The organism is Pseudomonas sp. 18173 (assembly GCF_050432945.1).
Lineage (GTDB): Bacteria > Pseudomonadota > Gammaproteobacteria > Pseudomonadales > Pseudomonadaceae > Aquipseudomonas.
In genome coordinates, this window is sequence record NZ_JBKFTN010000032.1 from 1 (window position 1) to 52,385 (window position 52,385).

General features: G+C 58.7%; 48 protein-coding genes and 3 pseudogenes. 28 read left to right on the top strand and 23 right to left on the bottom strand.

From position 1 onward, the window contains the following. The 6 genes from ACLD1X_RS26225 to ACLD1X_RS26250 form a co-directional block, all read right to left on the bottom strand. Positions 1–93 (bottom strand): hypothetical protein (locus ACLD1X_RS26225; protein WP_429372823.1); only part of this gene is annotated, 93 nt, incomplete at its 3' end. 74 nt (positions 94–167) lie between these two features. Next, positions 168–995 (bottom strand): phosphonoacetaldehyde hydrolase, encoded by an 828-nt coding sequence (gene phnX, locus ACLD1X_RS26230; RefSeq protein ID WP_429372735.1) that lies wholly within the window; start codon positions 993–995, stop codon positions 168–170. A 38-nt stretch (positions 996–1,033) separates the two neighbouring features. Beyond that, on the bottom strand, positions 1,034–2,377 hold the full coding sequence (locus tag ACLD1X_RS26235) for an MFS transporter (protein ID WP_429372737.1): 1,344 nt from the start codon (positions 2,375–2,377) through the stop codon (positions 1,034–1,036). A 274-nt stretch (positions 2,378–2,651) separates the two neighbouring features. Continuing rightward, complete coding sequence (locus ACLD1X_RS26240; protein ID WP_429372739.1) at positions 2,652–3,818, bottom strand: 2-aminoethylphosphonate--pyruvate transaminase; 1,167 nt, start codon at positions 3,816–3,818, stop codon at positions 2,652–2,654. Between the two features lie 500 nt (positions 3,819–4,318). Beyond that, positions 4,319–5,710 carry an FAD-dependent oxidoreductase gene (locus ACLD1X_RS26245; protein WP_429372741.1) on the bottom strand — a complete coding sequence of 464 codons (1,392 nt, stop codon included), beginning with the start codon at positions 5,708–5,710 and terminating at the stop codon, positions 4,319–4,321. 46 nt (positions 5,711–5,756) lie between these two features. Next, the gene (locus tag ACLD1X_RS26250; protein WP_096512148.1) at positions 5,757–6,107 is read right to left on the bottom strand and encodes a RidA family protein; all 351 of its coding nucleotides are present in this window, start codon (positions 6,105–6,107) and stop codon (positions 5,757–5,759) included. A gap of 145 nt (positions 6,108–6,252) precedes the next feature. Between ACLD1X_RS26250 and ACLD1X_RS26255 the strand changes: the two genes are divergently transcribed. Continuing rightward, the gene (locus ACLD1X_RS26255; RefSeq protein ID WP_429372743.1) at positions 6,253–7,128 is read left to right on the top strand and encodes a LysR substrate-binding domain-containing protein; all 876 of its coding nucleotides are present in this window, start codon (positions 6,253–6,255) and stop codon (positions 7,126–7,128) included. A 112-nt stretch (positions 7,129–7,240) separates the two neighbouring features. Here ACLD1X_RS26255 and ACLD1X_RS26260 read toward each other — a convergent pair whose 3' ends face one another. The 3 genes and pseudogenes from ACLD1X_RS26260 to ACLD1X_RS26270 all read right to left on the bottom strand — a co-directional run bounded on the left by ACLD1X_RS26260 (position 7,241) and on the right by ACLD1X_RS26270 (position 11,955). Continuing rightward, positions 7,241–9,736: a putative bifunctional diguanylate cyclase/phosphodiesterase gene (locus tag ACLD1X_RS26260; RefSeq protein ID WP_429372825.1), complete on the bottom strand. Its 2,496-nt coding sequence runs from the start codon at positions 9,734–9,736 to the stop codon at positions 7,241–7,243. A gap of 808 nt (positions 9,737–10,544) precedes the next feature. Next, positions 10,545–10,667: pseudogene (locus tag ACLD1X_RS26265) on the bottom strand (EamA family transporter); the annotation flags it as partial. A gap of 4 nt (positions 10,668–10,671) precedes the next feature. Beyond that, positions 10,672–11,955: an MFS transporter gene (locus ACLD1X_RS26270; protein WP_429372745.1), complete on the bottom strand. Its 1,284-nt coding sequence runs from the start codon at positions 11,953–11,955 to the stop codon at positions 10,672–10,674. Positions 11,956–12,092: 137 nt separating this feature from the next. Between ACLD1X_RS26270 and ACLD1X_RS26275 the strand changes: the two genes are divergently transcribed. Then, positions 12,093–12,551 (top strand): winged helix-turn-helix transcriptional regulator, encoded by a 459-nt coding sequence (locus ACLD1X_RS26275; protein ID WP_429372747.1) that lies wholly within the window; start codon positions 12,093–12,095, stop codon positions 12,549–12,551. A 797-nt stretch (positions 12,552–13,348) separates the two neighbouring features. Further along, the gene (locus ACLD1X_RS26280) at positions 13,349–14,908 is read left to right on the top strand and encodes a sensor domain-containing diguanylate cyclase (RefSeq protein ID WP_429372749.1); all 1,560 of its coding nucleotides are present in this window, start codon (positions 13,349–13,351) and stop codon (positions 14,906–14,908) included. A gap of 282 nt (positions 14,909–15,190) precedes the next feature. Here ACLD1X_RS26280 and ACLD1X_RS26285 read toward each other — a convergent pair whose 3' ends face one another. Both ACLD1X_RS26285 and ACLD1X_RS26290 read right to left on the bottom strand, forming a co-directional pair. After that, positions 15,191–16,096, bottom strand: a complete 906-nt coding sequence (locus ACLD1X_RS26285) for an amino acid ABC transporter substrate-binding protein (protein WP_429372751.1) — start codon at positions 16,094–16,096, stop codon at positions 15,191–15,193. 49 nt (positions 16,097–16,145) lie between these two features. After that, on the bottom strand, positions 16,146–17,066 hold the full coding sequence (locus tag ACLD1X_RS26290; protein WP_429372827.1) for a universal stress protein: 921 nt from the start codon (positions 17,064–17,066) through the stop codon (positions 16,146–16,148). Positions 17,067–17,338: 272 nt separating this feature from the next. Here ACLD1X_RS26290 and ACLD1X_RS26295 point away from each other — a divergent pair, with 272 nt between their 5' ends. The 4 genes from ACLD1X_RS26295 (at position 17,339) to ACLD1X_RS26310 (ending at position 21,007) form a co-directional block, all read left to right on the top strand. Then, positions 17,339–18,412: an NAD(P)-dependent alcohol dehydrogenase gene (locus ACLD1X_RS26295; protein WP_429372753.1), complete on the top strand. Its 1,074-nt coding sequence runs from the start codon at positions 17,339–17,341 to the stop codon at positions 18,410–18,412. A gap of 40 nt (positions 18,413–18,452) precedes the next feature. Further along, the gene (locus ACLD1X_RS26300) at positions 18,453–18,695 is read left to right on the top strand and encodes a hypothetical protein (protein WP_429372755.1); all 243 of its coding nucleotides are present in this window, start codon (positions 18,453–18,455) and stop codon (positions 18,693–18,695) included. A gap of 45 nt (positions 18,696–18,740) precedes the next feature. After that, the gene (locus ACLD1X_RS26305) at positions 18,741–19,979 is read left to right on the top strand and encodes an MgtC/SapB family protein (protein WP_429372757.1); all 1,239 of its coding nucleotides are present in this window, start codon (positions 18,741–18,743) and stop codon (positions 19,977–19,979) included. 104 nt (positions 19,980–20,083) lie between these two features. Next, positions 20,084–21,007 carry a universal stress protein gene (locus ACLD1X_RS26310; RefSeq protein WP_429372759.1) on the top strand — a complete coding sequence of 308 codons (924 nt, stop codon included), beginning with the start codon at positions 20,084–20,086 and terminating at the stop codon, positions 21,005–21,007. 53 nt (positions 21,008–21,060) lie between these two features. Here the strand turns inward: ACLD1X_RS26310 and ACLD1X_RS26315 are convergent, their stop codons facing one another. Next, positions 21,061–21,624 carry an N-acetyltransferase family protein gene (locus tag ACLD1X_RS26315; protein ID WP_429372761.1) on the bottom strand — a complete coding sequence of 188 codons (564 nt, stop codon included), beginning with the start codon at positions 21,622–21,624 and terminating at the stop codon, positions 21,061–21,063. 224 nt (positions 21,625–21,848) lie between these two features. On the opposite strand from ACLD1X_RS26315, the gene ACLD1X_RS26320 reads away from it, so the two are divergent. Continuing rightward, entirely contained in the window at positions 21,849–22,745 is an 897-nt protein-coding gene (locus ACLD1X_RS26320) for a universal stress protein (protein ID WP_429372763.1), read from the top strand. Here the strand turns inward: ACLD1X_RS26320 and ACLD1X_RS26325 are convergent. Then, positions 22,738–23,412 (bottom strand): annotated as a pseudogene (locus ACLD1X_RS26325) (alcohol dehydrogenase); the annotation flags it as partial. The gene ACLD1X_RS26320 and the pseudogene ACLD1X_RS26325 sit on opposite strands and share 8 nt — an antisense overlap. Before the next feature lie 72 nt (positions 23,413–23,484). Beyond that, positions 23,485–24,228, bottom strand: coding sequence for a helix-turn-helix domain-containing protein (locus ACLD1X_RS26330; RefSeq protein WP_429372765.1), 744 nt, complete (start codon positions 24,226–24,228; stop codon positions 23,485–23,487). Between the two features lie 354 nt (positions 24,229–24,582). On the opposite strand from ACLD1X_RS26330, the gene ACLD1X_RS26335 reads away from it, so the two are divergent. After that, complete coding sequence (locus ACLD1X_RS26335; protein ID WP_429372767.1) at positions 24,583–25,467, top strand: universal stress protein; 885 nt, start codon at positions 24,583–24,585, stop codon at positions 25,465–25,467. Positions 25,468–25,539: 72 nt separating this feature from the next. Here the strand turns inward: ACLD1X_RS26335 and ACLD1X_RS26340 are convergent, their stop codons facing one another. Continuing rightward, on the bottom strand, positions 25,540–25,965 hold the full coding sequence (locus tag ACLD1X_RS26340) for a potassium channel family protein (protein ID WP_429372769.1): 426 nt from the start codon (positions 25,963–25,965) through the stop codon (positions 25,540–25,542). A 313-nt stretch (positions 25,966–26,278) separates the two neighbouring features. Here ACLD1X_RS26340 and ACLD1X_RS26345 point away from each other — a divergent pair, with 313 nt between their 5' ends. The 3 genes from ACLD1X_RS26345 (at position 26,279) to ACLD1X_RS26355 (ending at position 29,019) form a co-directional block, all read left to right on the top strand. Continuing rightward, positions 26,279–26,515, top strand: coding sequence for an Lpp/OprI family alanine-zipper lipoprotein (locus tag ACLD1X_RS26345; protein WP_429372771.1), 237 nt, complete (start codon positions 26,279–26,281; stop codon positions 26,513–26,515). A 97-nt stretch (positions 26,516–26,612) separates the two neighbouring features. Beyond that, positions 26,613–27,533 (top strand): universal stress protein, encoded by a 921-nt coding sequence (locus tag ACLD1X_RS26350; protein ID WP_429372773.1) that lies wholly within the window; start codon positions 26,613–26,615, stop codon positions 27,531–27,533. Positions 27,534–27,630: 97 nt separating this feature from the next. Next, positions 27,631–29,019: an MBL fold metallo-hydrolase RNA specificity domain-containing protein gene (locus ACLD1X_RS26355; RefSeq protein ID WP_429372775.1), complete on the top strand. Its 1,389-nt coding sequence runs from the start codon at positions 27,631–27,633 to the stop codon at positions 29,017–29,019. A gap of 46 nt (positions 29,020–29,065) precedes the next feature. Here the strand turns inward: ACLD1X_RS26355 and ACLD1X_RS26360 are convergent, their stop codons facing one another. Continuing rightward, positions 29,066–29,608, bottom strand: a complete 543-nt coding sequence (locus ACLD1X_RS26360) for an Hsp20/alpha crystallin family protein (RefSeq protein WP_429372777.1) — start codon at positions 29,606–29,608, stop codon at positions 29,066–29,068. A gap of 366 nt (positions 29,609–29,974) precedes the next feature. Here ACLD1X_RS26360 and ACLD1X_RS26365 point away from each other — a divergent pair, with 366 nt between their 5' ends. Beyond that, positions 29,975–30,133: a hypothetical protein gene (locus ACLD1X_RS26365; protein ID WP_429372779.1), complete on the top strand. Its 159-nt coding sequence runs from the start codon at positions 29,975–29,977 to the stop codon at positions 30,131–30,133. A 293-nt stretch (positions 30,134–30,426) separates the two neighbouring features. Beyond that, entirely contained in the window at positions 30,427–30,795 is a 369-nt protein-coding gene (locus ACLD1X_RS26370) for a hypothetical protein (protein ID WP_429372781.1), read from the top strand. Between the two features lie 236 nt (positions 30,796–31,031). On the opposite strand, the gene ACLD1X_RS26375 is transcribed toward ACLD1X_RS26370, so the two are convergent. Together ACLD1X_RS26375 and ACLD1X_RS26380 are read right to left on the bottom strand one after the other, a co-directional pair. Further along, entirely contained in the window at positions 31,032–31,472 is a 441-nt protein-coding gene (locus ACLD1X_RS26375; protein WP_429372783.1) for a DUF2628 domain-containing protein, read from the bottom strand. A 337-nt stretch (positions 31,473–31,809) separates the two neighbouring features. Further along, positions 31,810–32,763 (bottom strand): LysR substrate-binding domain-containing protein, encoded by a 954-nt coding sequence (locus ACLD1X_RS26380; protein ID WP_429372785.1) that lies wholly within the window; start codon positions 32,761–32,763, stop codon positions 31,810–31,812. A gap of 132 nt (positions 32,764–32,895) precedes the next feature. Here ACLD1X_RS26380 and ACLD1X_RS26385 point away from each other — a divergent pair, with 132 nt between their 5' ends. From ACLD1X_RS26385 to ACLD1X_RS26405, 5 genes are all read left to right on the top strand, one after another. Next, positions 32,896–34,065, top strand: a complete 1,170-nt coding sequence (locus ACLD1X_RS26385) for a M20 aminoacylase family protein (protein WP_429372787.1) — start codon at positions 32,896–32,898, stop codon at positions 34,063–34,065. 59 nt (positions 34,066–34,124) lie between these two features. Continuing rightward, positions 34,125–34,913, top strand: a complete 789-nt coding sequence (locus tag ACLD1X_RS26390) for an ABC transporter substrate-binding protein (RefSeq protein WP_429372789.1) — start codon at positions 34,125–34,127, stop codon at positions 34,911–34,913. A gap of 85 nt (positions 34,914–34,998) precedes the next feature. Then, entirely contained in the window at positions 34,999–35,688 is a 690-nt protein-coding gene (locus tag ACLD1X_RS26395) for an ABC transporter permease (RefSeq protein WP_429372791.1), read from the top strand. Beyond that, positions 35,685–36,398, top strand: coding sequence for an ABC transporter permease (locus ACLD1X_RS26400; RefSeq protein WP_429372793.1), 714 nt, complete (start codon positions 35,685–35,687; stop codon positions 36,396–36,398). The genes ACLD1X_RS26395 and ACLD1X_RS26400 overlap by 4 nt, the downstream gene beginning before the upstream one ends. Positions 36,399–36,418: 20 nt before the next feature. Continuing rightward, positions 36,419–37,186, top strand: coding sequence for an ABC transporter ATP-binding protein (locus ACLD1X_RS26405; protein ID WP_429372795.1), 768 nt, complete (start codon positions 36,419–36,421; stop codon positions 37,184–37,186). A 144-nt stretch (positions 37,187–37,330) separates the two neighbouring features. Here the strand turns inward: ACLD1X_RS26405 and ACLD1X_RS26410 are convergent, their stop codons facing one another. Beyond that, entirely contained in the window at positions 37,331–38,275 is a 945-nt protein-coding gene (locus tag ACLD1X_RS26410) for a DMT family transporter (protein WP_429372797.1), read from the bottom strand. A gap of 90 nt (positions 38,276–38,365) precedes the next feature. Here ACLD1X_RS26410 and ACLD1X_RS26415 point away from each other — a divergent pair, with 90 nt between their 5' ends. Together ACLD1X_RS26415 and ACLD1X_RS26420 are read left to right on the top strand one after the other, a co-directional pair. Continuing rightward, positions 38,366–39,301, top strand: a complete 936-nt coding sequence (locus tag ACLD1X_RS26415; RefSeq protein WP_429372799.1) for a LysR substrate-binding domain-containing protein — start codon at positions 38,366–38,368, stop codon at positions 39,299–39,301. A 257-nt stretch (positions 39,302–39,558) separates the two neighbouring features. Then, positions 39,559–40,128: a YSC84-related protein gene (locus tag ACLD1X_RS26420; RefSeq protein ID WP_429372801.1), complete on the top strand. Its 570-nt coding sequence runs from the start codon at positions 39,559–39,561 to the stop codon at positions 40,126–40,128. A gap of 127 nt (positions 40,129–40,255) precedes the next feature. On the opposite strand, the gene msrA is transcribed toward ACLD1X_RS26420, so the two are convergent. Continuing rightward, complete coding sequence (gene msrA / locus ACLD1X_RS26425; RefSeq protein WP_429372803.1) at positions 40,256–40,762, bottom strand: peptide-methionine (S)-S-oxide reductase MsrA; 507 nt, start codon at positions 40,760–40,762, stop codon at positions 40,256–40,258. Between the two features lie 241 nt (positions 40,763–41,003). Between msrA and ACLD1X_RS26430 the strand changes: the two genes are divergently transcribed. Next, positions 41,004–41,354 carry a BON domain-containing protein gene (locus tag ACLD1X_RS26430; RefSeq protein WP_429372805.1) on the top strand — a complete coding sequence of 117 codons (351 nt, stop codon included), beginning with the start codon at positions 41,004–41,006 and terminating at the stop codon, positions 41,352–41,354. A gap of 84 nt (positions 41,355–41,438) precedes the next feature. On the opposite strand, the gene ACLD1X_RS26435 is transcribed toward ACLD1X_RS26430, so the two are convergent. Both ACLD1X_RS26435 and ACLD1X_RS26440 read right to left on the bottom strand, forming a co-directional pair. Then, positions 41,439–42,332: a polysaccharide deacetylase family protein gene (locus tag ACLD1X_RS26435; RefSeq protein WP_429372807.1), complete on the bottom strand. Its 894-nt coding sequence runs from the start codon at positions 42,330–42,332 to the stop codon at positions 41,439–41,441. Next, complete coding sequence (locus tag ACLD1X_RS26440) at positions 42,332–43,204, bottom strand: GNAT family N-acetyltransferase (RefSeq protein ID WP_429372809.1); 873 nt, start codon at positions 43,202–43,204, stop codon at positions 42,332–42,334. The genes ACLD1X_RS26435 and ACLD1X_RS26440 overlap by 1 nt, the downstream gene beginning before the upstream one ends. Positions 43,205–43,546: 342 nt before the next feature. Here ACLD1X_RS26440 and ACLD1X_RS26445 point away from each other — a divergent pair, with 342 nt between their 5' ends. The 3 genes from ACLD1X_RS26445 to ACLD1X_RS26455 all read left to right on the top strand — a co-directional run bounded on the left by ACLD1X_RS26445 (position 43,547) and on the right by ACLD1X_RS26455 (position 45,864). Then, a complete protein-coding gene (locus ACLD1X_RS26445; protein WP_429372811.1) occupies positions 43,547–44,911 on the top strand; it encodes an OprD family porin in 1,365 nt (454 codons plus the stop codon). Positions 44,912–44,991: 80 nt separating this feature from the next. After that, positions 44,992–45,534 (top strand): molybdopterin-dependent oxidoreductase, encoded by a 543-nt coding sequence (locus tag ACLD1X_RS26450; RefSeq protein WP_429372813.1) that lies wholly within the window; start codon positions 44,992–44,994, stop codon positions 45,532–45,534. Positions 45,535–45,567: 33 nt separating this feature from the next. After that, positions 45,568–45,864 (top strand): hypothetical protein, encoded by a 297-nt coding sequence (locus ACLD1X_RS26455; protein WP_429372815.1) that lies wholly within the window; start codon positions 45,568–45,570, stop codon positions 45,862–45,864. A gap of 12 nt (positions 45,865–45,876) precedes the next feature. On the opposite strand, the gene ACLD1X_RS26460 is transcribed toward ACLD1X_RS26455, so the two are convergent. Then, positions 45,877–46,635, bottom strand: coding sequence for a DUF899 domain-containing protein (locus ACLD1X_RS26460; protein ID WP_429372817.1), 759 nt, complete (start codon positions 46,633–46,635; stop codon positions 45,877–45,879). Positions 46,636–46,719: 84 nt separating this feature from the next. Here ACLD1X_RS26460 and ACLD1X_RS26465 point away from each other — a divergent pair, with 84 nt between their 5' ends. The 3 genes and pseudogenes from ACLD1X_RS26465 to ACLD1X_RS26475 form a co-directional block, all read left to right on the top strand. Then, positions 46,720–47,940, top strand: coding sequence for a helix-turn-helix domain-containing protein (locus ACLD1X_RS26465; protein ID WP_429372819.1), 1,221 nt, complete (start codon positions 46,720–46,722; stop codon positions 47,938–47,940). 35 nt (positions 47,941–47,975) lie between these two features. Further along, complete coding sequence (locus tag ACLD1X_RS26470; protein ID WP_429372821.1) at positions 47,976–48,608, top strand: glutaminyl-peptide cyclotransferase; 633 nt, start codon at positions 47,976–47,978, stop codon at positions 48,606–48,608. A 656-nt stretch (positions 48,609–49,264) separates the two neighbouring features. Further along, positions 49,265–52,385, top strand: a pseudogene (locus ACLD1X_RS26475) (hypothetical protein); the annotation flags it as partial.

Sequence of the window (52,385 nt, forward strand, 5' to 3'; positions counted from 1 at the left end):
GACAGGCGCGACGAACTCGCCGCCGATGTAGTTGCCGTAACGGGACTTGAAGGAAACGATGGCACCGGGAGTGCCTGGGTGGGCGTAGTTCATGATCGGGTTCTCTTGTCGGTTTTGGTTGTGACCGCCCGCAGGGCGGCCACTGTCAATGGCATAAGCCCTGCAGGTCAGGAGCCCTGAGGTGTTTCGCCACGTGCCAGACGAGCGTTGATGTCTTCGATGACAGCGGGCAAATCCACGATGGTGTCGATCAGGTAGTGCGGGCGAGAGGCTTCGAACATCTTGATGATGCGTGTGCGCTCCTGGGCCAGCTCTTCCAGGGACAAGTCCTTGAATTCCTCATAGGTCAGGCCCAGTGCGTTGCCGGAGCAGGTCAGTGCGACCGTCCACATGCCCGCGCTGCGGCCTTCGAGGATGCCCGGCCAGGTGTCGTCGACCTTGACGCAAGCCGCGACATCGTCGATCCCCAGCGCGATGACATTGGCCAACGCCTGTGCGGGATGTGGACGACCGTTAGGCACTTCGTCGGTGGCAACCACATGGTCGGTGACGTAGCCGTTCTTGCGCGCCAGCTCTACGACCTTTTCCATGACCACTGCCGGATAACCCGAGCAGGAGCCGATTTTCAGGCCCTTGTCGCGCAAGCCGTCGATCGTATCGAGCGCGCCGGGAATCAATGCCGAGTGCAGGGCGATCTTCTCGATCTGCAACGGCATGAAGCGCTCGTAGAGGGCGGTGACGTCGTCGTCCGTTGGCAGGCGGCCGAAGACGGCATGGTAGCGATCGGCGATTTGTGGCTCGTTGCACAGCGTGCGGATGTGATCCCACTTGCCCATGCCCATCGGCCCGCGGGCTTCCGCCAGGGAGACGGCAACGCCGAACTCGGCAAAGGCTTCGACGAAGATTTGCGTCGGTGCGAAAGAACCGAAGTCGACGACGGTGCCCGCCCAGTCCAGGACCACGGCTTGCAGTTGAGTCGGTTGTTGGTAGTGCATGGTGATTGCTCCAGTGAGGGGTAGTTGGACGTTCGGGTTCAGGAAGCGGTGCCGGCAATGGCCGGTTGCACCGCGGTCGACTCAAGCGAAATGGCTTCCACTGTTTTCGGACGGCTGTTCCAGAATGGCACCAGCATCAGGCTGGCCAGCAGCGCCGTGCCGGTGAACACCAGGAACACGGTGATGGTGTCGAAGTAGCCCGGCAGCAGGCCGCCGAGGACCGCCCCCACCGAACCACAGCCGTTGACGAAGCCTGCGGCAGAGGCCGCGCCGTCCTTGCTGCCGAAGTCAATGGCCGCCGAACCGCTGATCATCGAGTCCGGCCCGTAGAGCGTCAGGCCCATCATGAACAGCAAGCCGACCACCATATAAAGGCTGCCGCTCTGCATGGCCGGCACGAACAAGCCCAGGCAAATGGTGAGCACTACCAGGCTCAGGACGCAGACCGGTATGCGACGCGCTCCGAAGTACTTGTCCGATGCAATACCGATGAGGATCGGGCCGATCAGGCCTGCCAGTTCAAACGAGGTGGGAACGATGGAGGAGGCAACCTTGCCGATCTCGGGCATCCGGTCGTAGATGATCACCGGCCCCCACAGGAGGATGGCGTAGCGCGCAGGCTTGAGCATGAAATAGGCCAGGCCGAGCACCAGCACGGTTCGATTCTTGATCACGGTGCGCAAGCCGGCCCACATGCTTTCACGTGGCACGACGACGTTGCCGACCGGTTCGAGTTCGATCTCGACCGCTGGCAGGCCCACGTCTTCCGGCCGGTTTCGTTGCAGCACGAAGAACAACGCCGCCACCACCAGGACCACGACAGCGCTGCTGATGAACGCGATGCGCCAGTCATGGAACGAGTTGTAGGCCCACCAGCCGGCAAAGGGCGTTGCCACCAGGCCGCCAAAGGCATAGCTGGTGCTCCAGTAACCCAGTACGCGGCCACGCTCTCCGGTACTGAAGAAACTGCCGACGTTCTTGCACAGGCCTGACCAGCCGGTGGACTGGGCAAGCCCCTGAATCAGCATGCAGGAGACGAAAATCGGCAAGGTGGCGTAGGTTCCCATGGCCAGCGCGGCCACGGCCGAGATGACAAGGCCGCTGAGCACCACGACCCTCGGGCCGAAGCGGTCGGAAAAGTTGCCCCACAGAAACTGGCCCACGGCATAAGCGGTCAGGTAGAGCGCATCGAGGTTGGCCATCATGGACTTTTCGAGCATGAAGCTCGGGTCTTCGCCAATACCCAGCTTGGCCACCGAAAACGCTTTTCGGGTGAAGTAGAAGGCGGCATAGGCCACCCAGGTGATCAGGAAGATCTGCACGCGCCAACGCTGGAGGGATTTCCAGCCGGTTGCGAGTGGGTTTGCGGTGTGTTTGTTCATGGTGTTCTGATCCCGTGTGAGGTGCCAGACAGCGCAAATTTGGTTGGTTTTTGTTTTTGTTTTCGGTGCACAAGCCCGTCCAGACCCACGACATCGATCAGATGGCAGTGAGAACGGCTTCAGGCTTGAAATATCAACGTGTCGCGATCACTGACGGGTGTCCGGCGCAGCCGGGCGATGTGTCAGCGAGTCCATGATTAAAAAAAGATCCCTGTCCAGAGGTGCTACCCATTGCACCTGTGCTCGAATTGACGGGGACCTTGAAAGGGGGCGATCAGGTCGGCGTTTTGCGCATGTCCACACCCATGGCAACGAGGCTGTCGGCGATGGCGCGCAGCAGTTGATGGACGACGTATTCGTCGATCTGTCCGATGCAGCCGATGCGGAAGCTTTCGGCCTGGGTCAACTTGCCCGGGTAGATGATGAATTGACGGGTCTTGAGCTCATCGTAGAAACGCATGAACTGGAAATCCGGATGCTCGGGGCAAAAGAACGTGGTGATGATCGGCGACAGCCAGCAGTCTTCCAGCAAGGTGCGGAATCCCAGCTCGCGCATGCCGCTGACCAAAACGTCGCGGTTGCGCGTATAGCGCGCCAGCCGGCCCTGCACGCCGCCTTCGTTCGCGTGCTGTTCGAGGGCTTTGTGAAAGGCCACCACGCTGTGAGTCGGCGGAGTGAAACGCCATTGGCCGGTGCGTTCCATGTAGACCCACTGCTCGTAGAGGTCGAGGGACAACGAATTGGCGCGCCCCTTGGCCGCTTCCAGGACCGAGCGGCGGATGATCACGAAGCCAAAGCCGGGGATGCCTTCGATGCACTTGTTGGCCGAGGACACCAGCACGTCGAAGGCGATGTCATCGATGGTCACCGGCACGGCGCCGAAGGTGCTCATGGCGTCGATGATCAGGGACTTGCCGTGGGCCTTGACCACATCGGCGATCGCGCGCAGCGGGTTGAGGATGCCGGAGCTGGTTTCGCAATGGACCAGGAAGACGTGGGTCACATCCGGATTGGCCTTGAGCAGTGCGTCCACCTCATCCGGCTGCGGCGGCAGGTAGTCACCTTTGTCCAGCGTGATGTAGGCGCGATCGAGGTATTCCAGGGTCTTGGTGGCTCGCTGGCCGTAGGCGCCGTTCATCAGCACCAGGGCTTTGCCGTCACGGGGGATGGCAGTGGCCAGCGCTGCCTCCACTGAGTAGCTGCCGCTGCCTTGCAACGGTACACAGGCAAAACTGTCGTCCTGCACACCAGCCATGTGCAACAGGTGCTGGCGAACCTCGGCGGTGACGCGGTTGAAGGCTGCGTCCCATGAACCCCAGTCGCGGAGCATGGCTTCCTTGGTGGCTTTCGAGGTGGTCAACGGCCCCGGGGTCAGCAGGTAGGGTTCGCCCAGGGCTGGTGTGGCCAGCGGCAGGGGAGTCGGAAACTCGGCTTTGGTCATGATCTTCTCCGGCGGTTTTGTTTTTGTGGGGAGTGATGCACGGAGCGATAAAAACATTCGCTGAAAAATAAATGAAATCGATTTATCACATGTCATAAACAAGCTGAGCTTATATGTGTCCAGGCGATGACCCTCCCGGTTTCTTTTGAAATGACAGGTCCTGCATTGCATACCGGCCAGCATGAACCGGCAGATTTTTCCGTGGGCGAGTGAGTACGCACCCCTCGCGCCGATGTCATCGCACAGCGCCAGGTGTTGAGGTTAAGTATTTGAAGTTGAAGGTTAATTTTTTGGCTGAATGACGTTCCGCGCCTCTTCCGTCACGAGAGGGTTTGCAGATTGGACCGGAGGGGGCGGGGTGGCTGAAATGACACGTGGCAGCCGATTACGAACGATCTGGTTCGTGCGTAAATCATGGGCTTTTAAAAAAACCTGCCCGGTCGGCGCCGGGCAGGTTTTCTGTCGGCCAGCGAAAAAAATTCGCCGGCAAGACGAAGCGGTTAGCCCTTGTCCGCCTTGCCGGCTGCCGCGGCGAATTTTGCCAGGCGCACGTCGAGTCGACTCGGGCGTCGATTGTGATCTTCGGCTCGTTCCTTGCGGCGAACGGCGTTGCGCACCATCAGTGAACCCAGGTAGCGAATCGGCTCTGGAGGAAAGTGGCCGAGCGGGCCTTGCAGCAGCGGTGAGCGCGTCCAGGGATTGTCCAGTCCCAGCACCAGCGACGAGAGGATTTGCCCGCCCATATGACAAGGACCGACGCCGCTGCCGGAATAGCCGAAGCCATAGTAGATATTGCCCCTCGCGCCCATACGACCGAAGAACGGCAACCCGGTGACCGAGCGATCGGACGGGCCATTCCAGGTGGCGGCGATGCCGACATCGGCAAACTCCGGGAAGAACTCCCCCAGGGTGTTACGCAACAAGCCTTCATAGGGGGAGGGCTGGTCGAACACCGGCAGGATGCGCCCGCCGTAGGCGAAGGTATTGCCTCCTTTGCCGAGCATGATCCGGCCGTCCGGGGTGTTGTGGTAGTAGTGCACGAAGATTCGCGAGTCGAGTACGGTGACCCCGCTGGTCAGGCCGATGCGCTTGAGCAGATCAGGTCGCGGTTCGGTGATGATCATGTCGCTGGAGACAATGGCCACTGTACGCTCGAACTCTGGAAAGGCCCGCGCCATCCAGGCGTTCATCGCGAGCACCACGCGCTCGGCGACGACTTGCCCGCCCGGCGTGGCGACGGTGGCCGGCAGCCCTTGTTCCAGGCCGGTCATCGGTGAACCTTCGTAGATTCGCACGCCCAGTTCCAGCGCGACCCGGCGCAGGCCGCGGACCAGCTTGCCCGGTTGCACACTGGCGGCCGCCGGCGAAAACCAGCCTTCGATGTGCCGGGTTGAACCCGCCATACGCTGCACGTCCTCCTGCGCGTATCTGGAAAACGAGTTGATGCCATTGCGCTCCAGCGCCGCGATCACCCCGTCGGTCGAACCCACCTGGGCGCGGTTGGTCGCGGTGTAGAGCGTGCCATCGAGACGGTAATCGGCATCCACCGCGTACTTTTCGCAAAAGTGGCCGATGGCGTAAATGCTCTGCTCCGATTCCTTGACCAGGCGTACCGCCTCTTCGACGCCGAACAAGCGCTCCAGGGTGAAGTACTTGGCCGACCAGGACAGCGCGCAACCGCCGTTGCGTCCGCTGGCACCGGCACCGCAGATGTCGGCTTCGACGATGACCACGTCCAGTTCGGGGTTCTGTTCCTTGATCATGATCGCGGTCCACAAGCCGGTGTAACCGCCACCGACAATGCAGACGTCGGCGCGGGTGTCCTGCTGCAGCCGAGGGCAGGGTGTGTCGGGTTGGTCTTTCAGGGCCTGATCGAGCCAGTAGGGTCGCATGGGGGGCATTTCCATTGATGGGTTCGAGGTAAAGGACTGGACATCATCAAGCGCACGCGGCGACCACGATCATTTCCACGCGCCAGGCGGGGTCGATCAATTGCGCCAGCGTGCAGGCACGGGTGGGGGCATGGCCTGCAGGAAAAAATTCATCCCAGACCCTGTTCAGCCCTTCGTAGTCCTCACGGTCGGCGAGCAGGATGCGCACCGACAGCACCCGCGTGCGGTCGCTGCCGGCACTGAGCAACAACTGCTCGATACCCGCGAGCACCTCACGGGTCTGCGCCTCGATATCGCCACTGAGGTCCGTGGCTACCTGGCCCCCGATGTAGAGGTGGTTGTCGTACCGGACCATGTCCGAACGGCGTTTAATCGCGGCGAAACGTTCAATTTCCATAGCGCACTCCAAGGTCAATGCCAGCGGTGCCGCTGCTCAGGCAGCGGTCAGACGACTTGCGAAAACCATGCTTGCAGTTCATCTTTCATAAATAAAATCGATTTAACGAATGCATGAATAAGCTGAAACTATAGGAAGGTCTCCAATGGCGATTTCCCATACGCAACTCAAGGCGTTCCACGCCGTGGCCATGAATGGCAGCTTCACCCGGGCGGCCGAGCAGCTCTGCCTGTCCCAGCCAGCGGTGTCCGACCAGGTGCGCAAGCTCGAGGATTACTACGGCGTGATGGTGTTCTATCGCGACAAGCGGCTGGTGCGCCTGACTGAGGTGGGCGAGCAATTGTTCGGCTTGACCCAGCGGCTGTTCGATATCAGCGTCGATGCCCATGACATGCTCATGGACTACCGCACCCTGTCGACCGGGACCCTGAACCTCGCCGTGGATGCGCCGGTGCATGTATTGCCCTATGTCGCCCGTTTCTGCAGCCGTTACCCCGGCGTCGACGTGAAGATTGAAACGGCCAACACCGATGAGGTCCTGCAGCGGTTGTTCGGACACCAGGCAGACATTGCCCTGTTGGGACGGCACATCGAGGACGAGCGCTTGCTGACGCTGCGCCTGCGCAGTGATCCGATGCTCGCCTTCGTCGCCCATGACCATCCATGGGCGCAACGCACCTCCATTTCCCTCGCTGACCTGGACAATACGCCGCTGGTCTTGCGTGAACAAGGTTCTGTCACACGGCTGTCCCTGGAAGAGGAGATGGCGGCGGCAGGTTTGCGCATCCGCAAGGCGATCGTGGTGGAGGGGCGTGAGGCCGCGCGCGAAGCCGTGGCGATCGGCATGGGCGTCGGTGTGGTCTCGGCAGCCGAGCTGGGCTCTGATTCCCGGCTTCGAGGATTGCCGATCAGCGACTGCCAGCGCTGCTTCACCGAGACCCTGGTGTGCCTGCGGGCACAGAGCTCGCGGCGAATCCTGACGACCTTTTTCGACATCGTTGGGGAAGGGTTGGGAGAGTGAAGTTCATCGCTCAGGAGCAGGGGTTCTTCGCGGGTGCGGCAGGTTGCCAGGGCTGTGAATCCACAGCCGAAAGCGGACGTTCCCAGGCGCCTCGAAGTGATGGCGATCCAGTCTAGGTCCGTGGGAAATCAGTGCTCGCCATTAATCTTTCGTGAACATACTCCTCAAATTGTTCGGCTGGCAGTGGTGGGGAAAACAGGAAGCCCTGGTAGGTCTGGCAGCCATGCTTGACCAGAAAAGTGCGCTGAGCTTCTGTCTCCACACCTTCTGCGATCACCGAAAGCCCCAATATCTTGCTCAGGCTCACAATCGCGCAGGCGATGGCGGCGTCGTTGGGATCAACCAGCACGTCTCTGATGAAGGACTGGTCGATCTTGAGTTGATCCAGCGGAAGGCTTTTGAGGTATGACAGTGACGAGTAGCCGGTTCCGAAATCATCCAGCGAAAGGCCTATGCCGATCTGTTTCAACTCGATCATTTTGGCGACAGTACTTTCCACATCCTCTATCAACAGGCCTTCGGTCAGTTCCAGTTTCAATTTCTTCGGATCGGCCCCCGTGTATCTCAGTACTTGCAGTACCTCCTCGACGAAGTCCGGATGGTGAAACTGGCGGGCGCTGACATTCACAGCCATACCCAGTCGGGCGGTTTCCGAGTGCTTTGCCCAGGCAACCAGCTGAGTGCAGGCTGCCTCCAGCGCCCAACGACCTAACGGCAGAATCAACCCGGTGTCCTCTGCCAATGGAATGAACTCGCTTGGAAACACGACTCCGCGCTCAGGATTCTGCCATCTCATCAGTGCCTCTGCGCCAATGATACGGCCCTCACTATCTACCTGCGGCTGGTAATGAAGAAGGAATTCGTGGTCGTGCAAGCCTTGGCGCAAGTCAACTTCCAGCCTGGCGCGTGCCGTGGCAACCGCCTGCATTTGCGGATCGAAGAAGCGCATGGTATTGCGGCCCGCCGCCTTGGCGCGATACATCGCCAGGTCGGCACGCTTCATAATATCGTCCACTGTGTTCAGCTGACCCTGGAACAGCGCAATGCCGAGGCTGGGGGTGCTGTGGTGCTCATATCCATCCAGCTGGTAGGAAATGTTCAGCGAGTCGAGAATCTTTTCGCCAATAGCCTTGGCCTGGATAGCTGCTTCTGGAGGATTCTCGTTAAGGCCATCCAGCAGGACGACGAATTCGTCTCCACCCAGGCGAGCCACGGTGTCGCTTTCGCGTATGCAGCCGCAAAGGCGCAGAGCAACTTGCTGCAGCAACATGTCGCCCCTGTCATGCCCCAGCGTGTCGTTCAGTGCCTTGAAGTTATCCAGGTCAATGAGAATTATCGCGCTCGTATTCAGGCTACGGGAGCTGCCCGCCAGCAGATGCTGCAACCGGTCCAGCATGAGCCGCCTGTTGGCCAGCCCGGTCAGCTGATCGTAGAAGGCCAAACGCTGGACCTCTTGCTCAGCGGTCTTGCGGTGGGTGATGTCCGTATTGATCGACAGAACGGATTGCGGCTGGCCATCATCGTCTCGCACCAGGGTTCGATGACTTTCGAGCGTGATGGTGCGGCCATCCCGGCGTCGAAGTGTAACTTCGTCCGCCCAGTCACCCGTTTCTATCAGGCTGTTGGTGGCCGCATTGAAAGCGGCGCTACCCTGGTAGATCAACTCCTGTGCCGATTTGCCGAGTGCCTCTTCCTTTGTCAGGCCGTAGAGACGCTCGGCACTTTTGTTCCAGTACAGGATGCGGTTATCCATCCCGTGAACGACAATGGCGTCCTGGGCCTTGTCCAGCAGCGATGCCTGCTGGCGGGCCTGCTTCTCGCTTTCGCGCAGCACTGCCAGATAACCTTCCTTTTCGGCTGCTTGCGACTCCATTTCGCGCCTGATCTTGCCCCCGTAGATCATGGCCGCACTGACCATCAGTAGCACGAACAGCATGATCGCGTATTCGACCCGGCGCAGTTCTTCGACCGACTCAAGCTCCTCCTCCAGGAGCCTGCTTTGAATCAGGCCCACGCGATCGCGCACGGTACTGAGTGAGGCGAGCACCAGGGCAAACTTCCTGTCCATCGTTGCCATGCGCTTGCCAGCACTATCCGACTGCCCCTCCCTGAAGTAGGAAAAGATCAGCAAGGCCTCGTTCACCATTTCGACCATCGCGGCATCAACTGCACCCACCTCATCCTTCAATGCAAGGGTAAAGGCTTGTATATCTGCACTGTGTTCAGCCTCATGGGCGATCCGTACTTCCAACTGTTTTTTGGCCATTGCCAAATGCTCGTTGAAGACGCGCAAGGCTTCATACATATTCCGCGATTCGGCTTCAACATTGTGTGTATCGAACACATTATTGCCCGGCGCATTGACTGTGGAAGCCAGGCTGCCCAGCGTTGAATAGCTCGACAGCTGTCGGACCCACGACTGGTTGGCCTTGATGGAGCGGTGATAGGTATCGACGATCAGGTGATTCAATAGCACGCTCAGCACAACAACCAGCACGTCGAATCCCGCAAGAAAAAAGTACATGCGGTGCCATTTGGTCGAGCGCGGTTTGTTTGAACGGGTGGGAATGGCTTGCTTTTCGGCGCTTTTATTCCTGAAAAAATCCATTTCACAATCTCCAAACATAATCCTTCTAAATTGACCAATAGAAGCGGTATTCGGAAACCCGTTAACCTTTTGCGCCGACACCTGAACCTGAGAACACACCGCACGTAGCATCAGCCAGATTTTTTCCATGTTCCGGATTCACGCCGGTTTTCGTGAGCGAAGCTCCCGAGACCAGCAATAGCTACCTTTGTTGTGTTTGACATCATCGTTTCAGGTAACGATTCTCCTCGCTCTCCATTGTAGAACTGAACGTCGGCAATCACTTTTGCCAGATGTCCTGTTCCTTTCAATTTCCTCAGCCTCGTCTTCCCGAGTGTCGTTGCGGATTTGCGCCCCTGAACCGGATGCTTCACGCACAATGGTCGGGTGACATAGGGCCGGTTGCGGGTCATTTCCGCGCAGCCTGCCGGGCTGCCTGATCAGTTTCGATAGCAGATCAAGCATAGCCACTAATTTGCCTTTATTCCGGTCGCCGACTGCTCCAGGTCGGTAGCGGCCCGTCCGGCAAGCCTCGACAGTGACGTACCTGCCACCGGTGGTGGCGCTGCTGATCGGCATACTTGTCGGGGAGGGGCTGCGAGCCATGGATCTGATGGCGATGAGCGCAATTCTTGTTGGCGTGTATGTGATCCGGACGCCCGTTCGGCAGCGCTAGCAATGTCCGCTGCCGAATTCAAATGGTCAAAAAGGGAGCGGATTTATTTTCCAATAGGTGGTGTCTCGTCCTGAACAAGGTTTACACCTCTGATCTATTTTCAGAAGGTCTGCAGCTCGTGCTGTTTCATCACGATGGGTATCGGTCAGATCGCTAGAGCAACGCACTGAGGACGCGCTGTCCATATAACCCGACGCCAAGGCCCGACACGATGAGAACGACTGCAAGGATTTTGTTCAGTGACAGGGTCTCATTGAAAATCATGACTGAACCGAGGCTTTCATGCTGATCTTCCTTGATTGATCGTTGAAAAATGAAACGTGAGAAACCACAGAACCAAGGCGGTAGCGCTGATCAAGGCGCCCAGCAGGCTTACTGCAATCCAGCCCCATAGTGCATAAACCTGGGTCGCGGCTGCGGCTCCCAGCGCGCTACCGACCGAGTAGAAGCACATGTATGCGCCGACCATGCGACTTTGGGCGTCGGGTCGTGCAGCAAAAATGAGGCTCTGGTTGGTGACATGTACTGCTTGCACCGCGAAGTCGAGCAGGACTACGCCACAGACCAGCGCGATCAGGGACGTCTCGGCAAACGTGATGGGCAACCAGGACAGCGTCAGGAGCCCCAGCGAAATGCCGGTAACACGTTGCCCCAGGCCTTGATCGGCCCAGCGACCGGCTCTACTGGCAGCGAGGGCACCGGCGACGCCGGCCAATCCAAACATGCCGATGGCAGTGTGTGAAAGCGACAGCGGCGGGGCGCTCAACGGCAGCACCATGGATGTCCACAGCACGGAAAAAGCGGCAAAGATCAGTAAGGCCAGAAGGCCCCTGGCGCGTAAAGTGCGTTCGGTGATGAACAGTTTGAAGACCGAACTCATGAGCGCCAGGTAGGCGTCCTGGTGCCTTGGCGGCGCCGTGACAGGAACCACTTTCCACAGCACCGCCGCGATGGTCAACATCAATCCTGAGGATACGAAATAAACGGCGCGCCAGCCCGCGATGTCCGCAATCAGGCCAGAGGTAAACCGCGCCAGAAGAATGCCCAGGACAATGCCACTTGTTACCGTCCCCACTGCTTGCCCGCGTTGTGATGGCGTTGCCAACACGGCGGCGTATGCCACAAGTACTTGAACGACCACTGCCAGTAAGCCCATCACAATCATGGCGCCCAACAGGGCCAGCCATTGCTGGGCTGCGCCGACCGCCGCGAGTGCAACCGCAGACAGCAGTACCTGAGTCAGAATCAGCCGCTTACGGTTTACCAAATCGCCCAGTGGGACGATGAACAGCAATCCCAACGCGTAACCAACCTGAGTAGCAGTCACGACAACGCCTATCATTGATGCGGCCACACCCAGGCTCTGAGCCATTGAATCGAGTAACGGTTGTGCGAAGTAAACGTTGGCTACTGCCAGCGCGCAGGCGACAGAAAACAATAACGTGAGCGACGGGGAAAGCCCTGGAGAACGGTCATTCCTGCTGCTTTCTCCGGTATCCGAAAGCAGCAATCGCGAAGGTTGTCTGGAGAACCGTTTGGTGGCTGAGTCGGCATCTGCTGTCATGTACAGCTCCATGGCGTTAAACTGGTTTCAATTAAAAACTAGATTCAATTGTTGCTGCATCAGGTTTTAAATTGCAACCACATTGCGCCGGGCTGGTGGACAGACTTGGCAACTCCACATTCCGCAAGGTCAAAAAGATGGTCGAAGACACCTCACCACACAGCAGCGAATGCCCGGTAGCAAGAGCACTGGAGGCCATCGGGGATCGTTGGTCGCTCATGATCATCCGCGACGCTTTTGACGACATTCGCCGGTTCAGCGATTTTCAAAAGAGCTTGGGCGTGGCCAAAAATATTCTGGCATCGCGACTGAAGACGCTGGTTGAGGTCGGGGTTTTCGACCTTCGACCGGCGTCAGATGGCAGTGCCTACAAGGAGTACGTCCTTACGGAAAAAGGACGGGAGATCTTTCCGGTGGTGGTCAGCATGCGGCAGTGGGGCGAACGTTTCCTGTTCAAGCCGCAGGAGACGCGTTCTGTGCTGATGGACAACGAGTCCGGCCAGCCTCTGATGCCGATTGATGTTCGCTCATCAAGTGGTCAGAAACTTGGACCGTCTGACTGCCACAGAGTGAGGCTTGTTGACGGCGAGTCGTGAATCGACAGCAGCTTTGCTTCACACCAGAACGATGCAGAGTAAATTAGAGCCAGTGTGCAGGGCGTAGTTGACAAGAACATGTCCGCCTCTGGCCGATTGTTGCCTGTCGCGAAGGGCAGCAAATGCGGACCGACCGTCACCAATCGGATCAAAGAAAATCCAGGATAGCAACGGTAAAGAACCAACCAATGCTGAGGGTGATAGTCAGGTAGATAATCGAGAGCATCAGAGGGTGATTCCACATGACACTAACCTCCCATAACCGTTGTTTTTATACTGGTGCCTGGTAAATTGGGAGCTGTGAAAGTCATGAGCTCGTATGAGCTGTAAGGCAATAATCAAGCCATTTGAGTGAAGGGCATTTGGATGCGCCTTTGGCCTGCAATGCTGCGTTATAGGCTATGTCTTTCAGACGGAAACTGTCCCTGAATCTACCCCCAAAAAAGATGAAACTCCCCCCACACGCCCACTTGTGGGGGGGGACATTCGTCCGGATGCCAACTAGTGGGATTGAAGACCTAAGCTAACGTTTTGCCACAGGGAGGCACACGGCAGAACAAGGCAGATAGGAAACCCGGGGACGATTTAGCAGGCGGAAAAAGTTAAATGGCTGTTTTGGCCGATTTCAGTCTTCCACGTCCGGCTGAAACCGACCCGCAGCAGACGTACTGCTTCAGATGGACCGCGATGATCAACTTTTTGAAAAAATGAAAATCCTGTAGCTGCAGCCAAGCCATCCACGCGTAACTCGAACTAACCTGTAGAAGGAGACTCCCGTGTCCTCCTCAGGGTATGAAATGAAGCGCTTATGGCCTCTGCCACTCGATCTGCGCGCACTTATTCTCTTTTTTGTCCTGCTGTCAGTGCTTGCCACTCTCAGCAACAGCCTTATTGTTGCCTACCGGGTCCAGCGCGAAGCGCTGATTCATTTGACGCTCGAGTCCAACAGCGCCTATGCCGCCAAGGTAGCCTCGAGCATTGGAGCGTTTCTTCAATCGGCACAGGGGCGAATGAAATACAGCGCGAGCGTCCTGGCTGCTCATTGGAATGAGCCAGAAGCACTCCAAGCCGAGGCAAATCGCTTGCAACAGCAGGATGCGGACCTCAATGCGATTACCATAGCCGATGCGAGTGGCAGGGTTCTACAGACGGCACCAGAGGCTCTGAAAACCGAGGGTTCCGCATTGGATTCGGCGAGCGTGCAGCAGGCCCTCAGAGAGCACGGCCCCCTAGTCAGCTCAGCCTACAAATCGGCCACCGGCCATTTGGTTATATTCATTTCCCAGCCGATCGTCAGTGCATCGGGCCAGTTTCTCGGTGCGATCGGCGGCTCCGTCTATCTCATGCAGCAGAGCGCTTTGCATACGATAATAAGCAGTCATTTCCACCATGAAGGCACCTTCGTATTCGTTACCGACGGGAATCGGCGCCTGCTGTATCACCCCGACCTGCAGAGAATCGGCGAAATTCTCGAGCCAAGCAAGACGGTGGACGCGGCGTTGCGGGGCGAGCACGGGGCGATGGATGTTCCGAATGACAAGGGAGGCCAGTTGCTGGCTGGCTACGCACAAGTACCGGATGCACATTGGGCAGTAGTAGCACTGCAACCTCGGGAGCGAGCGCTCGCTCCACTGGCCCCCCTGATGAGCCTCATCATCATGGGAATGGTTCCGGCAGGTATTGTGGGATTTGGGTTGATTCTGGCCGGCACTGCCCTAATCTCGCGGCCGCTGCGCCAGCTATCGACCGTCGCTACCCAGTTGACGGCTCCAGAAGCCGAGACCCAATTGCTGCACGTGCAAGCCTGGTACCGCGACGCATACGCTATCCGGCGAGCCCTTCTCACCGGTGTAAAACTCATGCAACAAAAGCTTGGCCATCTCAGCCATGAAGCACTGAGCGACGCCCTGACCGGTCTTGCGAATCGAAGGGCGATGGGAGGGCTCCTAGAGATGTTGACGCAGACTGAACAGCCATACGCCGTACTCTCCCTGGACATCGATCACTTCAAGCGCGTGAACGATACCTTCGGCCACGATGCGGGAGATTCAGCGCTCAAGCACATCGCTGAGATCATTAAAAACAATTCAAGAGCCAGCGACCTGACCTGCCGGGCCGGGGGCGAAGAATTCGTTCTGATAATGCCAGAGACATCGATGGCCATCGCGGAAACCATCGCGGAGCGGATCAGAGATAACGTGGCGAGCAGCGATGTGCCTTCGGTAGGCAAGCTGACGCTTTCTATCGGAGTGGCCTGTCGAGAGGAGGCGTCGACCTGCGATGCGGTATTGAAACTAGCCGATGAAAGGCTTTATCTGGCCAAGCAGAGCGGGCGAAACAAAGTTGTGGCCTGCTAGCGTCTCAGCTTACGTGTACTTTGAGGAGTACCTAAGAATCAAGGTAGGGTAAGCGTCCGGCCTACTCACCTTGTGTGGCGCCCAAGTCATCACACCCTCATTCCAGAGAGCACCTCAGCAATGACTGGCACGAATTGCTTGGCTACAGTGGCCATTGATCGATCGGTCTGCATTCGACCGCTGGCCAATTACATCACTACTGGGTGGGTGATGGTGCTTTTACCCGGATGCTCCTAGGTCGAAACCGTCCTTAATGATTTCTATCTTTGCATCCAACCGTCATTAAGGTAGGGCATAGAGCTTGAACAGCATCCGGGATGTATCGCTGACGCCTCCTAAATGTTTGTCGTATGCCTGTTCAATCGCACCAGTACGGTACATTTCGCTTAGCGCGCTATCGACCAGCAGTCGGAAGTTTTCATCGTCTCGATCGACCATCATTGAAGTCGTTGAGTACTCAAAAATGCGATCGAGCAGTACAAGATTCCCGGTGGTGTATTTGTCGGCGAGGTCATGTTTGAGCATCGTGCGTTCGGCGAAGAAAACATCTGCCTTGCCATTGGCAACACGCTCGAGACCCGCGGCAGTGTCTTGAACAGTGACGAGCGTGGCGACCACCCCTAAGGTTCGCATTTGTTGATTGATCCACTGCTCGGTGACGCCGCCAGCGATCGTGGCATAAGTCATGTTAGCCAGTGCGCGATTGACGTCTGTGCGCCAGGTAGGGCCGGTTTTGGCTACGTCTCCTTTCAGGACCTTGAGTAGCGCGTTAGGCGCATTTTTGTTGACTACGGCCGATAGGCCGGCCGTGTAGACAGGAATTGAGTAGCTGACTGTTTTGCGACGCTCCAGTGTTACTGGCGTCGGTGTGCAGAGAATATCGACTTTTCCAGTACTGACGGCGCTGATTTCGTCGCCCAATTGAACTGGCTGATAACGAACTTGCAATGAGGGCAGGTTCAACTCGGTTTTTATTGTGCTGAAGATGTCCTGACAGAGGTCAATCGCATATCCGCTGGCCTTGTCACCCGCTTGGGTACTAAACGGGGCGAAGTCAGGCACATACCCCAGAACCACGGAATGACTGTTCCGCACCCGTTCAAGCGTATCGGCTCCTGCGACTACGGGTACCAGGGAAAGTAGGCAGACAAGTAGCAGGTTGACGACTTTGGTCGGTTGAGCGCTCATTTCTCATTCTCCCGTCACGTATTTCTTTTGATAGACGATTGTCCATCGTTCAAATTACTTCTGGTGAAACTACCCACACACTGCATGGCATCTTGTACAGCAGATGTTCCACGGTGCTGCCGACTAACCGCTCCATGGCGCGGTGACCTACGCGACCCATGACAATGACATCAGTGTCATAAGCCTCTGCATGGCTGGAAAGCACCTTGGCCGGATTGCCCATGATCATGTGCTGGCGCTCCGGCGCAATACCGTTGCGCTCCGAAAGCTCGCGGAACGCGTCAGCTTGAGCGTCGAACAGGGTCTTGGCTTTGTTCGAGGAAAAAAATGCCGAACCATTACTGAAACCGAATTCATCTGCGCTGATGGATGAAAGGTCATGGGCGTAGATTACGTCGAGCTCGGCGTTGCAGGTGGTGGCCAGTTTTGACGCCTCGCGCAGAATCCTGTCGTTGAAACCTTCGTATTGGTCATCACTATGAAAAGGGTCGACGGCGGCGACGATCTTGCGCGGCAATGCGTGGTGCACATGACTGACAAAATGCAGCGGCACCGGGCATTCGCGCAGCAGATGGATATCCAATGGGGTAAACATCAGGCGTGACAGCAGGGATTCGTGTTCCAGCGCCTTGATCACAACGGCCATCTCCTGCTCTTTGAGATGAATGAGGATTTCCTGCAAAGGCCTCTCCACCCAAACCACTTCAGTGGTGACATGCACCCCGATTTTGCGCAGCGGTCTAGCCTGATCTTCAAGCCATTGACGATGGCGCTCGACATAGCCCAGCCGCATCTGTTCCAGCGCTTTTTCGTTGACCATACCAGCTGTCGCCAGCCCTTCGAGGTAATCGAACGCCACGATGTGCAGTGCCGAGTCCGAGGCCTTGGCCAGTGCGGCAGCCCGGTCGAAGGCAGGGCTGTTTTCCATTAACGGCGAGACGATCAGCATGAAACGTGATTGATCGGACATGACAGGTCTCCGGTAGGTAATCGCGCAATGGCTTGCTGCAATGGCTGCGGTATTGGCAATGAAGCCTTGCACTTATCCTGCTTTCGACCGGGGGCGGAAGGTTGATATTTGTCAAATGGAATGGGGAAGGACGATGTGGTCCGACGTGCGGTTACCCAGGTCTCGTCCAGTGACGAAATTGTTGACCATTATCAATCTTTCGTCCGTCACCCCGGCGCAGTCTTTGGGCTCGTGCTGCACTTTGACTTACGTACGGCAAAGGAGGGATCGCCATGGCAACCATGAAAGCGGCTGTTTTCGTTGAACGGAATCGGATCGTGCTGGAAGACAAACCCATCCCGGAAGTCGGGCCGCAGGATGCGTTGATCCGTATCACCACCACGACCATTTGCGGCACCGACGTACACATCTTGCGCGGTGAATATCCAGTGGCCAAGGGCCTGACCGTGGGCCACGAGCCGGTAGGCATCATTGAACGTCTCGGTTCGCAGGTGCGCGGTTTTGTCGAAGGGCAGCGGGTGATTGCCGGTGCCATCACGCCCAGCGGACAAAGTTATGCCTGCCTGTGTGGTTGCGCGTCACAGGATGGACCCGATACCCGCCATGGTTTCCGTGCCATTGGGGGTTGGAAGTTTGGCAACATTATCGACGGCTGCCAGGCCGAGTACGTGCTGGTACCGGACGCCATTGCCAATTTGTGCCCGATTTCCGACGGGCTCGGTGACGAGCAGGTGTTGATGTGCCCAGACATCATGTCCACCGGGTTTTCCGGGGCTGAGCGGGGCGAAGTGACCATCGGCGATACGGTTGCCGTGTTTGCCCTTGGGCCAATAGGCCTCTGTGCGGTGGCGGGTGCACGACTTAAAGGCGCGACGACGATCATTGGCGTCGATGCCGTGGCTGAGCGGATGGACGTCGCGCGACGGTTGGGTGCGACTCATGTCGTCAACTTCAAGGACGGTAACGTGGTCGAGCAGATCATGGCCCTGACCGATGGTCGGGGTGTCGATGTGTCCATCGAAGCACTGGGGACACAGGGGACGTTCGAATCCGCGCTGCGGGTATTGCGTCCGGGTGGTCGACTATCCAGCCTCGGTGTTTACTCCAGCGATCTGCGAATTCCCCTCGATGCCTTTGCCGCAGGTTTGGGCGACTACAGCATCGTCACCACCCTGTGCCCTGGCGGCAAGGAGCGTATGCGCCGCTTGATGGCGGTAGTGCAGAGCGGTGGCGTGGACCTGTCGCCGCTGGTGACTCACCGTTTCAAACTCGATGATATCGAGGCGGCTTATGAGTTGTTTGCTCACCAACGGGATGGTGTGATGAAGGTCGCGATTACGCCGTGAGGGTGTGAGGGGCGTATCTCGACGTCGAACGGAGGTATCTATGATCATTGATATCACGGAGAAACCGACAAGCCATTGCTGGGTCGTGCGCATGGATGCCCTGGAAGTGAACTTCAATAACCTAAGCGAAGCACAGGCTTTCGTTGGCCAACTCAAGGCACGAATCGAAGCGCCGCATGCCTGGCCGATCCCCCTAGGCTCAGCAGCCTTTACCAGACTGATGCCTGACCATCGAACTGCCTATCCGAACGCCGAACAGGCTCGTGCCGACCTCTTGGAGTAACGATGTGCGCCAGCGAGGGGCGGGACTCATGTCGATGAGAACCCAATGAACGAAACTTTCGGGATGGCGGGTGCAGCTGCTGCGCTGGGGATTGGCATGCTCATCGGCCTTGAACGCGAACGGCACAAGGGACAGGAGGAGACCCGTGCTTGTGCCGGTTTGCGCACGTACGCGATCACGGCATTGTTGGGTTATGTGGCGATGCAGCTCGGTGGCAACCTGCTGATAAGCATCGTCGCGATCATCCTGGGAGTGCTGGTCACCGTAGCGTACTGGCGGAGCTTGGGCGATGACCCCGGTGTGACCAGTGAAGTCGCGTTGCTCAGTGTCTTGGTACTGGGTGGGCTGTGTGGCTCAAGGCCTACGCTGGCGATTGCCATCGGCGTGGCGATTGCGGGGCTGCTGGCCTATCGACAGAAGCTGCACTATTTCGCCCGCAGTCAATTGACCGATGCCGAGCTGGGTGACGGCCTGATCCTGCTGACCGCTGCGCTGGTCGTGCTGCCCTTGGCGCCGGACCGTTTTATCGGCCCCTACACGGCCATCAATTTGCGTACCATTTGCATGCTGACTGTGTTGCTGATGGCAGTGGGGGCGATTGGGCATATTGCTGTTCGTACCCTGGGCACCCGTTACGGTTACGCAATCAGCGCCATTGCCTCCGGGTTTGCCTCCAGCACCGTGACGATCGCCGCCATGGGACACCTCGTCGGCCGGCAACCCGACAACATGAAAGTTCTGAGCGCGGCCGCGATACTGTCCAATATGGCCACCGTCACTCAGGTCGGCCTGATCCTGGGGGCCGTCGACCCCGGTTTGTTGCGTCACATGTGGGGGCCTCTGATAGGCGGCGCTGTTGCGGCAGCATTATATGGCTTGTGTCTAATGTTCCCCAAGCCGGCGACCAGCGCCAACCAACCGATCAAGGTCGGTGGCGCGTTCAACCTCAAACTGGCCCTGATCGTCACGTTGACCATGACCGGCATCACCTTTGTCTCGTCCATGATGCTCAGCTATTTCGGCCTGGTGGGGGTAATGCTCACGGCCACGTTTACCGGTTTTGCCGATGCGCATGCGTCGACGGCGTCGATTGCTACATTGGCCAAGTCCGGTCAGTTGCCGTTCGATGCCATTGTCGGCCCTGTGCTGATTGTGATCAGCAGCAACTCCATCAGTAAATGCGTGGTGGCGTGGGTCAGTGGTGGGCGACGGTTCGCCGCCTACGTGATTCCGGGCCAGGTGTTGCTGACACTGGCTATGTGGGCGGGCATGGTGGTGTCCTGAGGAACATCGCGCGCCTACCTGACAAAAATCAAGTGGTCAAAACAGGTAGCAATCAATCTATGGCTCTACTACTGGATTGAAATGGCCGCGTGCCGAGGTGCCCCATGTCGCAGACTCATCGTTTACTCTTGATCGCCCCTTCAGCCATGAGTCGTACCCCGGCATTCGACCGGGCTGCGGCGTTGGCGCTGGCGATGCATTTGCCGTTGCACATCGTGGCGTTCGACTATTCAGAGGCCTTGGCGGTTGCTGGGATGTTCGCCCCGGAACAATTGCGCTTAGCCCGGGACGGCTATCTGCAAACCCATCGGCAATGGCTCGCCGATCAAACAGCTTTGATGAGCAAACATGGTGTCGAGGTCTCCAGCGAGGTGGTGTGGGTGCAGGATCCCTATGCGGAGATCCTGCACTTTATCCACGAGATGCCGCTGACGCTGATTATTAAGGACGCCCAGGAAGAATCGGTGCTGAAGCGCGTGTTTTTCACACCGTTGGATTGGCAGCTGCTGCGTGATTGTCCGGTACCGGTGCATCTGGTGACCACGCCTCTAAATCCCCGGCCACGTAATGTACTGGCCATTATTGATGTGTTGCGCGATGAAGATCAGGACCGTGTGTTTAACGACCAGATTATCGACGCTGCGGCGAAACTGGCTGCGGTCTGTGATGCCCGTCTTGAACTGCTGCATGTGTACGACTGGACGGCTGTATACGTCCAGGACATGGGCTTCGGCGCATTACCGCTGGCCACCGGGATATATGAAAGGTTAGGAGCAGCTCAGCATGAGGCGTTTGCGGCCATCGCTGAACGCCACGGCGTACCTCCGGAATGTCGTCACTTCATCGAGGGTGCACCTGTGTCGAGTATTTGTGCATTCACCGCCGACCACGGCACCGATGTCATTGTCATGGGCTCGGTGCAACACAAGGGCCTGAGCAAACTTTTAGGCACCACGGCCGAGCAACTCTTGCATAGGGCACCGTGCAGTGTGCTGTCGATCAAGCCGGAACGAATGCTGCAGTCCTGAGGACTGGATCGCCCCGCAATGGACCGTTGGCCGGAACATCGCAGGGCGATTTTTTAGAGGTAAAGACGATGGATGACCTGATGGAGGTCATCAGGATCAGTGTGCATCTCGAAGCGCAGTGCCTTAGCCAGGTCGCGCATGGGGGCATTGCTGGCAGCGTCCACCGAATACATCTGGTGATAACCGTTCCGGCGAGCGGCCGTGATCAGATGCTCCATCAGCAATGTGCCCAGGCCCAAGTGCGTCCATTCATCGGCGACGGTGACGGCGCATTCACATTCATGTTCCCCGGTGTCCGCGTAGCGGCTGATGCCGATCTCGACCAGTTGACCGTTGTCATGGACCAAGGCGACGTAGGCCACGCGCTGTTTATTGTCGGTGTCCATCAACTGGTTGAGCATCGCAACGCTGGGCTCTTTGATCTGCGCGAGAAAACGCATGTGCCGGGATTCGGGAGACAGCCGTTTGATGAAGGCATATTCATGGTCACGATCCTTTTCCGTCAGTGGCCGAATCAGCACGTGTCGGCCGTCCCTGAGCGCTTCGATCCAGTATTGACCGTCGACCGCGGCGTAAGCTGCCGCGGCCTGATCATTGTGTTCTTTGATGGTGAGCATGGGGTGTTCCTCCTGTGCGGTTTTGAAGGGGGACGGGTGGAAAAAACAACTGTGTTTGGTGCCTTTCTACGCCGCTGTGTGAACTGGAATTTGATCTGGATCAGAGACGGGTGCCGGGGTCGCCAATTCATGCGTGTTTGATGTAAATCAACTCGCACGAGGTATCAGAGCGCAGTGTTGAAGCATGCCGGCGCGTGAAGTCCGGGGTCGAACGGAGGTGTGTGATGAGTCAATATCAACGGTTGCTGCTGATCGTCGATCAAAGCCTGCAGCAGTCCCCCGCCGTGCAGCGTGCTGTCGCGCTGGCCAAGGCAGCTGGTGCCGTTCTAGATGTACGGGCCTTTGTCGAACCGACACCAGTGGTGCATTTGTGGGAGGAAAAAGTCGATGATGTAGAGCCGCAGCGCTATGTGCGTCGATACTGCCGCTGGGAGGCCGAAGAGTTCGATCGACTCAGCGACCTGGATCTGGAGGTGACGGTCAAAGCCGTCTTTACCACCCATCCGCTGCTGGACATTTTGAAGACGGTCGAAGATCTGAAGCCCGATCTGCTGATCAAGGATGTGGCCCTTGAACCCGCGCTGAAGCGGGTGTTCATTACTCCACTCGATTGTCACTTGTTGCGTGAATGTCCGGTCGCCGTGCACCTGGTCAACCAAGTCCGGTACAGCTTGCCCCACCGGATTGTGGCGGCAGTGGACCCGTTCGATCCGGCGACACAAATCAGCGGCTTGAATGACACCATCATCCAGACCGCCAACGCCCTTGCCTTGCAATGCGATGCGCCGTTACACCTGCTATACGCCTATGACTTGTCGCCTGTCTTCAACAGCGATGCGCCACTGGCTGGGGGTGGTTGGGGCGTGGACTTTATCGAGGAGCTGCGTCAATCCCTGCACCAGGATTTCGTCACATTGGCCGAACGCTACAACGTGCCGCCTGAACGACGTCATTTTGTCATGGGGCTGCCAGTGCCGGTGATCAGTGGATTCGTCGAGGAATATTTGGCCGATGTGGTAGTGATGGGCACTGTGCATCGGGTGGGGATCGACCGGCTGATCGGCAGCAATACAGAGCGGGCACTGTACTCGGTGCCGGGGAGCATTCTTGCGGTCAAGTAGCGCGCCAGGGAATGAGCACGATTGCGCCGTTGAACTGCCCGGTCCGCAACCGCTCCAGCGCCTGATTGGTATTGTCGAGGGCAAAACAGGTGACGTCGCAGTGTACAGGTGTGTGCTGCAACTCCTCGAAAAACGCTGTGCGATCGTCGCGGGTCAGGTTGGCCACCGATCGAACGCTGCGCTCGCCCCACAAGAGCCGATAGGGAAAGGCTGGAATGTCGCTCATGTGAATGCCGGCGCAAATTACGCAGCCACATTGACGGTGACGGCCAGTGCCAGCGGTACCAGCGCCCCGACGGGGGCGAAAATCAGGCTGACATCGAGCAGATGCGGCGGCTGATCCGAAGGCCCGGCCCATTCGGCGCCCAGCGATCGGGCATAAGCTGGCCCTCGCTGTCGTCTGGACGGGTAAAGGCATACACCTTCTGTCCGCGTCCACGGGCGACCTGGATGGCCAAATGTGCCACCGCGCCAGAACCATAGAGGCCCGGATGGTGGGCGCCCTTGGCCATTTGCAGGGCCCAAAAGCCGATCAGCCCGGCACACAGCAGCGGAGCGGCCTGGGTGTCGGAAGCGCCTCAGGAATCAGAAAGCAGAAACGTGCGTCGGCTACGGTGTACTCGGCATAACCCCCGTCCAGATGGCAACCGGTGAACCGGGCTTTATCGGATGTTCTTCCAGTTGTAACGGCTGGACAGGACGACGCAGGACCATGGCACGCATGAAGCTTCTCAAGACGTCACTTGAGGTGACGCTGGCAGCCCACGATCAGTTGCTTGAGCCCGCCCAGGTCCATGATGTTGACATCGCGTCCGGTTATTTCCACCAGTCCTTGGTCACGCAGGTGCGCGATGCCCCGGCAGATGGTTTCGAGGCGCAGACCCAGGTAGGAGCCGATTTCCTCCCGACGCATTTTCAGCACAAAGCTGCTGGATGAATAACCCCGCGTATTCAAGCGTTGCGACATATTCAGCAAAAAAGCCGCCAGGCGTTCATCCGAGTTCATGCTGCCCAGCATCATCAGCATGTCGTGATCGCGAACGATTTCCCGACTGAGGATTTTGTTCAGGTTGTGCTGCAATGAAGGCAGTTCTCGGGCAAGTTTTTCCAGGTGAGCAAAATGGATGGGGCAGACCTCGCTGTCCTCTAGGGCAACCGCGTCGCAGGCATGCAGATCAGTGCTGATGGCATCCAGACCGAGCATTTCGCCAGGAATCTGGAATCCCGTGACTTGCTCGCGACCATCGATCGAAAGCACGGTGGTCTTGAACGAACCGATTCGGACGGCATAAAGCGAGCGCAGCGGATCGCCTGCGCGGTAGAGAGCTACGCCTTTTTTGATCTTAAGTCGTTGCATGATCAGTGTGTCCAGACGCTCGATTTCCACACCGGTCAGGCCAAGCGGTAGACATAACTCCAACACGCTGCAGTTGGAGCATGCAGACTTGAGGTCGTGACTTTGAGACGGCTTGACTTCAGACATGCGCTGTATGCCCCGTATGACTGGAGTAAGCATAGGCGCTCAAACAGCTCTGATAATCACTAGATACGACTTATGTGGATGTAAGAGACGAGCGGGTGAGAGAACCGATTCGTAGGCATGGGCCAATGCCCATTCGATTTCTGCGTCATTCAACTTGAACGCAGGCTTTGAGAGTTGATGTAAATCAAGTCATCAGCGCTTCAGGCTCTCAGAATCGAGGAAAAGCTTCGATGCCGATGTTCCGGTTAAGACTCATCAGGGCCCGAGATCTCGATCTGGCAGGCAGCATCGAACGATGATTTGCTGATGTCCAGGATCGCAGCTTGGAAATGATGATCTGACTGGAGACCCATCATGAGCCAGTATCAACGGTTGTTACTCATACTTAAACCTTCCCTGCGCTATTTCTCAGCCTTGAACCATGCTGCAGCGCTGGCCAAGGCCAGCGGCGCGAGTTTGCATATCGCGACGCTAATCCCCTCATTCAAATGGTTATCGCTGCTTGAAGAAAGTGCTCGAGAACTGGCCCGGGAGCGCTACCTGCAGGACCATCGTGAATGGCTTAAGTCTCAGGCAAAAAGGCTGCGGGATAGAGATATCGACGTGACCACCGAGGTGGTTTGGGCTGAGGACATGAAACAGGACATTCTTGACCACGTTGCGGAATTGCATCCCGACCTGTTGATCAAGGAAATTCAGCATGAATCGGCGCTCAAACGGGCCTTTTTCACGCCTTTGGACTGGCATCTGCTTCGCCATTGTCCAGTACCGGTTTTATTGGTGGGTGGCAGCGGCTTCGTGTTGCCGCGCAGGGTGGTGGCAGCAGTTGAGGTGTCGGACAGTGAGTCAGCCGACAACGAACTGAATGAGCGGATTATCAACCAGGCCTCCAGCCTTGCCATGCAGTGTGAAGCCGAGTTGCATTTGTTGTACGCCTGCGATGTTGCGGCTGACTATTTGGCGGACATGGGTAGCCTGACGCTCGCTGACCTTACCAAAGCGCTACGCAGGGACTTGGAAAAGTCCTTCCTGAGGTTGGCCGGCCGCTTCGGTGTGCCCTCTGATCGTCGACATTTCATTCTGGGGCATCCGGTCTCGGCGCTGAGCGAGTTCGCTAATAAACACAACGTGGATGTGATCGTGATGGGCAGGGTCCAGTCCCATGGAGTGGACAAGCTTCTGGGCAGCACGACCGAGCATATCCTGTATCAGGTGCCGTGCTGTGTCCTGGCAATATAGATCGAATCGGTACGGGGGGTGATGTCACACCGTCAGTTCGACAGTTGAATCTGATACGTGTGGAGAAAGGGATTATTTTCGTTTCCAGTACTTCTGCATTTCCAGAAACAGAAAAGATGCAGTCCACGTGATGAGTACCAGCCCGGTCAGGGCCTGCAGGCCGGTCAAATATTTGAGGTGGCCCACCGGCGAAATATCGCCGAAGCCGATGGTCGTGTACGTCGTGAAGGAAAAGTAAACGCAGTCCATCAGCGAACCGTCGAAGTTGCCCGTCAGGCTACCCCATCTACCAGAGCGCACCATCAGGTAGTAGACCAGCGCGAAGCACCAGACCTCTGTTGCATGGGCCAGCAATGCGCCGAATACCCCAACGACAATTCTAAAGCGGCTCCATAGCTTGAGTCGTGGCAGCCAATCATTCAGACGTAGCAGACATTCGTAATGGATCACTACGACGATTATGACCACCAGCGTATTGATCAGTGTGACTGCCAACATGGCGGATCTCCAGCGATGTCGGGCTGGAATTCAAGCTATTCCAGACTGGTTTTACGCAGGCTCAAGTCGCTCATGATGACCTCCTCTGTGAGGTCCGATGGCTATGGCGAACTGTAATTGCCGGTCTGTGTTTTTCTACACCAGAGAACGGGAAAATCGTTGAGGTAAATCAACAATGGTTTCATGAGCCGAAAGGAAGCGGTGCTGCCAGCAATAGCCAACAATTTAGTTGATAAAAATCATAGTTCCCGCCGGATTACGCAAGATACTCGAACTGCAGGTTTCTAGTTGCGATAAACCGAGGGTGGCGATCATGAACAAGTGCTTGTCCGCTGCATTGCTGAGCATTCTGCTGGCGACGACTACCGGTTGTAGTCATAAGTACGCCCAAGAGATCGACGCGCGTCTGGAGTCCGCCGAAAACAATGCTGCAACGGCACGCCTCAGGGCCGATGAGGCGTTCATAAGGGCTGATCAGGCAGCTGCAGCGGCCGCACAGGCGCAAAGTACCGCCGATGAGGCGAACGAACGTGCCAGGCGGATGCTGTAGAAGACGAATCGCAAGTAACAAGTGGTTGCCTCAGGCCCAGAGAAAGGAAGTCGAGCTTGAAATCAGATAGGTAAATGGTTTCAGGGGGAGGTATGTGATGCTCAAACTTAAACGCATTCTATTGATAGCCCCAAGTGAAATGACCCTGACCCCGGCGTTTGAGCGTGCGCGTGCTTTGGCTTGTGCAACCGGCGCGTTGTTGCACATCGTCGCGTTCGATTATGTCCCGGCGCTTGCGGTAGCCGGTCTGCTTGACCACGATGCGATGGCCCAGGCGCGGGAGGGTTATCTCCAGGTGCACCGGCATTGGCTGGAGCAGCAGGCCCGGTTTCAACGGTGCGCTGGCATGCAGGTGACCACTGAAGTGGTCTGGGCCCGGTCGAGCCTGGCGCACCTGCTGGAGTACGTGAATGACTTTTTTCCGGATCTAGTGATCAAGGATACCCATTACGTACCGGCACTCGACCGGGCCTTTCACCGACCTTTGGACTGGCACTTGCTGCGCGAGTGTCCGGCCCACTTGCACCTGGTGACCAGTGCAGCCAATCCCAAGCCACTGAAAATTCTCGCGGCGATTGATCTGTCCCATCTGGAAGAGATGACGCAAGGATTGAACGAGCGGGTACTCGATCTGGCTTCTACCCTGGCGGCCAGCTGCGGTGCTGCGCTGCACGTGCTCAACGTCAGTCGATGGTCAGTGATGAGCGATACAACGATGAGTGTGCCGACAGGCAGTCTTGATGACAGTTTGAGGGATGCGATTCAGGACGCCCAACAAGAGGCCTTTGATGCGCTAGCAGAGCGCTATTGCATCAAGAATACGCGCCGACACTCGCTGACAGGCATCCCCCACAAGGTCATCGGACTTTTCGCTCAACAGAATGCCTTTGACATGGTGGTACTGGGCACGGTTTATCCTCATGAAAATGACCGGTTTATCGGCAGTACCGCTGAGAATGTTTTGAACCGGGCACCGTGCAGTTTGATGATCGTCAAACCATTGCCCCCACCTGATTGAAAGGGGCACTGTCGAGCCTGCAGTTGATAAAAATCAATTGGCCCTGAACCAAAAGGAGCGATCAATAGCGCTCCCCTGAATGTTCAAGGAAACGGCCATGCGAATCACATTTCTGGGTGCCGCGGGTACGGTCACGGGCAGTAAGTACCTGCTGGAACATCGTAACCAACATGTGCTGATCGATTGCGGTCTGTTCCAGGGCTACAAGCAACTGCGATTACACAACCGGGACCCGTTCCAGCTCCCGGTCAGCGACCTGGATGCGATTGTGCTGACCCATGCCCATCTCGATCACAGCGGCTATCTGCCCGTACTGGTGCGCAATGGTTATCGCGGCCCGGTTTACGCCACGCCAGCGACCTGTGAGCTGGTGAAAATTCTGCTGCTAGACAGTGGCCGATTGCAGGAAGAAGAAGCTGAGTTCGCCAATCGGCATGGCTTCTCAAAGCACAACCCGGCGTTGCCGCTTTACACTGAACAAAATGCCGAACAAGCACTAAAACTGTTGCGGCCGGTGGAGCTGCACCACAAGGTTGAAATTGTCTCGGACATGACCATCGAGCTTCGATGCGCCGGGCATATCCTGGGTGCGGCAACGGTGGAGGTGATTGCCAGCGGCATGACCTTGGTCTTTTCCGGAGATTTGGGGCGACCTGAGGATCCTTTGATGTTCGCTCCAGAAACTGTCGAGCAGGCGGATTACCTGCTGGTGGAGTCGACCTATGGTGATCGTCAACATCCAGTCGAGTTGCCGCAGGAGCAATTGGCTGAGGTGATCACCCGTACTGCACTGCGCCGAGGAATTACGCTGGTGCCTTCGTTCGCGGTAGGACGTGCCCAGCTGTTGATGTATCACTTGTATCAGCTGAAGCGGAAAAGGGCGATTCCCGATATTCCAATCTACCTGAACAGCCCGATGGCCACCGACGTCACGTGCCTGTACCAGCGCTTTCGTAGCGAGCACAGATTATCTCTGGAGGACTGCGAAGGTATGTGCCATGTGGCGCAGTTCGTGCGGACCGTCCAAGACTCAAGAGCGCTCGATCAGCAAAACACCCCAGCGGTGATCATCGCCGCCAGTGGTATGGCGACCGGAGGGCGGGTGGTCCATCACCTCAAGGCGCTGGCCCCCAATCCGATCAACACGCTGCTGATGCCAGGTTTTCAGGCCGGCGGTACTCGTGGCGCGCAAATTGTCGCGGGGGCTTCTTCGGTCCGTATCCACGGCAAGGATGTGCCGATCCGGGCTGAAGTCGTGCCGATGCAAACCTTGTCCGCGCACGCTGATGCCGAGGAAATCATGCAGTGGCTGCGTGGGTTCAAGCGACCGCCAAAACACACCTTTGTGGTGCATGGGGAACCTAACGCGTCGGATGTGCTGCGCCGTCGCATCAGCCTGGAGTTGGGATGGTCGGTTTCGGTGCCGGAGTATCGCGAAAGCATCGAGCTCTCCAGCATCGATCCTTCAGAAATCAAACCAATATAAAAAAGCCCCCAGCCGATTTCCCGGCTGGGGGCAGTTTTGCCTGGCATCAGTCGGCCTTAATCGGTACGACCTTATCCGCTTTCATGGCTTCGGGCTTTTTCGGCAGCGAGATACTCAGCACGCCTTTGCTAAAGCTCGCTTCGATCTTCTCAGCATCCACGCCCTTGGGCAGGTTGAACACCCGCTCGAAGGAACCGTAGTGACGCTCGCTGAGGTGATAGCCCTTCCTTTTTTCTTCCTTGTCCTCTTTCTTTTCCCCCTTGATGATCAAACTGCCGTTGGACAGCTTGATCTCGATGTTCTTCTGATCCATGCCGGGCAGTTCGGCAGTGATTTCGAAGCTCTTGTCTTCCTCGGTGATGTCTACGGCTGGCAGACGATGACTGATAAAATGCCGGCGCCAGTACGGTTCGACATCGAATAGGCCGCGGCTGAAGGGGGACAGGCTGGAGCCGTGATGGAAATCCTCGAATAGGTGATCGACCTGCTGCCGTAATTTTTCCAGTGGCCGCCAAAAGTCCGTCGACACTGGATGCTGGCTGGCTTTGTCGTCGTTTTTAATCGGCATGTTTTTCACGGAATTGCTCATTTTTCAGGACTCCTCTTGAGTAAGGGGCAGGCTGAAAACATCCGGTACACCTGTCCGCCCTGAAAAAGCACGGCGCAGTGCCTAATTTTATGAGGCCAGCATCCCGGACCAGAGCATCGGCCGGCCAAGGCTGTTGCCGTCGAGATCAATTGTCCCGTATCACCGAATGGATGGTGAGGATGCTGGATCTAATTTATGCGCGAATACACAAAGCCCGTTTGATTTGGATCAGAGAGAGTGAGTTGACCGGAGTATTCAGACCAAGAGTCTCTGCTCAAGAATGTGACGTGAGCGTAGATCCGCAACGCCCATCAGCTCAAGGCGCTCGCCGACTGTGGAGTGCAGCTGGTGGGCCTGGACCCGGCTATGACGCTGGTCTACCGCCAGGAATATCAGAAGGTACCGGGGCTCAACGATTGCCCAAAGGTCCTGCTACCCCAGGAATGGCTCTGCGATGAAACCACCTATTTGAATGCCTTGAGGAAGCGTGGTTCACCGCTCCTGAAGAACCTCGATTTTGGTTGACTGAGCTCCTCAGGGCGTGAAGCTGCCGGTCAGCAGCAGAAACCAACTCAAAGCGGACGTCATCGAAAGTACTGGGTTCCATCCGGGATGGGAACAGATACCGCATGAAGCGTTCACGGTTGCGCCAGATAAAAATAAGTTTTATGGCGCAAACCTGGTTTGAGGTGTTCAGTCTGAATGGATAGTGACAGGCTGCTACCTTGGTTGCTTGGCTCGGGTACGCAAAGCACCCCTGTTTCCCAGGCTGGATCAAGGCGTTCGAGAAACCAGGATAGGCGTCAACGAGGGGGGATATGCCCACCCTGAAATGTGATCCATACGGCAACCGGGAAGGAAAAATGATTAACGGAAGAGTCAAAGTTGTCCTGATGTTCAGCCTGTTACTTTCTTCATCAAATATTTTCGCTGATTGTTTAGGCTATACGGGCCCCGGTGGTCCGTGCTCAACAGGTCCCGGTGGTGGACTTTCAACGGGCCCCGGTGGCGGTCTCTCGACTGGACCTGGCAATAGTTGGCACCCCGAGCCCACTGGCCCTGGCAATAAATGGCGGCCCGCGCCCACTGACCCTGAAGACGAGCCCGCTGACTTTGAAGGCAACCCCGCTAACTTTGAAGACAAGCCCGCTGACTTTAAAGACAAGCCCACAGACCCTGAAGATTAACAGTCCGTAGTCGTCTTGCGACAACTGCTTCTGGCCATTAGCTGCCCGTCGCGACCGGCAGCTAATGGCCGGAAACTGACGTTGACGAGAGGCAGCTGCCGGACAAAGCCTGTCTGCTGGACTCGCCTGAAATAAACCCGGGACTGCCGTCTTGGGGAGGCCGATTAGAGTAGAAGAAATCAATATGCGCCCAGTTTTCAAGCGAAGTAAGCGGTGGTTGAGCGCATTGTTTTCTGTTACCACCATCCGTTGCTATGTAGGACGGTTTTTTTGTAAAAGTCTATGTTTGCGCGGAGTGCATAAAATGCACTTACTCCATATTTAAGAGCATTGGATAATTCGGGGTATCCGAGCGCATCTAGAAGAAGACTTAGGGCTATAACAATGACAACTGACAAGATTAAGTATGTGATTGATTTCTTCCACATTCCTTTGGATAGGTAATATATTGGGCCGAAGAGATACGCCAAAATGTTAAAAGAGGAGGCTTTTCTTCGCTCCGGCTTTGGAAGATTTTTGAGGTTGGGTAGCTTTGGCCCGCCTGCATGAGCGATTGCCTTGAAGCGCTCTTTCCAAGCTGCAGAAATCGGTAGGTTTTCTATCATTTCGTCAGTTGGTTTTTCGTTGAGTTCGAGAACCACTGCGGTGGGTGGGGAGTAGGGATTATGAGATTCCATGTGGCTTCCTTGTTGATGGTGGCTAACTATAAGTAGACGGCAGAAGTAACGTAGTATTTTCCGTCGTTTCTGTCGCATAACGTTCCTTGCTCATGCGTAACTCCCTGTTTTGCTTGAGTGTCGCGCCACAAACACGACATGAGGCGAGTAGGAATGGCGGCGTTGTCTTTGGCCTCATTGCGGAGTCTAGCAGCGCACCCGAGGTCTGCTTTTGGCCGAGAGCCGCCTCTCGCCACGTGCAGAAATCAGTCAGGAGTGAACGCTTGGCGTTGGTACCTATGGCCAGACTTCACCCAAAGACGTCCTGTGGTATCAGACTTGAATCCGTAGGGTTACCTCACAGCCTCAGTCGCAAGGTTTCAAACAGCGCGCGGTCTTCTTTTTTTGCCGAGCGCGCATGGCGCCGAATGACCTGCAACAGGCATTCGGTGAAGCAGACCGCTGGATTGCTTAGTGCGCCATTGCGGCGCGTCACGATGCTCAGCTGTCGGGGCTCGAACTGCTCGGTCAACCCCAGGGATACCACTCGCCCCAGAAATGGCGGAGCTGTGCTCACAATGGACGGCCCCCAAGTGCACATGTCGGCCCGTTCGACCATCATCTGCAATATGGCCAGCGAATGAGCACGTACGATTCGATTCTCATCAATTTGCGCGCCGTGTTTCCAGAACAGTTCCTGCATCAGCCCATCGTGCCCGTCTGGCGCGTAGTTCAGGGTCCAGTTTTCTTCCAGTAACTCGTGGATCGATCGCGCATGCCGTCGGGCGTGACCCTCGCGGACCAGCACTGAGGTCTGGTAATCGAGCAAGGTTTCGCAGGCGAATTCCTGGGTCGATTGTGTGGGGTGGAGTTGGCCAATCGCGAAGTCCATGCTGCCGTCGCGTAGCAGCGGCTGGGCAACGGCCATCAGGCTTTCGAACAGTTCCAGCTTGATTTGTGGCATACGCTCGCGAAAAGCCAGCACGACTTCGGGCAGGAAGGTCAGGGCGACCCATGGGGTGATCCCGACGCAGAGCCGGCCTTGAGCCTTGCCACGCATGTGATCAAGTTCGGTCTGTGCGTGCTCCAGTTGCTTGATCACCAGCCGGGCGTGAGTCAGCAGCACTTTGCCGTATTCGGTGAAGTTCAAACCGCTGGCAGTTCGGGTAAACAGTGGTAGCTGCTGGCTGGATTCCAACTCGCGCAGCGCTTTGGTCACAGCGGCCTGGGAAATCTCCAGCGAACGCGCGGCCGCGCGGATACTGCCGGTTTCGGCGCTGGCAATCAGTGCCTGTAATTGATGCAATTTCATCTGCTAACCACGCTGACAACTAATGGTTGTCATCATAACCAAACTGCATCTCCCCAGCCCAGCGTTCGTTCCCTAAGATCGACTTCAACAGCGCTTTTGCTGCTGCACAGCCCCTGTCGAAGGAGAACACCCATGGATGCCGGCTCGATCCTGCCTGGTATTGCCGCGATGCAAGATGAAATGATCGCGATACGTCACAGCATTCACGCGCACCCCGAACTGGGTTTTGAAGAATTCGCCACCAGTGGGCTGGTTGCAGCGTGTTTGACTCAGTGGGGCTTTGAGGTCAGTACCGGGGTGGGCAAGACCGGGGTCGTTGCCACCCTGAAAAATGGTGAGGGTCGGTCGATCGGCTTGCGCGCTGACATGGATGCGTTGCCGATACAGGAAGCCTCCGGATTGCCTTATGCCAGCCGGATCGACGGTGTCATGCATGCCTGCGGTCACGACGGTCATACAGCAGTCCTGCTGGCAGCCGGTCAGTACCTGGCCCGGACACGGGCGTTCAATGGCACCGTGCACCTGATTTTCCAACCGGCGGAAGAAGGGTTGGGCGGTGCCAGGAAAATGCTGGAGGACGGGCTGCTCGAACGGTTTCCGTGTGACGCGATCTTCGCCATGCATAACGTGCCGGGTTATCCCGTAGGCCATTTGGGTTTTTACAGCGGACCCTTCATGGCGTCTGCCGACACGGTGAACATCAAAATCATCGGCAATGGTGGCCATGGTGCAGTGCCGCACAAAGCCGTCGACCCGGTGGTGATCGGTGCCTCGATCGTGATGGCCCTGCAAAGCATCGTCTCGCGCAACGTTAACCCGCAGGAGATGGCGATTATCACGGTGGGCTCCCTGCATGCAGGGAGTGCCTCGAATGTCATCCCGTCGAGCGCCGACCTGAGCCTGAGCGTACGCGCCCTGACCCCCGAGATTCGCCACTTGCTGGAGGTCAGGATCACTGAGTTGGTCAAGGGCCAGGCCGAGAGTTTTGGCGCCCGGGTCCACATCGATTACCAGCATTGCCATCCGGTGTTGATCAATGATCCCGAACAGACAGCATTTGCCCATGAAGTCGCCCGTGACTGGCTGGGAGAGGAACACCTGATCGATGACTTGCGTCCGTTCACGGCCAGCGAGGACTTTGCTTTTGTCCTGGAGAAATGCCCGGGCAGCTATCTGGTGATCGGCAATGGCGAGGGAGAAGGCGGGTGCCTGCTACACAACCCCGGCTACGACTTCAATGACGGCTGCCTGCCGGTGGGCGCGAGCTATTGGGTCAAGTTGGTCGAACGTTTTCTGTGTTGAGACGGCACATTTCCACCCGTTGTACCGGTAAAAAATCTGCGGCCTGAAGAGGAATAAAAATGAACAAGATGATTGCAGCCGTTTCCCTGGTGTTGCTGACGGCCTCGAGCCTGGCGGGTGCGGCCGACTGGTCTGGCAAAGTGTTGAAGCTTGGAGTGGACCCGACGTATCCACCGCTGGAATACAAGAACCAGGATGGCACGCTGACCGGCTTCGGGGTCGATATCGCCGAGGCTTTGTGCGCCGAACTGAAAGCCCGATGCGTCTGGGTGGAAAGCAGTTGGGACGGGATGATCCCGGCACTGCTGGCGCGCAAGTTCGATGCGGTGGCGTCGTCGATGACCATCACACCCAAACGCCTGGAGCAGATTGCGTTTACCGACAAGGTGTCCAATGCCCCGGCTCGATTGGTGGCCAAACGTGGATCGGGATTACAGCCAACTGTCGAATCGCTCAAGGGCAAGCGCATTGGTGTGGAACAGGGCTCGACCCAGGAGTCCTATGCCAAAGCAGTTTGGGGTTCCAAAGGCGTGGACGTTCTTTCCTATCAAAATCAGGATCAGGTGTACGCCGACCTGGTAGTGGGGCGACTTGATGCCTCGTTGCAGGGGGCCATTCAAGCCAGTTACGGCTTCTTGAAAACAGCGGCGGGCAAGGACTATGAATTTGCCGGTGCCACGCTGGATGACCCGGGCATCTTCGGCGTCGGTGATGGCCTTGGTCTGCGCAAGGGTGATGTCGCGTTGCGTGAAGACTTGAACAAAGCCCTGGCAACTATTCTCGCCAACGGTACTTACGCGCGGATCAACGACAAGTACTTCGATTTTGACGTCTACGGCGCCAGGTAACGCGTCGTTGTTACCTTCAAAGGGCGCTCGTTCGAGCGCTCCATTACCCCCTTCACCTCACCCTGACAAGAAAAAGGAGAGTGAGATGTTTCTGGAAGGTTTTGGCCCGCAGATTCTGCTGGGCACCCTGGCTACCATCAAACTGGCGCTTTGTTCATTGCTGATCGCCGTCCTGGCCGGGCTGATGGGCGCCAGTTCCAAGTTATCGTCCAACCGTTTGTTGCGCACGCTGGCCACGGCCTATACGACCGTGATCCGCAGCATGCCGGACCTGGTGATCATGTTGCTGCTGTTCTTCAGCCTGCAGATGTTGCTCAACCGGATGACCGATTGGCTGGGCATCACTCAAATTGACATCGACCCGTTTCTGGCCGGCGTCGTGACGCTGGCGTTCATTTACGGGGCCTACTTTACCGAGACGTTTCGCGGCGCCTTCCAGGCCGTCCCGGCGGGGCAGATCGAGGCGGCGAGGGCTTACGGCATGACCCGTGGGGAAACCTTTCGCAAGGTCCTCTTTCCACAAATGTTGCGCCACGCCTTGCCGGGCATTGGCAATAACTGGCAGGTACTGATCAAGTCGACGGCGCTGGTGTCGATCATCGGTCTGACCGATGTGGTCAAGGCCACGCAGGACGCGGGCAAGGGCTCGATGCAGTTCTTTTACTTCACCCTGGTCGGTGGCCTGATCTACCTCGCCATTACCACGGTCTCCAACGGCGTGTTGCTGTGGCTTGAGCACCGTTACTCGGTCGGTGTCAGGAAGGCTGCGTTATGACCGCCATTCTCGAATCCTACTGGCAGGCGTACCTGTGGAGTGACGGGCCGCACTTTTCCGGGTTGGCGGTGACCTTGTGGTTGCTGATCCTGGCGGTGGCGATGGGGTTTGTGCTCGCGGTGCCATTGTCGATTGCCCGCGTCAGCCGCAACCCGCTGCTGCGCCTGCCGGTCTGGTGTTACACCTACGTGTTTCGTGGCACCCCGTTGTACATCCAGCTGCTGTTCTTTTACACCGGGGTGTACAGCTTGCATGTGGTGCGGTCCCAGGATTTTCTCAACGCGTTTTTCCGTGATGGCTTCAACTGCACGGTACTGGCGTTCGGGCTCAATACCTGCGCCTACATGACCGAGATTTTTGCCGGTGCCATCAGGGCGACCGCCCACGGTGAGGTCGAGGCCGCCAGTGCCTACGGAATGAACCGGTTCACGCTTTATCGGCGGATCATTTTGCCGTCGGCGTTGCGCCGCGCGCTGCCGTTTTTCAGCAATGAAGTGATTCTGATGCTGCATTCCACTTCGGTGGCATTTACCGCCACAGTGCCTGATTTGTTGAAGATCGCCCGCGATGTCAATTCGGCGACCTATGCATCCTTTACCGCCTTTGGCATTGCCGGGGTGCTGTACGCCGCCAGCGCGTTTTTCCTGATCTGGCTGTTTCGACGCGGCGAGCTGCATTGGCTGGCCTATCTCAAACCGCGGACGCACTGACCCCTATCGGACTTGCACGAATGTATAAATTGATCGTTGAAGATATCCATAAGAACTACGGCAACCATGAAGTGTTGAAAGGGGTTTCGCTCAAGGCCAGGGCGGGTGATGTGATCAGCATCATTGGCTCCTCCGGTTCCGGGAAAAGTACCTTCTTGCGTTGTATCAACCATCTCGAACAACCGTCGGCCGGTCGCATTGTCGTCAATGACGAAGAGTTGCTCACCCGCAGAAACTCCAGGGGCGAGTTGTGTGTGGCTAACCCGGGGCAGTTACGGAGCCTGCGCAGCCGCTTGTCGATGGTGTTTCAGCACTTCAATTTGTGGAGTCACATGACCGTGCTGGAAAACATCATCGAGTGCCCGATGAGCGTGCTCGGTATCAGTCGGGCGCAGGCACTGGAGCGGGCGCGCCATTACCTTGCCAAGGTGGGGCTGCCACAAACAGTCGAGGTCCGGTATCCGGTGCATTTGTCCGGCGGCCAGCAACAGCGGGTGGCCATTGCACGTGCGCTGGCCATGGAGCCTGAGGTGATGCTGTTCGACGAACCGACCTCAGCCCTTGACCCTGAACTGGTGGGCGAGGTGCTCAAAGTCATGCAGCAACTGGCCGAAGAGGGCAGGACGATGGTGGTCGTCACACACGAAATGGCGTTTGCCAGGCAGGTGTCGAACCACGTCATGTTTCTGCATCAGGGGCGGGTGGAGGAGTCGGGAGCGCCAGGCACGCTGCTGGAGCAACCTCAAAGCAAGCGGTTGCAGCAGTTCCTGGCCGGGAGTCTCAAGTAGGTGCCCTTTAGTCTGCGAAAGAAAGTCACTTCATCGCCGGGCTCGCGACCGACCGACCGCTCCTGGCCGATTTCTGCCTGTCACGATGGATTGCAACCGCCCCATACCTGCCGGTCAGCACCGGCAGAAAACGGCTCCCGGCGGCTACGGTTCAGCCTGTTTTACCGGTGCCATTCGGTGACGCTGCGCCGCCCACACGACCCCACCCACCAACAACACGATTGATGCCAGCTCCATCAGGCCGGGCACCCGCTGGCTGAACAGAAAACCGTATACACAGGCAAACAGCGTTTCGAAGACGATCATCTGGCCACTCAACGAGGTGGCCAGTCGACGCGAGCAGGCATTCCACAGCCCATTGGCAATCCACGAACCACAAAGTGCCAGGAACAGGCAGACCCACAGCAAGGCTGTCCAGCGGCTGTTTTCAACCTGAGCGGGTACCAGGTTCGGGAACAGGATCAAGGCAGCGATACCGAACACGACTGCCACCACGCCCGTCACGATCCCCAACAACGTCGACCATTCGCTGCTGTTGAAATGGCTTTGCTTGAGATAACGGGCGTTATGGGTGGCGTACCAGGACCAACAGACCACGCCGCTGAACCCGCAGGCCAGGCCCAGCAACTGGGAAGACAGCGTGGTGCCCGCTGCCCGCGCGCCTGAGTGTTCGAGACTGACCGATACGATGCCCAGGAATACCAGGAGCAGGGGCAGCTTGAGCTTTGTCACGGGCAGGGAGCCGGCATCGCCACGCCCCAGGAAGGTAATGGCAACCGGCATCATGCCGTTGATAAGGGCGGCGGCAGTCACCCCGCTCAGTTGTACGGACGCGCCCAGCAACGCGTAGTTCAGAATGTTCCCGGTGAATGAAAGGCGCAGCAGCATCAAGGCATCACGACGCGTCAACCGTGAGACCAGGCGGGACGCAATGGGCAACGCCACGAGCAGCGAGATCAATCCGTACATCGCAAACCGCACGCTGCTGATCAGTACGGCATTGAATTCCGGCAGCAATGAAGGGGCGATGATCACCCCTCCCCAAATGGCACCCGCCAACATCGCAAATACAATCCCACTGTTCATCATCTCGGCTCTGACAGGCTGTTTAGCGGCATTCTAGCCATGGTATATAAGCAACACCTGCGATAAAAAGTTGGCCACCCATTCCCATGCGGAATGTCGGCCGGCAATCGCCCGCCCAGGAGAACACTCATTAACCGTTACTTGCGTACCTTGCCCCCATTGGAAACCCTGATCACGTTCGAGGCGGTGGGACGCCACGCCAATTTCACCGGTGCCGCAAGCGAACTGTTTCTGACCCAGAGCGCCGTGAGCAAGCAGATGCGCCAGCTTGAGGACTGCATGGGCGTACCGCTCTTCGAGCGAAAGCCGAGGGGCGTCAAGTTGACCGGCGCTGGCGATGAGCTGCTGATGACGGTCAACGTGCTCCTCACCACGATGTACCAAAGCGTCACGCGAATTCGCAATGTCCATCAGTCCAACGCCGTATCGGTGCTGGCGACCCATGCCCTGGCCCAGTTCTGGCTGTTCCCGAAACTGATCGAATTCAACAAGGCCTATCCCGATATCGCCGTGCACGTTCATGCGATCAACGAGTTCGATGAGGCCAGCCTCAATGATTTCGACGTGGGCATTCTTTATGGTTCAGGCGAATGGCCCTCGCTGGACAGCGATTTCCTGCTGCCGGAAATCGTCTATGCCGTGGCTCATCCTTCACTGAATGTCTCGGGGATCAAGACGCTGGAACAATTGGCGCAGGCCAACCTGGTGCAGATCGACACCTGCGCCTGGCAGTGCCTGGACTGGCATCAATGGTTCGGCCACTTTGCCATCGACTACGTTGCGCGGGACAAGGCCCCGGTCTTCAACCAGCTGACCTTGGCCTATCGGGCCGTTCAGCAAGGCATGGGCATCGGCCTTGCCTGGACGTTCATGGCTGAGGAAGCGCTGGCCAAGGGCGAATTGCAGCGGGTCACGCCTTTCGAATGCGTGACGGGCAATGGCGAATTCCTGGTGTCGCTCAAGCATCGCAAGCGTTCTGCCGCTGCCGAGATTTTCCGCCAGTGGCTACTGGGATCAATGGGCGACTGAACAGCCCTTTGCGCGTGCACCGATTGGGCGGACTTTCGAGGCAAGGAGGCCTGGTGCTTACAGGCGCTGAGTGCAACACCGCTATTGAACTGATTTGAACGTGCATCTGCACAGCATTTGACCAATCACGTATCAGGATTAAGGTCTATTGTCTGTGAGTAGCGACACAATAAAGGTCAGCCCCGTCGGTGTTTGATCCGCAGCGACTGTCATCACTCAGGCTCCTCAACGGCAAGTGCAGAAACGGAGTATTTCCCATGGTCAAATATCTTCGAATGATGGCAATGATTTCAATCCTCGCAATCTCTGCGGGCTGCCAAATGGATCAATCAACTTCCGCCTCCGGTACAAAGGCTGCGGACGCTGCGATGGACCAGGAAGCGAAAGCGGCGTTACAGAGTTTGTACACCAATACACCGAAAGCGCGCGCCCTGGCGAAGCAAGCCAAGGGAATCCTCGTTTTCCCGGATGTGGTGAAAGCGGGGTTCATCGCCGGCGCACACCATGGCGAAGGCGAATTGATCGAGAACGGCAAAGTCACGGGGTACTACTCGACGACAGCAGCCTCATACGGCCTTCAGGCAGGCGTGCAGAGGTTTGGGTACGCGATGTTCTTCATGAGTGATTCTGCGCTGAAAGATCTGAAAACCGGCAATGGGTTTGAGGTCGGCGTGGGCCCAAGCATCGTGGTCGAAGATGCAGGCGTGGCCAAGTCGGTGACTACGTCAACGATTCAGTCTGATATCCATGCGTTCATCTTTGATCAAAAGGGCTTGATGGCTGGGGTGGGATTGCAGGGTTCGAAGATCAGCAGGCTCAGTCGCTGAGACCGTCGGCTATGCGCCGAGCTGATTTGTGCCTGTCGTGTGAAGCAGGAAACGACCGCTAGCTGCCCTTCGCGAAAGGCAGCTAACGGCCAGAAACGGTCAGCTCTGTGCCTCACCCATTCGACTTTCAGGCGCGCTTGGGGAGCTTCCAGTTCGGGCGGATGAAGTGGCATGTGTAGCCATTCGGTATGCGTTCGAGGTAATCCTGGTGCTCGGGTTCCGCTTCCCAGAAAGGCCCCGCCGGTTCGATTTCGGTGACTACCCGGCCTGGCCACAGGTGTGAAGCGTCGACATCGGCAGCGGTGTCCTCGGCGATGTCGCGTTGCTGTTCGCTGAGGTAGTAGATCGCCGAACGATAGCTGGGGCCAAGGTCATTACCCTGACGGTTGGGCGTGGTGGGGTCGTGTATCTGGAAGAAGAACTCAAGGATCTGCCGGTAGCTGATCACGGCAGGGTCGAAGACGATCTCGATGGCTTCGGCGTGGTTGCCATGGTTTCGGTAGGTGGCATTCGGCACATCGCCGCCGGTATAACCGACCCGCGTGTGCAGCACGCCGGGATAGCGCCGCAGCAGATCCTGCATGCCCCAGAAGCAGCCACCAGCGAGAATGGCAGTTTCGGTTTGTGTGGTCATGGTCTGTCCTTCCTCTCGGGGACGTTGGGTATAGCCATTGTTATGAGGGCGTGTTGGCCAATTCCAAGGGGACAGCGCTCTGACCGCAGGCAACGGCCGTACTATAATTAATGTCTGTCAATGTTTGCGTGGCGAGCGCTGCGAAACGGATCAGGTACCCATGGCGTTCACCTGACAGGCAGAGGGCAGCACAGCAAACGGGATGGACAGTACGTCTGATTACGCGAGAGAGGGTTCAGCCATGAAAATTCACTCCTTCCAGCATTACTCCCACGGTGTGGAAATGGCCGTTCACGATGCATGGATTACCGCCAAGGTGAAGTCGGCCCTGGCATTTTCCGATCCGACGCTTAGCTTGCATGTCAATGTCAAAACCCATGCGGGCATAGTGGGGTTAAGCGGCCGCGTCAACACGCATAGACAGTGTGAACAGGTCATTGGTCTGGCCCGTTCGGTTCATGGTGTCGCCGAAGTCGATGCCAGCGAATTGCAGACCCATGTGTTCACCCCAGGGAGTTTTCCAGAGGCGCCCAACGCCGAAGAGAGCCCTGAGCGCCGGCCACAATCGTCAACAAAGATGGACGACAAATGATAATGGCAACCTTGTAGGCGCCGCGCTCCCGGTCGGGAACCGAGGGCGCAGGGACGCTGAATGCCTGTGTACCCCACTTGCCACTCACGCGGGGAATCGGGCTATCCAGTGCCTGGCAATCTCTTCGCGCCGGCAGATCCACACCGCGTCGTGGCCTTGCACGTAATCGAGAAAGCGCGCCAGCGCCATCGCCCGACCGGGATGGCCGCTGATCCGTCCGTGCAGGCCGACGCTCATCATCTTCGGGTGTTGCGCGCCTTCCTGCCACAGCAGGTCGAACGCATCCTTGAGCAGCCGGAAGAAGTCATCACCGCAGGCGAAGCCGTTCGGCAGCAGGTAGCGGGCGTCGTTGTTGACCAGTGTGTAAGGGATCACCAGGTGGGCGGGCGAGCCTGGGAGCCAATAGGGCAGGTCATCGTTGTAGGCGTCCGAGCTATAGAGAAATCCGCCTTCCTCACGCAACAGGCGGCGGGTGTTCTGGCTGACCCTTCCGGTGTACCAGCCTACGGGGCGTTTGCCGCAGGTCTGCTCGATCACGTCGAGGGTGAGACGGATATGGCGCCGCTCCTGGTCTTCAGGCATGTCGCGATAGTCCAGCCAACGGTAGCCATGCCCGGCAATCTCATGCCCGGCCGCGCAGAGCGCATGGCCAATCGCCGGGGTGAGCTCCAGTGCCCGGCCGACGGCGAAGGCGGTCAGCGGCAGGCCTCGGTCGCTGAACAGCTGCAGAATGCGCCACACACCTGCGCGCGATCCGTATTCGTACATGCCCTCGACGCTCAAGTCCGCTTCGCCCACACGCGGCGGGCGGCCCGGTAGCTCGTGCAGCCAGGCTTCCGATTGTGCATCGCCATTGTGGATGCATGACTCCGCGCCTTCTTCGATGTTGAGTACGAACTGGACTGCGACGCGAGCCTCACCGGGCCATCGCGGGTGGGGAGGGCTGCCGCCGTATCCGCTGAGGTCGCGAGCGGACATCAGCCCAGCTCGAAAGTCGTGACGCCGAACACGCGTTCGTGCGCGATCGCCGGAGGGGGGCCGAGGTACATGCGGGCGCAGCCGAAAACCTCGGTCATGCCCTGTTGGCGCACGAGCGCCATCGCGGCGGGGTTATTCTCCGGGGCATCGAGAAACAGCGGGCCACCGACGGCAAATTCCGCCAGGCGCGCGTAGAGGGCATTGGCTGCCAGGGCGTCATCGGCGAACAAGGGGCCGATCTTGCAGCCTTCCCGGCAGCGCCTGGCTACGCCATAGCCGCTTAGCCGGCCCTCGCGCCGGCAACCCACGGCGAGTGCATCGGCCTGGGCTATCCACCCGCTCAGGAAGGTTGCGCGCGCGGCGGGGAAGCAGGTGCGGTCGTAATCGACAACCTGATCGAACGGGAAGGTGGCCAACGGGACAATGTCCTGGTCGTCTACCGGCGAGGTCGCCGGGCGTTCGGTGATCTCGGCACGAAAACGCATGTTGCGATGGGAGAAGACGAAACCACCCTTGGCGTAGTAGTCCTGCATCGCGAAGACGCCGTCCATGCCGATGCTCGCGCCTGGGCGCAGGCGGGCGAGGAGTCGCTCGCGGCGTGCGTGCCAGAGGGTATTGCCCAGGCCTTGACCGCGATACTCAGGCCGGACGATGAAAAACCCCATGAAACCGAATTCGCCATGGTAGGAGGTGATGGCGCCGCCGCCGATCAATTCGCCACCCCGGGACGCCGCGATGAAGGCGGCAGGGTCCGTCGCCCAGAACAGCCCGGCATCGTGAAGGCCGGGATTCCACCCCTCACGGGCAGCCCAATCGACGAGTTCGTCCAGCTCGGGACGGGTCATGTTGCGTATGACCAGCTCATTCGACACGGCGAAGTTCTCCTCAGTCGCTGATCGGGCATGTGCTCCATCCCCACTCTGGACCCTTTCGGTATAGCTTCAACCCGGGTATTGATCCAGTTCGTCACGTCACCTGCAAATAGTTTGTTGACTTCAAAGTCAGCTTCTAGAAAGATGCAGGCCGCCAGACCTGTTTCGATCTTCCCCCGAGCCTCAATCACGACCACTGAGGGCGCCTGCAGACCTGCGGGCCAAGAATTTCGCCTATCGCTATATACAAAAATATATAGCGATAGGCAAAAAACTCGGGTCACGAGGGGATCAGGACCCTGGACATCAAAAAAACAAGAGACCCGCACTGGAGTAAACACAATGAAGCTGCAACCCCTGGCCCTGGCCATCACCCTGGGTGGCTTGACCCACCAGGCCATCGCCGCCGGTTTTATCGATGACAGCAAGGCCTCGCTGAGCCTGCGCAATTTCTATTTCAATTCGGACAACCGGGAAAGCCAGGGCAGCGTGGGCAATGCCGCCTACAGCAGCCAGGCGAAGGAGTGGGGGCAGGGTCTGCAACTCAACGTGATTTCCGGATTCACCCAGGGCACCGTCGGCTTCGGTCTGGACGCCATCGCCATGACAGGGCTGAAACTGGACAGCGGCGGTCGTGCGGGCAAGGCCGGTATCGACCGCACGCCAGGCGCGCTGTTTCCCACGGACAGCGACGGCCACGCGGTCGATGAGTATTCCAAGGGCGGCGTAACCGGCAAAGTGCGCATTTCCAAGACCGAGGCGCGGCTGGGCACCCTGCAACCCAGGTTGCCAGTGATCAACTTCAACGACGGTCGCCTGCTGCCGCAAACCTTCGAGGGCGGGCAGATCACCTCGAGCGAGATCGACGGCCTGACCCTCACCGCCGGCCAACTGCAAAGCACCAAGACCCGCAGCTCCACCGACGATATCGACCTGCGCATCGCCGGCGCGACACGTCCCGCACGCACTCCGGCCAGCACGCCGCTGGCCGACTCGGACAACTTCGTCTTCGCCGGTGGCGACTACAAGATCACCAAGGACCTCACCGCCCAGTACTACTACGGCAGTCTCGAAGATTTCTACAAGCAGCACTTCCTCGGCCTGATCCACACCATGCCGATCGGCCCCGGCGCACTGAAGACCGACCTGCGCTATTTCAACAGCAGCGCCGATGGCAAGAACGGGAACGCGGCCGGACGCGCCCAGGGCTACAAGAGCAGCGGCTTCTGGAGCGCGGGTGACACACACGCCGGTGAGGTGGACAACAACACCTGGAGCGCCCTGTTCACCTATAGCCTCAGTGGTCATGCATTCAGCGCCGGCTATCAGCAAGTCTCCGGCGACAGTGCGTTCCCGTTCGTCAATCAGGGTGATGGCGCCACCGCGTACCTGATCACCGACCGGCAGATCGGCAAGTTCCTCAGTGCCGGCGAGCGCACCTGGCTGGCCGAGTACGGGTATGACTTCGTCGCACTGGGCGTGCCGGGGCTCAAGACCGTGGTCACTTACCTCAGTGGCGACAATATCGATTCCGCCGCCGGTGATCGCAAAGAATGGGAGCGCGACCTGCGGATCGACTACGCGCTGCAAAGCGGTCCACTCAAGGGGTTGGGCGTTTCCTGGCGCAATGCCAGTTTGCGTGGCAATGCCAGCAGCGACCTGGATGAAAACCGCCTGATCCTCAGCTACAGCCTGCCGCTGCTTTAAGCACGGCGGAGCGGTCTTTGGCTGCCAGTGCGCAGCCCGGGACCCCAGGGTGATTGGTCAACCACGACAGGAGCATCGCCATGCGTTCAATTTTTTCGACTGTGCAAAGCCTTGTTCGCCCCAGCGCAAAACCCGTGTTGTTGCCAGGTGCAGCCATCGATGTGGCCGGGCAGACTTTGGAGGTGGTCGGGCAGGTGCAGAATCCGCTGTGCCTGAGCGTGGCCGACCTGCAAGCCATGCCCGGTTATGACTGGGTGAGGCTGACCAGCAACACCTGCGAGGGCAATCCGCAAAAAGCCCGGAAAAACGGCTATCGCGGGGTGTTGCTGCGGGAAGTTGTCCTCAAGGCCGGGTTGCAGAGCGACGACCCCAAAGGCTGGAAACGCGCCTATGTGGTGGCGCGCGCCAGTGACGGTTATGTTGCTTTGTTCAGTTGGAACGAACTGATCAATACCGACGTGGGCGATGCGGTACTGGTGGTGTATCGACAACATTCGTATGCGCAGACGGCTGACGGCGAGCCAGGCGAGCACCTGTCATTGGTTTCGGGAAGCGATTGTCATTCCGGGGCCCGTCAGGTCAAGTGGCTGCGCAGCATTGAGCTGTGCAGCATCTTTGGTTGACTCATCCACAACGCCGTACCGAGGAAAATGCCGATGCCAGTCCTTCATTCGCCGGGTCATGATCGACAGCCCTCGGTCGAGCAGGTATTGGCCGGCGAACAGTGGCCACCCGAATTCGAAGTGGCCCTGAGGGATTTGCTGGAGCAAATGGCCAACGCCGGTCATGAACTCACGCTGAATAACCTGGGCCGGTTCCTTGGCGACTTCGTGCCGCGATACACGCTTGACCGTGCCGAGGAATGGCAGGAGTGGGCGACCCGGCGCTGGTTCGCGCAGACCAAGCCGGCGCTGGTGGACAAACTGGCGGATGTCTTCATCGGCGGTCAGTGACACCGCAGGCACTCATTTGTACTCATCATGCCGACGCCACCAGGGCCCCGTTTCATTGCGCCCCCTGGGTGCGCGGTCGAGCCATTGGTACATGCCCCACAATCCGTCCAGGCCTCGGGCGTAGGTGGAGTAGGTGTGATAGATCTCGCCGTCTTCCAGCACGAACGTGCTGAGCCCCGGCCTGTCGCGGGTGTAGGTCGGCGCGTCGGTGCCACAGGTCGCGGCGAACTGCCTTACCGGTTCCGGTATCTGGTTGTCGTCCATCGCATGCCCGCCGCGCTGATAGTTGTACTCGACCAGTCCTTCACGTTGTTGCGCTTGGGTGAAGTAAACGTTGAAGTCGGCGGTGAAGTCGCTGTCGGCGGCCGAAGCCCAGGGGAACGTCCAGCCCATTCGGCGCTTGTAGGCCTGCAGTTTCGCCAACGGCGCGCGGGATATCGCCATCAGGGTCACGTCGTGGTTCGCCAGATGGATGACGATCGGGTCGAAGCCATCGGCGATGGCCGAGCAGGAAGGGCAGCCGGCCGTGTAGTCGGGGCCGAACATGAAGTGGTAGACCAGCAGTTGCGAGCGCCCCTGGAAGAGCTCGGCCAGGGTTGCGCTGCCGCTGTCGGTATCGAAGCGGTATGCCTTGTCGAGGCGAACCCATGGCAATGCCTGGCGCTGCCTGGCCACTTCATCGCTGCGTCGGGTCAGGGCCTTTTCCGCTTCAAGCAATTGCAGGCGGGCTGCCAGCCATTGGTCCCGGGTCGCGGTTTTGTGCGTGTTCATCGTTATGCGCTCCTGGTGAAAGGTCGTGATTTAGACTAAACCCGGGTATCGAATGCGGGGAGTGACAAGCGTGGCGGGATTTCGATGGACTCGATGATCACGGCAGCCGCCCAGGCGCTGGCCGCAGGGAACCCGCTGGGCGCACTGGACCGCGTGGCATTGCGCGACGATGCACCGGCATTGGCCCTGCGCGGTATCGCCATGGCGCAACTGGGCGATCTGGTGCGGGCCAGGGCGTTGGTCAAGCGTGCGCAACGGGCCTTTGCGCCCAGGGAAGTGCTGGCCCGGGCGCGATGCGTGGTGGCCGAGGCCGAAATCGCCCTCGCTTCGCGGGAACTCGGCTGGCCGGTCAAGGCGCTCGAAACCGCGCGGGTCACCCTTGAGCAGCACGGTGACCGGGTCAATGCCGCCCATGCGCGCTATCTGCAAATCCGCCGTTTGCTGTTGCTCGGCCAGCTCGACGAGGCGCAGCAGTTACTGGCCGGACTCGACCCCGAGCGATTGCCGCCGGCATTGCGGGCAACCCATGAACTGGTCCTGGCGGGTATCGCCATTCGACGCCTGCAATCGAACGCGGCACGGGACGCGTTGACGAGGGCCGGGCAGGCGGCCGGTCAAACGGGGATTGTCGCGCTGATGGCTGAGGTGGAACAGGCTGCGCGCCTGCTCGACGCACCCGCGGCCCACCTGGTTACCCAGGGTGAAATTCGGCCACTGTTGCTCGACGAAGTGGAAGCGCTGTTCGGTTCAACGTCGTTGGTGGTGGATGCCTGCCGGTACGTCGTGCGTGGTTGTGGCATGTCGGTGTCGCTCGCGACGCGGCCGGTCCTGTTCATGCTCGCCCGCGCCCTGGCCGAGGCGTGGCCCGCCGACGTTGCGCGGGAAACACTGATCGCCCGGGCGTTCCGCTTGAAGCTCTCGGACGAATCCCATCGCGCCCGGCTGCGCGTGGAAATCGGCAGGCTGCGCCAGGCACTCAAGCCGTTGGCCGGCATCATCGCGACGGCGCGCGGTTATGTCCTGCAATCACCGGTCTGTACGCAGGTGGTGACACTGGCGCAACCGGTCGAGGAAAAGTTTGCCGGGGTCGTAGCCTGCCTCGCCGATGGCGAGTCGTGGTCGAGTTCCGCCCTGGCATTGGCGCTGGGTAGCAGCCAGCGCACGGTGCAACGGGCGCTCGATAGGCTGGCGGCACAGGGCAAGGTGCAGTGGTTTGGCCGTGGACGCGCACGGCGCTGGATGACACCGCCCGTGCCGGGATTCGCGACGACCTTGTTACTCCCGGCGCCGCTGCTCGGTGGTTAGGATGAACGCCACCAACCCTTATCGAGGAATGCCAGATGAAACCTGCAACTGCTGAAATCATTCGTGAGTATGGCCCGTTTGCCGATGTCGACCATGTGTGTGGTGTCACCTGGGACGGCGAAAAGGTCTGGTTCGCGAGCAACAGCAAAATCAACGCCATGGACCCGGAAAGCGGCCAGGTGCTGGGCTCGATCGATGTCGCGGCCCATGCCGGCACCGCCTTCGATGGCGAACATCTGTTCCAGATCGCCGAAGACCGCATCCACAAAATCGACCCACGCACCGGCCGCATCCTCTCGACGATTCCCGCCCCCGGCGCAGGCACCGATTCGGGTCTGACCTGGGCCGAAGGGACGTTGTGGGTGGGCCAGTACCGCGAACGCAAGATTCACCAGATCGACCCCGAGAACGGCAAGATCCTGCGCACCATCGAATCCAACCGTTTCGTCACCGGCGTGACCTGGGTGGACGGCGCGTTGTGGCACGGTACGTGGGAGGGCGATGAAAGCGAACTGCGCCGGATCGACCCGCAAACGGGCGAAGTGCTGCAGAGCCTGAAAATGCCGGAAGGCAAGGGCGTGTCGGGGCTTGAGTCCGATGGTGGCGAGCGGTTGTTCTGCGGTGGCGGCGATAGCGGTCGGGTGAGGGTGGTGCGGCGGCCTTCGTGAGCCACCGGTTGCCTGGCGCAATCTGTGTTCGACGGTGATCCTGTGGGAGCGAGCCTGCTCGCGAAGGCGGCGTGACAGGCGCCATGGACATTGAATGTGCCGGCCTCTTCGCGAGCAGGCTCGCTCCCACAATGGATTTGCGGCGACCACGAAAGATGTGCACAACTCCGCTCACCCTGTGGGAGCGGGGTTGCCCGCGAAGGCGGTGTGTCAGGCGCCATGGATATTGAACGTGCCGGCCTCTTCGCGAGCAGGCTCGCTCCCACAATGGATTTTCGGCGACCACGAAAGATGTGCACAACTCAGCTCACCCTGTGGGAGCGGGCTTGCCCGCGAAGGCGGTTTGTCAGGCGCCATGGATATTGAATGTGCCGGCCTCTTCGCGAGCAGGCTCGCTCCCACAATGGATTTGCGGCGACCACGAAAGATGTGCACAACTCCGCTCACCCTGTGGGAGCGGACTTGCCCGCGAAGGCGGTGTGTCAGGCGCCATGGATATTGAATGTGCCGGCCTCTTCGCGAGCAAGCCCGCTCCCCACACCCGCTACCATTCGTCGAAAACTCCGCTCAACCTGTCATTTCTGACAGTAGCCAGCCCCCCCGTTCAGGCGGTTAATCACTCCATCGTCCCTGTTCCACCGACCGGAGTCATTAACATGTTTCTCGAACGCCGCCTTACCCGCAGCCCCAGCCCCCACGCCTTGCTGGAGCTGGAAATCCCCGACCGCACGCAGCCGATCCTCGCGTCCGGCGAGTGGGGCATCAACATTGCCGCGGCGCGGGACCTGGCACCGGACAAAGGCCTGAAAATCTACATTTGGCCCTGGTCGCAGATGGGGCGCGGCGACAAGGTCGAACTGCTGCTCAATGGCAGCGTGGTCGACCAGGACACCATCGATACCGGTGAAGTCGACCAGCGCGTCACCCTGTATGTCCCGCCGGGCCGGTTGCTGACCGGTCCCTACAGCCTGAGCTACCGGGTCACCCGCTTCAACCAGGCCGCGGAAACCTCAACGCCGGTGAAGATCTACGTCAAGCTCGAACGCCCCGCCGGCAAGGATGAAAATGGCAGCGTGCCGGGGCATTCCGAGCTGTTCATGCAGATCCCCCCGGCGATCGTCCAGGACGGCGTGGACAAGGACACCGCCGAAGCCGGCTTCGATATCCTCATCAAGGCCAGGCCGGGCAGTGGCAGCCCGTTGCTGTATCCCGACATCGCCGTGGGCGACCACTGCCGGTTGAGCTGGGGCGGGGTGTTTGTGTTTTCCGAGCGGGTCAGCCAGGCGCACATCGATGACCCGGCCAACCATCCGCTGGCGATTCGGATCGACAAGGACACCATCCTTGAGGCCGGCGATACCGACGGGTTGGCGGTCACCTTCGAAGTGCACGACATCGTCGACAACCGCTCCGAAGACTGGAGCGCCGAGGTGCGCATCCGCGTCGACACCGGCACCTCACGACTGGCTCCGCCCATCGTCAAGGAGGCCGTCAACAATGTGCTGGACCTGGACAAGCTGGGCGATGCACCGGTGACCTTGCAGATCATTGCCCTCGCGCCGGATTTCAAAGTCGGTGACGTGCCGGTCGGCCTGATTCGGGGCACCAGCCTGGACGGCGAGGCGGTCGCGATCGAGGTGCGCGGCGAGCCGCTGACCAGCCTGCCGAGCATCCTTGAGCTGAAGTTGCCCAACGCCGCCGCGCGCCAGTTAGCCAAAACCCAGGCGGTGTTCAGTTATCGCCTGGAGCGCAGCGGTTCGCCGAACCTGCCGTCCAAGGGGCAATTTGTGCAAATCGTCGGCGAAGCCCGGCGTCTGGCGGCGCCGTTAGCCCGGGACGCCGAGCAGGGCTCGCTCGACCCTGAGCTGCCGTCGACGGCGATCGACATCCCGTTCGATGAGGTCATGGCAGCCGGCATGGTCATCTTGCTGCGCTGGGTCGGCACCAAACCGGACTTCAACACCTATGACCCGGAACTGCCCGGGCACACGCTCAGCCTCGGCGAGATCGAGGCCAAGGAGCCGATTTCCCTCATCGTCGACGGCCAGCACCTCAGGGCCATCGATGGCGGGACGCTGGACCTGTTCTACGTGCTGTTGGCCGAGGCCGAGGACGGCGGCACCCTGCGTCGCGAATCCCTGCACCACGCCCCGCTGCGCGTCGGCGAGCCGCTGCTGGAACTGGCAGCACCGCGCGTGCTCGGCGAGGCGGACGGCGTGCTGGACCCGGACGAGCTGCCCGGCGGCGTCAGTCGCCTCACGGCTCCGCGCGCGAACATCCCGACCAAACGCGGCGACAAGGTGACCTACAGCTGGATCGGCTCGGTCACGGGCAAGACCTCGGACTCGATCGACATCACCTCGCTCAATGCCGACAAGGAGGTGCCGTTCGCCTTGAACGCAGCGTTTGTGGCCGCTCACATCAAGCCCAACCGCGGCGGGACGGTGACGGCCTCGTATGAGATTTACCGCGCGGCAACGCCGGACACGCCGGAGCGCACCAGTTACTCCAATCTGTTGAAGTTCAGCGTGGGCGAGGCGGTGGAACTGAAGACTCCCCCGGCGATCCTCCAGGCCGAACCCGACGGCACGACCTTGCAGCCGATCAAGGCCAAGGACGCACTGACCGCCGTGATCCCGGCAGAAGGCCTGCTGCCCGACGACCTGCTGAGCGTGACCTGGGCCGGCGCCGCGGGCACCCCGGCGGACGGCTCGCACACCACGCCCGCCCGGCCGGTCAGCGAGACGGGCTACAGCATCGGTTTGCCGGTCAGCGTGCTGGCGTTCAATTTGGCGAAAGCCGTCACCGTCACCTTCACCATCACCCGCGACGGCAAGCCCTACACCTCGCCGGCACTGACGCTCAACGTCGGCAGCTTGCCGATCACGGCGCTGAACTCACCGATCATCACCGACGCCGACGGGGACGGTGTCCTCGACCTGGTGAAACTGGGCAGCAAGAACGTCACCGTCCATGCGCGGGATTGGCCGCTGATGGCGGTCGGTCAACAGGTGTGGATGAGCCTGTCGGGCAAGAAAGCCAATGGCAGCGAGCATAACCTGGTCGTCTGGAACGGGGGGGGTGACTCCGTCAACACCACCTGGTTCGAGCAGGGGTATTGGCCGGCAAGTGTCGTCAATAGCTATTTCAAGGACCTGGCCGATGCCAGCAAGTTGACGTTAAGTTTCAAGGCGGCGCTGGACAAGAGCAACGTCGAGGCCAATGCGCTGGTGTTTGCCGATCAGGTGTACAGCATCAGGGCCTTTGAGGTGGTCACCCCGGCCATCACCAAGGTCGCTGGCGCCAATGGCGAGGACATCCCCAACGGCGGCACCACGGTTGACACCTCGCTCACCCTCACCGGCACCGCGAGCAAAGGGCAGAAAGTTCAGATTTTGGACGGTACGACCAATAAAGGCGAGGCGACCGCCGATGCCAGCGGCAACTGGAGCCACGCCATCACCGGACTGAGCGTGGCGGCGCACAGCTTCACCGCCAAAGCCCTGTATGGCTCAGGTCAGACCTCGGCGGCGCGCACTTTGACCGTCGTGTCCCTGATCGTACCGACGCTGGTCAATGTGTTGGACAGCAACAACGCGGAGGTCGCGGAAGGCGCAAGCACTATCAGCACCACACTGACCTTGAAGGGCCAGGCCAGCAATGGCATGCAGGTCGAGATTTTTGATGGTTCCGGCCCATCCGCAGTGTCCAAGGGTAAGGCGACGGCCCACGCGACCACGGGTGCCTGGACGCTCACGATTACCGTATCGGCAGGCC

Bases quoted from the DNA above. Each gene is read 5' to 3' on its own strand.
- phnX (WP_429372735.1), bottom strand. From the start codon at position 995: ATGCACTACCAACAACCGACTCAACTGCAAGCCGTGGTCCTGGACTGG.
- ACLD1X_RS26235 (WP_429372737.1), bottom strand. From the start codon at position 2,377: ATGAACAAACACACCGCAAACCCACTCGCAACCGGCTGGAAATCCCTC.
- ACLD1X_RS26240 (WP_429372739.1), bottom strand. From the start codon at position 3,818: ATGACCAAAGCCGAGTTTCCGACTCCCCTGCCGCTGGCCACACCAGCC.
- ACLD1X_RS26245 (WP_429372741.1), bottom strand. From the start codon at position 5,710: ATGCGACCCTACTGGCTCGATCAGGCCCTGAAAGACCAACCCGACACA.
- ACLD1X_RS26250 (WP_096512148.1), bottom strand. From the start codon at position 6,107: ATGGAAATTGAACGTTTCGCCGCGATTAAACGCCGTTCGGACATGGTC.
- ACLD1X_RS26255 (WP_429372743.1), top strand. From the start codon at position 6,253: ATGGCGATTTCCCATACGCAACTCAAGGCGTTCCACGCCGTGGCCATG.
- ACLD1X_RS26260 (WP_429372825.1), bottom strand. From the start codon at position 9,736: ATGGATTTTTTCAGGAATAAAAGCGCCGAAAAGCAAGCCATTCCCACC.
- ACLD1X_RS26270 (WP_429372745.1), bottom strand. From the start codon at position 11,955: ATGACAGCAGATGCCGACTCAGCCACCAAACGGTTCTCCAGACAACCT.
- ACLD1X_RS26275 (WP_429372747.1), top strand. From the start codon at position 12,093: ATGGTCGAAGACACCTCACCACACAGCAGCGAATGCCCGGTAGCAAGA.
- ACLD1X_RS26280 (WP_429372749.1), top strand. From the start codon at position 13,349: ATGAAGCGCTTATGGCCTCTGCCACTCGATCTGCGCGCACTTATTCTC.
- ACLD1X_RS26285 (WP_429372751.1), bottom strand. From the start codon at position 16,096: ATGAGCGCTCAACCGACCAAAGTCGTCAACCTGCTACTTGTCTGCCTA.
- ACLD1X_RS26290 (WP_429372827.1), bottom strand. From the start codon at position 17,066: ATGTCCGATCAATCACGTTTCATGCTGATCGTCTCGCCGTTAATGGAA.
- ACLD1X_RS26295 (WP_429372753.1), top strand. From the start codon at position 17,339: ATGGCAACCATGAAAGCGGCTGTTTTCGTTGAACGGAATCGGATCGTG.
- ACLD1X_RS26300 (WP_429372755.1), top strand. From the start codon at position 18,453: ATGATCATTGATATCACGGAGAAACCGACAAGCCATTGCTGGGTCGTG.
- ACLD1X_RS26305 (WP_429372757.1), top strand. From the start codon at position 18,741: ATGAACGAAACTTTCGGGATGGCGGGTGCAGCTGCTGCGCTGGGGATT.
- ACLD1X_RS26310 (WP_429372759.1), top strand. From the start codon at position 20,084: ATGTCGCAGACTCATCGTTTACTCTTGATCGCCCCTTCAGCCATGAGT.
- ACLD1X_RS26315 (WP_429372761.1), bottom strand. From the start codon at position 21,624: ATGCTCACCATCAAAGAACACAATGATCAGGCCGCGGCAGCTTACGCC.
- ACLD1X_RS26320 (WP_429372763.1), top strand. From the start codon at position 21,849: ATGAGTCAATATCAACGGTTGCTGCTGATCGTCGATCAAAGCCTGCAG.
- ACLD1X_RS26330 (WP_429372765.1), bottom strand. From the start codon at position 24,228: ATGTCTGAAGTCAAGCCGTCTCAAAGTCACGACCTCAAGTCTGCATGC.
- ACLD1X_RS26335 (WP_429372767.1), top strand. From the start codon at position 24,583: ATGAGCCAGTATCAACGGTTGTTACTCATACTTAAACCTTCCCTGCGC.
- ACLD1X_RS26340 (WP_429372769.1), bottom strand. From the start codon at position 25,965: ATGTTGGCAGTCACACTGATCAATACGCTGGTGGTCATAATCGTCGTA.
- ACLD1X_RS26345 (WP_429372771.1), top strand. From the start codon at position 26,279: ATGAACAAGTGCTTGTCCGCTGCATTGCTGAGCATTCTGCTGGCGACG.
- ACLD1X_RS26350 (WP_429372773.1), top strand. From the start codon at position 26,613: ATGCTCAAACTTAAACGCATTCTATTGATAGCCCCAAGTGAAATGACC.
- ACLD1X_RS26355 (WP_429372775.1), top strand. From the start codon at position 27,631: ATGCGAATCACATTTCTGGGTGCCGCGGGTACGGTCACGGGCAGTAAG.
- ACLD1X_RS26360 (WP_429372777.1), bottom strand. From the start codon at position 29,608: ATGAGCAATTCCGTGAAAAACATGCCGATTAAAAACGACGACAAAGCC.
- ACLD1X_RS26365 (WP_429372779.1), top strand. From the start codon at position 29,975: ATGACGCTGGTCTACCGCCAGGAATATCAGAAGGTACCGGGGCTCAAC.
- ACLD1X_RS26370 (WP_429372781.1), top strand. From the start codon at position 30,427: ATGCCCACCCTGAAATGTGATCCATACGGCAACCGGGAAGGAAAAATG.
- ACLD1X_RS26375 (WP_429372783.1), bottom strand. From the start codon at position 31,472: ATGGAATCTCATAATCCCTACTCCCCACCCACCGCAGTGGTTCTCGAA.
- ACLD1X_RS26380 (WP_429372785.1), bottom strand. From the start codon at position 32,763: ATGAAATTGCATCAATTACAGGCACTGATTGCCAGCGCCGAAACCGGC.
- ACLD1X_RS26385 (WP_429372787.1), top strand. From the start codon at position 32,896: ATGGATGCCGGCTCGATCCTGCCTGGTATTGCCGCGATGCAAGATGAA.
- ACLD1X_RS26390 (WP_429372789.1), top strand. From the start codon at position 34,125: ATGAACAAGATGATTGCAGCCGTTTCCCTGGTGTTGCTGACGGCCTCG.
- ACLD1X_RS26395 (WP_429372791.1), top strand. From the start codon at position 34,999: ATGTTTCTGGAAGGTTTTGGCCCGCAGATTCTGCTGGGCACCCTGGCT.
- ACLD1X_RS26400 (WP_429372793.1), top strand. From the start codon at position 35,685: ATGACCGCCATTCTCGAATCCTACTGGCAGGCGTACCTGTGGAGTGAC.
- ACLD1X_RS26405 (WP_429372795.1), top strand. From the start codon at position 36,419: ATGTATAAATTGATCGTTGAAGATATCCATAAGAACTACGGCAACCAT.
- ACLD1X_RS26410 (WP_429372797.1), bottom strand. From the start codon at position 38,275: ATGATGAACAGTGGGATTGTATTTGCGATGTTGGCGGGTGCCATTTGG.
- ACLD1X_RS26415 (WP_429372799.1), top strand. From the start codon at position 38,366: ATGTCGGCCGGCAATCGCCCGCCCAGGAGAACACTCATTAACCGTTAC.
- ACLD1X_RS26420 (WP_429372801.1), top strand. From the start codon at position 39,559: ATGGTCAAATATCTTCGAATGATGGCAATGATTTCAATCCTCGCAATC.
- msrA (WP_429372803.1), bottom strand. From the start codon at position 40,762: ATGACCACACAAACCGAAACTGCCATTCTCGCTGGTGGCTGCTTCTGG.
- ACLD1X_RS26430 (WP_429372805.1), top strand. From the start codon at position 41,004: ATGAAAATTCACTCCTTCCAGCATTACTCCCACGGTGTGGAAATGGCC.
- ACLD1X_RS26435 (WP_429372807.1), bottom strand. From the start codon at position 42,332: ATGTCCGCTCGCGACCTCAGCGGATACGGCGGCAGCCCTCCCCACCCG.
- ACLD1X_RS26445 (WP_429372811.1), top strand. From the start codon at position 43,547: ATGAAGCTGCAACCCCTGGCCCTGGCCATCACCCTGGGTGGCTTGACC.
- ACLD1X_RS26450 (WP_429372813.1), top strand. From the start codon at position 44,992: ATGCGTTCAATTTTTTCGACTGTGCAAAGCCTTGTTCGCCCCAGCGCA.
- ACLD1X_RS26455 (WP_429372815.1), top strand. From the start codon at position 45,568: ATGCCAGTCCTTCATTCGCCGGGTCATGATCGACAGCCCTCGGTCGAG.
- ACLD1X_RS26460 (WP_429372817.1), bottom strand. From the start codon at position 46,635: ATGAACACGCACAAAACCGCGACCCGGGACCAATGGCTGGCAGCCCGC.
- ACLD1X_RS26465 (WP_429372819.1), top strand. From the start codon at position 46,720: ATGGACTCGATGATCACGGCAGCCGCCCAGGCGCTGGCCGCAGGGAAC.
- ACLD1X_RS26470 (WP_429372821.1), top strand. From the start codon at position 47,976: ATGAAACCTGCAACTGCTGAAATCATTCGTGAGTATGGCCCGTTTGCC.